The sequence below is a fragment of the Imperialibacter sp. EC-SDR9 genome, from assembly GCF_902498805.1.
Taxonomy (GTDB): Bacteria; Bacteroidota; Bacteroidia; order Cytophagales; family Cyclobacteriaceae; genus Imperialibacter.
In genome coordinates this window covers 114146-170551 of sequence record NZ_LR701585.1, presented here as the reverse complement: position 1 = coordinate 170551, position 56406 = coordinate 114146, and the positions used below count along the sequence as shown (strand labels likewise).

Sequence of the window (56406 nt, the reverse complement as noted above, 5' to 3'; positions counted from 1 at the left end):
TAGAAACTGTAAACGATGAACTCAAGAACATCTGTCAAGTCGAACATTCCAGACATAGGTCTTTCGAAAACTTCATCACCAACCTTATTTCAGGATTGATTGCCTACTCCTTCTTCCCCAAAAAGCCCGCAATCAAATATCAACCCGTCAAAACAAGCCAATTAGCCGCTTTTTAAAATCGAACTCAGGTTATGAGGAATTTTACCCCAACCATAACCACGATCTCACGCAGCATACAGAGGAGTTTATCTATCAATTGCTCAAAAGTGAATGGAATGAATTTGCAAGCCACACCCTATGCAAGGAATTGCGTCAAAGTGGACAGGAGAAGGTTTCGGAAGAAACGTTTGTCGAGAAAATAAAACTATTTCAGGCCGCCTGGAAAAACTTTGAAGTAACGAAGGAAGAAATCACAGAAGTTGATTTTAGCCTAAAGAAGAAAAAAGCCAGGGTTGTCGTCGACCTGGCTTATTCCGCATTTACTCCAAATGGCGAAAAAGTTTCTTTTGCCGGAAATGCATTGCTTGGCTTCAGGCACCAGTATGGTTACTGGTATATCAATCAAGCGCACATTCCCGGTTTTTCTGATTAACCTTACTCACTCCTCAGCGACCTGGCAGGATTGGTGAGCGCCGCCCTGCGGGCCTGATCCGAAACAATTGCCAAAGCAAAGCCAAGAGCTACAATACCAACCAACGGAAATATCCACCAGTCTATATTAGTGTGTATAGTATAACGCTCCAGGTATTTGCTTAGCAGGTACCAGGCCATTGGGGCAGACACGGCAAAAGCGATAAGCACAAGCTTGGTAAAGTCTTTGGAAATTAGTGCTACCAAACTGAACACTGAAGCGCCAAGCACTTTCCTTACCCCAATCTCCTTGATCCTCTGCTCCGCCGTGAATGAGGCAAGCCCAAACAGTCCCAACCCTGTAATGAAAATGGTAAGAAAGGAAAAGATAGTTGCCAGCCTTTGAGTCATATTGATGGTAGTGAATTTCTTCTGGAATTCCACATCGACAAAAGTGTACTCAAATGGGTAGGCGGGGTTGTGTTTGTTAAAGATGTCGCCTACCACCGCCAGCGACCCTTGCAAGTCATCCGTAGCTTTTAGCCTCACCGTAATGGCATCCGTCCAATTGGGATCCAAAATCATGAACATAGGTTTGACAGGATCGTAAGGTGAGCCCATCATCACATTGTCCACCACGCCGATCAACTTCCTTTTGCCACCCCAAAGATCCAGCGGTGTGCCCAGTGGATCTTCAAGTCCCATCAAATCAAGAGCCGCCTTGTTGATCACGATTGAAGCAGTATCTGTTGTAAATTCCTTAGAAAAATCCCTCCCCATCAGCATTTCAATGCCCATGGTCTTGGCATAGTCGTACTCGCAGGCAATCGTTGTAAAAATCACCCGTTGCGTTTCGGGCTTGCCAGGCCAGCCCAAAAAGTTATTGGAATTAATATCTGTAATGGCGCTATTAGAGCGTGTCACCGACTCTACGTAGCCGGACTGCTCCAGCTCCTCCTTGAAGATGTAGTAGTTTTTCGCTATCTCTTCATTGTTCTGAATGGTGATCAGGTTCTCCTGCTTGTAGCCCAGCTCCCGGTTCTTAGCCAGCTCAATCTGCTTGAATATCACCACTGTGCTGATCATCAGCATAATGGCAAAAGCAAATTGTATGATAACAAGTACCTTTCTTGGTGTTGCACCACTCTTACCCACAGAAAAAGACCCCTTCAGGGTGCGGACCGGGTTAAATGAAGAGAGGTAAAATGCCGGGTAGCTGCCTGAAAGTATACCTGTTACAAACACCACAACGATTGAGTAGATCCAGAACTGAGATGAAGTGAAGTCAATCACCAGTTCCTTTTCTACCAGGTTGTTGTAAGCTGGCAGCACCAAAAGAGAGATGATCACAGCGATAAAAAACGAGAGCATTGACAGAAAGAGTGACTCTCCCAGGAATTGCGCAATCAACTGCCCCTTTCTCGAGCCAAGGCTCTTTCTGATACCCACTTCCCTGGCCCGGCGTTCGGAGCGGGCGGTGGAAAGGTTCATGAAATTGATACAGGCAATAACAAGAATAAAAATAGCGATTGCTGTAAAGAGCCTCACGTAGTCGCTCATCCCACCAGTGATCTTTCCGTTTTCAAATGAGGAGTACAATCTCCACTTCAAAAGCGGGTGAAGAAACAGCTTGGTTATCAGTTCAGTCTCTCCATGCTCATAAAGCATATTTTCGATGCCTGCCACTACCTCTTCACGCTTGGTGGCATCCACTAATTCCACGTATACCTGAAACGAGTAGTTACCCCAGTTGGTCTTGTTTTCAACCACCCAGGGATTGATAGCTTCCCTGTGCTTCCAGGTCATCAGGTATTCCAACTCAAAGGAAGAGTTATTGGGTATGTCTTTGAGAATGCCGGTTACTTTCAATGAACTCTTATCGTCCACCCGAATGACCTGGCCCATTGGGTCTGCATCGCCGAAAAGTGACTTAGCCAAAGACGTTGTAATGACAATTGAAGACGGGTCGTCCAGCACAGTTGCAGCATCCCCTACCAGCAGGGGAAACTCAAACATTTCCAAAAACTCCTCCCCGACATAGTAGCCTTGCTGCATCATTCGCTTTTCTCCGACCTTAAGCAGGTGGTTGCCGCCCCAGTCGGCCACGGTGGTGTTGGCGATGCCACTGTGAGCATCCTTCAATGCTTCATAAGTCGGCAGTGGCACCGACCGCCACGAGTTGATTTTACCATCAAACTCAGCGTTTCCCCAAACCTGATACAGCCTGTCAGCCTTGGGGTGAAAGGAGTCGAACGAGGTTTCGTCGGCTACCCACAGCAAGATGAGCAGGCTGCACGTGAAACCTACCGAAAGCCCTGAAATATTAATAATCGAATAGAGACGGTTTTTGCCAAGGCTTCGAATGGCAACGATGAGGAAATTCTTAAGCATAAGATTGAGTTTTTGACCAGTACATTCCAGTGACAAAGCAAAAAGAAAAGGGTTGCAAGAGATAGCAACTTTCGTCGCTCGCCCTCTCTTCGGGCTGGAGAGAGTACTTAGGTGGGAGGAAAAGGTTACAAGCCAATTTCCCAAATAAAAGGTTGGGGTGCGATCTTTTTGTTCTATGATCGGGATATCTGTATTTTAATTTATCAATCGAATCAAATAGCCCATGCCCCACACCTACAACAAAGTATATATCCAAACTGTTTTTGCTGTAAAATTTCGGCAAGCACTTGTTCAAAAAGAATGGAGAGCTGACCTGATGGCAGTCATAGGAAACCTCATCAACGAGACGGGATGCAAGAACATAATTGTGAATGGAGTGGACGACCATGTGCACTGCTTTTTCCACTTAAAACCCTCACTTGCCATTTCTGATGTAATGAAGTCTGCCAAGGCCAAGTCATCGAAATGGATCAATGACAACAAGCTCACCCCGCAACGCTTCGAATGGCAAGGCGGCTTCGGTGCGTTTTCATACAATCAATCACAGGTGAACAATGTCTTCAACTACATCAAAAACCAGGAAGCCCATCACAACAAGCAGAGCTTCATTGAAGAATACATTGAATTTCTGGAACGATTCGAGGTTGATTATGAGAGGGAGTATTTGTTTAAGGAACCGATTTGACAGCTTGGAATAAATTCCAAGCAAGGTAGAAAACCGTGCCGATGGCACTGGCCAATTGGGGCACTATACTCAAAGCACGGTAGGTACGAGCCATTTCCCAAACCCTGGATTTACCCTGGGTTCAAAGCTGCTCAGAAAACTGTACTAATGTTACTACAACCTGGCAGGTCAATCCTCAAAGTACCGTAGGTACGACCGATCTCCGTAACCTTGGATTTATCTCAGGTTACTTCCTCCCTACTCCTCCCTCCCCTTCACCACCAAAAACCAATCGTTTTCCAGTGGCAGGTAACCATAGTCGTAGCAGTAATAGTAGATATTGCCTTTGCGGTTGGTGTAATTGTGTGTCATGTAACGAAACTGGAAGCCACCCTGTGTTAACTTGTCTCTGTGGGCCTTGGCCATCACCTCGCCCTCGGGCACGATAGCTTCTAGAAGGTTCCTGTTCTTCTTCAAAGCATTGTTGATATTCCGAACAAGGTTATTACTTGCCGACTTCGTTTGGTTATTATAAGTGTTGCGACAATAGTCATCACAAAACTTTTTATCGATTCTTCCTTGTAGTGGCTTCCCACAAGCCAGGCAAGTCTTTTCATTAGCTATTTCACTCATTTTCAATCCGTTTACCCTCAAATATAGGTGAAAATTACCCGAAAACAAACGTTTGTAAACGTTTACAAACGACTACTATCGAATGTAAACGACTAGAAACCGGCTTTCGTTTTTGGCTCCCTGCACCTTTGTATCGTCGGTTCGGCAAAAGCAACTAAGCCAACGCTCTCCGACTGAGATAAAAATTTTTAACCAAAACAATTACAGTTATGTACGCTTTAAAAAACAAAGTGCAGTTGATCGGAAACATGGGTGCCAAAGCAGAAGTGCGCACCACAGACAGTGGAAAGAAAATGGCAAGGTTTAGCCTGGCAACGAACGAGAGCTACCGCAATGCAAAAGGTGAAAAGGTTGAAGAAACACAATGGCACCAGCTGGTAGCCTGGGGCAAGCTGGCAGAAATCACAGAGAAGTATACGGACAAAGGATCGGAAATGGTTGTAGAAGGCAAGCTGGTGCATCGCAGCTACGAAGACAAAGAAGGCAACAAGAAGTACATTACCGAAATACAGGTAAATGAATTACTTCTTCTTGGCGACAGAAGCTCGTCGAAGTAATGCTATCAACTTTAAATGCTGGCCGGTCAACTGATCGGCCAGTTTCTTTTTACAACTTTCTTAACTTCACGATCTCCATGAAGAATTCAGATACATCCAATCAGCTCTTTCAATTGGCAGCTTCGTTTGTCAACCACACCAGCAGGCATTTATTCCTAACAGGAAAGGCTGGAACAGGAAAGACCACTTTTCTAAAACACATTGTAGAAACTACAGGGAAAAACTATGTAGTAGTAGCCCCCACAGGGGTGGCAGCCATCAACGCAGGCGGTGTGACCATGCATTCCTTCTTTCAGCTTCCATTCGGACCATTCCTTCCTATCAAGCGCAGCTGGACGGGGCAAGAAACCGATGGTGCTCACGACAAGCTGTCGCTGTTTCAGAAAATGAAAATGCACAGCAACAAGCGCAAGTTGATGCAAGAACTCCAGTTGCTGATCATCGACGAGGTATCGATGGTGCGGGCCGACATGCTTGATGCCATCGACCAGATTTTGCGGCACTTTCGCCGACGCTTTCACGAACCATTTGGCGGCGTGCAGGTGCTTTTGATAGGCGACCTGTATCAGCTACCACCCGTAGTGCAAGACCATGAGTGGACACTGCTCGAAGAACACTACAAAAGCCCTTTCTTCTTTGATGCACATGTGATGTCAGAAGCATCTGTATTGCGCATTGAATTGCAGAAAATTTACCGCCAAACGGAGAAAGATTTCATTGGGTTGCTCAATGGTATCAGAACCAACACTGTCACCGGAGAACAGTTGGCCTTACTCAACAGGCGTTTTCTTCCCGACTTTAGAATTCCTGAAGGAGAAAACTACATCACCCTCACCTCCCACAACCATAAAGCGCATGCCATCAATGAAGAAGAACTCTTAAAATTACCCGGCAAGACTTACAATTTCAAAGCGTCAGTAGAAGGTGAATTCAGCGACAGGGCCTACCCTGCCGACGAGGTACTGCAATTGAAAGTCGGTGCGCAGGTGATGTTCATCAGAAACGACAAGGGAGAAGAAAGGCAGTACTATAATGGTAAAATAGGCATCGTCAAAAGCATTGACGACGACAAGATCATCGTCTCTACACCAGAGGACAATTCGACAATTCGGCTGATCCAGGAAGAGTGGCAGAACATGCACTACTCTTACAACACCGAAAAGAACAGCATCGACGAAAAGATAATGGGCCGGTTCAAGCAGTACCCAGTCAGGTTGGCCTGGGCCATTACCATTCACAAGAGCCAGGGCCTGACCTTTGACAAAGCGATTATCGATGCTGGTCAGTCGTTCGCTTCCGGCCAGGTGTATGTGGCCCTCAGTCGATTAACCAATATGGAAGGCTTGGTTTTGCGCTCAGCCATTCCAGCACAAAGCATCCTCAGCGACGACAAAGTCAATGAGTTTGTTGCTCAGTCCGAAAGCGAAGAGTCGCTTTCGCCTCTACTGAAGATCGAACAAAAGGCGTTCATTGAGAATAAATTGACGACCACCTTTCAATGGCAGCCAGTTTGCCAGGAGGTGACTGATTTTTACAAAGGCTTCGACGGTCGGCAAGTGCCTAACAAAGAAGAAGCGGTGGAGCTATTCAGTAAAATGGTTCAAACCACGCTGGGTCACAAAAATGTGGCGGATAAGTTCCTGGCCCAACTTCAGGGCTTGTTACCCCACGCCGAGCAAGACAGGTACGCTGAGCTCCACGAACGCATGTCGGCTGCACAGGCTTATTTCGATAAGCGAATGGCAGAAGAAGTCTTCCAGCCCCTGAAAGCGCATATCGCTTCGATGATGAAAAAGCAGCGTATAAAAAAGTACTTGAAAGAATTACATGCACTTCAGGTACAGTTGCTCGCCAGGCAACAATTGATTGAACAGGCCCTGCTGCTAACCAAAGGGCTAAGCGAGGGAATCGACAGCAGCCAGGTTTTGCAGCAAGCAGACAAACATAGTCGGGAAGTGGTTGAGAAGCTTCCTCCTCCTCCCCGGCTGCCGAAAGCCAAGGCAGGCGACAGTAAGCAAACATCAATGGACTTGTTCAAAAAGGGCAAGTCCATTGCTGATATAGCAGAAGAAAGAGGATTGGCATTCGGCACCATCGAAGCCCACCTTATCGACTTTGTTAAAACTGGGGAGCTTTCCATTTTTGATCTGGTGCCCGTAGAAAAAGTGGAGAAAATACTCCCGTTGGTGCAAAAGTCTGAGAACTTCAGCGCCACTCCCATCAAGGTTCAGCTAGGCGATGACTACAGCTACAACGACATTCGAGCTGTTTTCAATCATTTCATCTGGAATCAAAGTCAGAATTGAGAAAAATTTGGTATCTTATATTCAGCGAAAAGAATCATGAAGAGTATAAACATTAAGATAGCCGACGAACTCTATGAGAAGAGTTTAGCTTATGCTGAAAAACATGGAACAACATTAAATGAAGTGGTTGTTCAGTTTCTAAAAAAGGTGGTGACAGGGGACAACCACTCTCTTAGTCAAAAACTTAAAACCCTTCAATCTCAAATTGGGGTTCAGACGAGAAATTCAAGTTTTACTCGTGATGAGCTATATGAAAGATAACAGAAAAAAACCTAGCCCAAAACCTTCCAGCCCAGTCTGCTTCATAGACAGTCCCGAACTCCGGGAGGAATACAAGGCTTTTCCCAAGCCTGAAAAACAAGAACCAAATCAAACCAAAACCAAAGGCAAAAAGGACAAATAGCCCTTAAATGCTTTCTCCGGCGACCATACTCCAAATAATTCTTGTGATCCATTGTTCGTTATGTACCTTGCAACTCCTACAAACTCAATAGCTATGAAGAAAATTATCAGTATTTTACTCATCGCAGGTGGTATATACCTGGGATATGAAGGTGTAACCCAGCTCCAGAATTCATCCGCATCGTTGAAAGTGGGCAAGTTGGAGCTTTCTGCTAAAAATGAAACTAGCGCAACTACCGCCTACATCTATCTTGGTTTCGGAGTGCTTCTCGTTGTTGGGGGAGTTTATGTCCTGAGAAAATCATAAAAAAAATGTCAGGTCACATGACCTGACATCCATACCTTAATTGCGGTCAAAAGCGTATGTTTAGCTTTTGATTTCAGCGGTTCCTGAGCCAGTACTCACCTTAATTCTCACATCAGAAGATCCCATCTTCTTTGTTTTCTTCACTGTGGTATTGCGGCCATTTCCTATTTCCTCAGTGCTGTCAAAATCAAATGGAGCATCAATGTCGCCATTGTTTTTGTTGGCCTCCATTACTATCACACCCTCAATCTTGTTGCCTTCAAAGTCAAGCGTTGAGTCGCCTGAGCCACTGTTAACCGATATATCATAAGCTGGCGTGGCAGCTAAAGACACCTCAACGTCGCCAGAGCCTGAATTGAATGAGCTTCTTCCCGATAGTTTTAGTTTTTCGACACTCACATTTCCACTTCCCACATTGGCGCTCACTTCAGCGTCGACGGAGTACAAGTCGATATTGCCAGAACCTGCATTGAAGCTTAGCTCACCTTTAGACTCTCTGGCTCGGATGTTGCCAGACCCGGTATTCACTCTGATTTTTCCATTCGAGTTTTCAATTCTGGTGTTTCCAGAGCCCGAATTAGTGCTTAGGTCAGCCATCAGCCCACTAATTTGCACATCGCCGCTACCAGTATTGAAGCTGATGTTAACTTCATCCGGCACCTTAATTGTCCATTTTGAGTCTCCGCTCCAGCTTCTCCGGTTCTTCATCTTCTCCTCATTGATCACAAGCGTAGACCCTTTTTGCTCTATAGTAGGCTCATAGTCGTCTATATCATGCTCCAATGCCACATATACTTTACCATCCGAAGATTTCTCAAAAAAGGCATCGCCGGACGAAATGCTCATAGTTACTTTATTAATACCACTGAACGTTCTGTCTACCTTCTGCTGTGCTGTCGCCATTCCCGCCACCATAAACAGTAAGGCTACAGTTAATCCTGGTTTGTTGAGTAATTTCATAGTTTTTGACTTAGAGTAATTAACCTATTTATAAAAAAAGACATAGGTCGACTAAAAAGGTTGCACATCAAACTGTCATCACTTATTTACTCATTTCGCAAAGAGGCGGTCGGGTTGCGGCGAGCAGCCTGCAAAGACTTGTAGCCAACGGTAAGCAACGCTATCAGGGCAACCACAAGTCCGGTTATTGCAAATGTCGATATCGAAAGCCCTTCTGCATAAGCGAAGCTGCTTAGCCATTTGTCCATCAGCCAATAGGCCAGTGGGCTGCCCAGTGCGAAACCAATCAGCACCAGCAACAGAAACTCTTTCGAGATCAGGTAAACCAGCTGCTGGTTGGAGGCGCCCAGCACTTTCCTGATGCCAAACTCCTTCAGCCGCAGTGAGGTTGCGAAACTGGCCAGGCCAAGCAGGCCGAGGCAAGCAATAAAAATTGCCAACCCCGCCGCCAGCGCAAAGACGGTTCCTCTCTTCACATCATCCCTATAATACCTCTCCCACTGTTGATCAAGAAAATTGTACTCGATGGAGCCCTCAGGAGCAAACTTATCATGCACGGCACTCGCATGTTCCAGTACATTAGATGGGTCACCTTTGGTGTTGAGTACGAAGTAGTCGATGGACATTATCACATTGTTCCAAGGGCCAATCACCATCGGGCCAATCTCCTGATAAAGAGACTCGAAATTGAAGTTTTCCACAATCCCTACTACCTGAAAAGTAATGGATTCTTCCCCGTCATGAAACTGAATCCTCTCACCAACGATGCCTTCGCCCCCGAGCATTGCAGCTGCTTTTTCGTTGAGCAGAACATGGAGAGAATCTAACTGGTCGTTACCTGAAAAATTGCTCCCCACCTTTAATTTGATATCAAATGTTTCAAGTGCATCAGGGTCAAAACCCATAAAACGCATCAGTTGGGGGTCTTCGCCTGCCGTCTTTGTCACAGAAACAGCAGGGAGTGATTTCCACTCACCGGGCACCCGGCTTACTGCCGCCACATTCAGAACATCAGGATGGGAAGCAAACTCGCTCTTCATGGCTCTGAAGCTTCTCCGGACATTTCCTGAGTTAATATCGATCACCATTTTTCGTTCTTTGTCGAATCCCATATCCCGGTTTTGTACATAGTCCATTTGATTGTACACCACAGCGGTAGCAATAATCAGAACAATGGACAAAGAGAATTGGAAGACCACCAATACTTTTCGGGATATCAAATTACCGACCTTTTGAAAGTGCCCGCCCAGCACCTGGCCCGGTTGATACGCTGAAATAATGAAAGCAGGTACCAAGCCGGAAAAGATGCCCGTTATAGTGCTCACACTAAAGATTACGACGAGGATGAAAGGCTGCTGAAGATAAGGGATCTCGATAGTTCTTTCAGTAAGGCTATTGAACCATGGAAGCGCCAGTTCGATAAGCCCTAATGCGGCAATTAATGCCACAGTTGAAACCAACATCGACTCCATTAAAAATTGGCTTATCAGCTGCCCCTTCGATGCACCAACCACTTTGCGAATACCCACCTCCTTACGCCTGAAAATAGCTCTTGAGGTGGCCAGGTTGATGTAATTGATGACAGCGATAACGAGCACAAAAACTGCTATGAGCCCGAAAATGATGATGTATTGCTGATTACCCTTGGCATGCTGGGTGGGAGTGTCAATGTCTACAGACCTGAGGTGCACATCCGTAAATGGCTGCAACTCAAAATCCCTTGTCTTCCACTGCTCTCCCAGGTTGTCTTTCAGAAACGTTTCCTTCTTTTGCATGACAGAGGCAACCGCCGAAGGGTCGTTCAGCACCAGAAAAGTGCCGCAATTTCGAGGCTCCCAGCTGGCGAAATATCTTTGATAATTTTCGCTCCACATTTTTATGTCGGCGAGATAAAAGAACTCAGGTTGAAAGCTTGAATTTTTTGGCACATCCTCTATCACAGCCACCACCTTACAGGAGCCAAATCGGTCAGAGTCAATCATTTTGCCAATAGGGTCCTCAGCACCAAAATACTTTTTGGCTGCCGAATGAGTCAAGATCAGGTCCACGCCATTGTTACCAACGTCCTGGGCGATACTTCCTGCTGTGAATCGATGGTCGAACACCTCAAAATATGACTTCTCAACTACATAATAATTTCGCTCCAGAAATTTCTTCTCGCCGATTGTGTGCATAGCACCGCCAAAAATAAACACCCTGGTGATGTCCTCTACCTCGGGAAACTCAGCTTTCAGCGCCCCGCCCATGGCCCAGTTTGTAAAGATAGTTTTCACTTCTCCCGCTTCGGGAGTAGTCCCACTTTCTACAATTCTATAAATCTTATCAGCTTTCGAATGATACAAGTTGAAGCTTTGCTCATATCTGATATAGAACATGAGGATCAAAAACACGCCAAGTCCTACCGACAAGCCAAGGACATTGATCAGTGTGTAGCCTCTGTGTCGCAGGCTGTTGCGGAGTGCCGATTTCAAGAAGTTCGTCAACATAGTGATAGGTGTTTTACTTTTGTTGGCGCTTTTGCAATCATCGTTCCATAAATTAATTAATTGATAATCAAATTATTACGGCTGTTTTACCTCTAGCCACAAAGCTGACTTGCCCGCCAGCGGACGGTAACGGTCACTGCCAAACATCTCAAACATCAACCAGCTTGGAGCTCTTTTCTACTTGGCAAGAACACAGCTATGATGCCCAACAGGGGGAGGAAAGAACAAATGGCAAAGACATACTCAATGCTCGTCCGATCAGCTAGCTCTCCGAGCAAAGCCGAGCCAACGCCAGCCGTGCCAAACGCTAAACCGAAGAACAAGCCAGCAATCATGCCCACTTTGCCAGGCACCAACTCCTGGGCATAAACGAGGATGGCCGAGAAAGCTGACGACAATATGAGGCCAATAACTACGCTTAATACCCCCGTCCAGAACAGGCTGGCGTAAGGCAGCATCAGCGTAAAGGGAGCAGCACCAAGTATCGAAAACCAAATCACGTACTTGCGACCAAACCTGTCTCCCATTGGGCCACCCAAAAATGTGCCAGCGGCCACGGCAAACAGGAACATAAACAAGTATAGCTGCGACGCCTTTACTGACACATCAAATTTTTCAATCAGGTAAAAAGTAAAGTAGCTGCTCATGCTGGTCATATAGATGTACTTAGAAAAAATCAGCAATAGCAAAATAGTCAGCGACCAGACTACCTTCTTCACTGGCAGTGCAAATATCTTTTCCGGCTCGGCAACGGCCCGTTTAGCTTTCCTGCTCTTAACAACCAACTGAAACTTGTACCATTTGCCTACATTGGCCAATATAATCATCGCCAGCAAGGCCAGCAGAGAAAACCATATGATGTGAAATTGCCCAAGTGGTACGATGATCAGCGCTGCTAACAACGGCCCAAAAGAGCTTCCTGCATTGCCGCCTACCTGAAAAAGTGATTGGGCCATTCCATGACGTCCGCCGGAGGCCATATGAGCCATACGGGAGGCCTCGGGGTGAAAAACCGACGAACCAAGGCCAATAAAAGCTGCCGCCACAAGAATCATGGAAAAACTTCCCGCCATCGACATCCCCAGAAGCCCTAGTAGCGTGAAGCCCATTCCTATGGCCAGCGAGAACGGCTGCGGTCGCTTATCGGTAAATGCCCCAACAACAGGCTGTAGCAGGGAGGCCGTAAGCTGGAACGTAAGTGTAATCAAGCCAATCTGGCCGAAAGTGAGTTGATAGTTCTCCTTCACCATAGGGTAAATGGAGGGGATCAGCGACTGCATAGTGTCGTTCAGCAGGTGTGAAATACTAAGGGCCACCAGAATAGAAAATGTGGCTTTGTTGGTGGTTTCGTTGGCCATGGTGGCCGCAACTGCTCCGTTATTCATCAATCTTCTTCTATTATGTCACGCAAAACTCTTACTGCCGACCATATGCATTGCAAATTAACGCAGTTGTCAGAAATAAAATTCTCAAAAGTATTGAAATGAATAATGGCACTCCGGTGTGTACGATAACCTGAGTGCACATGAAAGGAACCTTTACCCAAATACGGCCCGATTGCCAGTGGGTTGTTCTAAGAAAAGCTGCCGGAAAGAAACGCAGCAGGATTCAACCTAACGTCACTAAATCTATTACTATGAATCGCTATTTGCTTCTGTTTGCACTGATTGTCGGTTGTAAATCACAGCCCGAAAAGCCGTGGGAATACCTTGGCCAGACAAAGCCAGGCACCACTCCTGAAATGTTTGCCCCTGCGAATGTCTCAACTGGCAACAATGAAAGAGATTTTGCGATTTCCCCCGATGGAACTGAAATCTACTATTCTCTGGTGGGCGTCCAAAAGAGCGTGATAGTGATGCGCAAGTATAGTGGAGAGCAATGGGAAGCCCCTGCGATTGCTTCATTTTCTGGCGATAGCTATGATATTGAACCTGCCTTTTCACCCGATGGATCGAAGCTTTATTTTGCTTCAAGGCGGTCGCTAACAAATGGTGGGCCCGACAAAGACTTTGATATTTGGTACGTAGAAAAACAAAAGGATGGCAGCTGGTCGGAAGCTAAAAATATGGGAACGCCTGTGAACTCCGAAGGCCATGAGTATTATCCATCCTTAGCTAAAAGCGGCACCCTTTATTTCACACTGAGGCTGGAAGAAGGCGGCATGGGCGGAGAAGACATCGTTTTTTCCAAATTTGAAAACGGCAGGTTCATGGCACCTGAACCATTGGACTCTGCGGTCAATTCATCCACCGACGAATACAATGCCTTCGTTGACCCGGACGAACGATTTATCATTTTCGGCTCCTGGCAAAGGGCAGCCAGCCAGGGAGGTGGCGACTTATACATCAGCAGAAAAGATGCCACAGGCAAGTGGCTGCCAGCCGTTAATATGGGAGCGACCATCAACAGCCCACGACTCGACTATTGTCCTTTCGTTTCGCCAGACGGACAGTGGCTTTTTTTTACTAGCGAGATTGTCAAGTCTTCCGATCAGATCGAAGGTTCTCTAAGTTACGAAGGATTTGTCAGGCAACTCAACTCTCCGGGCAATGGAAGAGGAGACATTTATTGGATAAGGATGCCGGTAGTCGAAAAGTAGCGTTCGAAGATTGCTACCGATTGGCGAAAAAAAACAACGGCGAAAAAATTCCGCCGTTGTACTCTACCAACCGAATCGCTTGATTTTCCTGCAAGCTTCTATTAAATACTTCTGATGATTGTGCTATAAGATGTAGAACGCCCTGGGCTGCATCGACTCTGGAATATGCTTTTCACGTAACATTTGTTTCAAGTCACGCTCAATATTTCTCGAAATTGCCAGCACTGGGGTATCAGTCGGCTTATTCTCAAAAGGATCCTGAAGATGGATAGCCATTTTCTCGATGAGGAAAAAGCATGCTGCAATGACTACAAGAATCGGCACCATAAAAAAGCCAAACAGATCGAGCATAGCGAAGGGCAATAGTAAAATGAAGAAATGCAAAGCGAGATGTATATACAAGCTGTAAGTAGAAGGAAAAACAGTGTTCTTTATGCGTTCACATTTTCCCATAGAGTCACACAGCCTGGTAAGAGTTTTATCGATTTCAACCTGCTGAAAATCGTTCAACCACCCTTTCTGATAGGCGTTTCGTAAATCAATAGACTGGAGAAGGGTAAGCCCTACATGCACATTGTCGTAGCTCGCCAGAGACTCAAGCTCATCATCACTTACATGGCCTTCCACAAATGGGAAGGGATTGTCTTTCCTCAACCCCTTACCCAATGCGTAGCACCAAGCCACTTGCCTATGAATAAACCTCTCCTGAAATCTCCGGGATGAGTCCGGATCAATGTCTTCATTTACCAACGACAACACCTGCCTGGCAAGTGTCCGGCTGTCGTTTACAATAGCTCCCCAGATTATCCTGGCCTCCCACCACCTGTCGTAGGCCTGATTGGATCGAAAAGCAAGTAGCAACGAGATGATAGTTCCCAACACCGTTGGAACCGTCATCGGTATGGAAATTTCTGAAATATGATAATTCTGGTAAACTATTTCGATGGCGATGCCATAACCCATAACAACCAAAATCTCATACTTGATTTTCCCAACGATGTATTTAACAGGAATACTTCCCTTTAGTAACATATGCTTCGTTTAACGGTTGAGATCTAAGCCAACTAAATCCGGGCAAATGGAGTTGAAAGGGATTGGAAAATAGCCGAAGAATCGATATCCACCGACTTACACTCCGATTGCCTGATCAAAGTCCTCATGTCGACGCTATTGGCGGACAAGTCTCCAAAACTTTGCTCAGAAGAATAAACAATCAATGACACGTCGTAATAGTCTAGATAACTTGAAAAAAGCATTGGGGTGGTACCGTAAAAAAAATCAACTATTACGTTCTTTACCTTGTAGGAAAATACATCTTTCAAGTCTTCAAGCTCCTTCAAAAATTCAGGGGAAACGTATTTTCTGTTTTCATTTCTATAACTCCCAAAAAGCAAGTCCTGTTCGCTATCTGGCATATTAAAAGCGTGAACAAACAGTAAGCGGATATCGCATTCGAAAGCTTGAACGGCCTCTTGAGCCACTTTAATCGTATTGGAAGTAAAATCTGCAGGAACAAGAATAGTTTTCATATCGCATTTTATTTTTTTAAAACTGCGATTGAAGAATTAAGATGTGCTAAGATTCAGATTACAATCTGCTAAGAACACTATTAGAATGTGATTAGAGTGCTGCTTCCATTAAATGGGGGAAATAGGCTATGACAGTGGTGCCCTGCCCTTCTTTGCTTTTTACATTTACATGGCCTTTGTGCATCCTTATAATGTTGTTGGCGAGCGGAAGACCTACACCATGTCCCTGATATTTATGTGTATTTGATGCCCTGAAAAACGGCACAAATACCTGTGGTAAGTCATGCTCGGGAATCCCAATACCCTGATCACTCACCTGAACATATATCCGCCTGTCGTCCGTAGTCACCCTAATTCTCACCTTGTTATTATCAGAATACTTACATGCGTTCATAACGATATTGCTCAGCGCAACCCTCAGCAAGGTACCATTACCTTCCAAACACAATTTGCTATTGTCGGCAGGTAGACCCCCAAAGTCTACCTCTACTTTATTATTAAAATGAATTTTGTTAATCGTATTCTTCACCGAAAGAATGATTTCGTCAAGCCGAACTTCACCCCAATGTTGTTTTACGCCGTCAAAGCCCGTTTGAGCAATAGCCAGCATCCCATCTATCAACTCCTTAAGTTTTTCTGCTTCATAGGTAATGACCTCAAGAGACTGCCTCATGCTATCAGAAAGCTCGCCCTCATCCTGACCAAGTTCCGCTTCTCCAGCAATGATGGTCAGCGGTGTTTTGAATTCGTGCGAAGCGTTACTGATAAAATTGTTTTGCATCTCGAATGTCATTTGCAGACGAATAAGCATGTCGTTAAATGTATGCGTAAGGTCTGCTACAACATCATCACTTTTGGTGTCCTCAAGGCGTTCATTTAAATTGTAAACACTGATTCCCTTCACCTTATCAATAATCTCCCTTACTGGTTTAAATATTTGATTTGAGAAAACTCTACCCAAAGAATAGGTAACGATGATACTTCCGAAGAAGCCGAACAGTAATAGTTTTTTCAGGTAAGCAAGTTCTTCCATTCCAAGCGTGTCCACCGCTTCGGAAACCACCACAATGTCTTTCCCCCCCTCATTGATGAGCTCTCCAACGTAAAAGACGTTATTAGAAAAATGACGCACTCTGCCTTCTCGTAAAAGCTCCTGGTAAAAAAGGTCGTCCAACGGCAGGTTTGGCTTTTGTGCCAGTTTCATCCCCGAACCATCGTCTGCAAACTCAATAATGTAGTGATCTTCGTCGGGCAGGTTTTTAAGATGTCTTTCCTTGACTGTATGATAGATTGCGGCATTGCTCTCATCATCTTCCAGGTAGGCGTGTCCAATGATGGCCGCCCTTACTTCCAGTCGGTGAAAAAACATCTCGAAGGTGCTCCTCTCCGAAAAAATATAAATGAAGATGCTCAGTAAAAGAATTATCGCTCCGGTAATACCCGTAACTATCAGTGATATCTTATTATGAATGCTCATTCTTCGCTCCTCATGACATAACCCATTCCGAACACCGTATGGATGATCTTATTGTCACTATTTGCATCAATTTTTTTTCGTAAATAGTTGATATATACGTCGACTACATTGGTGCCCAAATTGAAATTAATATCCCACACGTTTTCAAGAATTTCCATTCGGGACAGTACCCTGTTCCTATTAGCGAGAAGGAATTCGAGTAGCCGAAATTCGGTGGCCGTCAAGGATATTTTTTTTCCTGCCCGGGTCACTATTTTTGTAGCCCTGTCCAGCTCAATGTCAGAAAATATCAACTTGTCTCCTTCGTCAGGCCGAGCACCAGGTCGGCGTGTTAGCGTCCGCACACGGGCATTCAGTTCGGCAAGTTTAAAGGGTTTAGTCATGTAGTCGTCGGCTCCTCCATCAAGTCCAGCCACAATATTTTCGGTGGTACTGAGTGCCGTAAGCATCAACAGTGGCGTATGCGAATTCTTTTTTCTGAAATTTTTACAAACTTCCATGCCACTCAAAACAGGTATCATCAAATCCAATATAATCAAGTCAAAATCATTATTCAACGCCATTTGGAGACCGGTTTTACCATCCATAGCTACGCTCGTGTTATAGCCGGAGGAAGAAAAGCTTCTCTGAATAAGCGAAATCACACTTGGCTCGTCTTCTATTAATAGAATATTCATTTGATGGTATAATCAATACAGGAACTTCAAACAAGATATAAAAACTGTCAAATAGCTAAAAAAGTTTGAACAACCTTCGCCCTCAACAATTTCACTGGCAACTCAAGACACTGTTAAAAAAAAGAAAGCGCTGGGAAACCCGGCGCTTTTCAATCAGGAACCTAACCTAATCAACCTATATTATCTTTCTCGGGTCAATCCAGCTTCACCTGCATGCGACCCAGCTTAGTACCTTTGTTATACACCTCGATCTTGTAAATTCCGGTGGTCAATTTTTCTTTGGGTGTAAAAACCATCTCTACCCTTTGAACCATCTCAAACTGGCCCGGATAAACTCCGAGGCTTGCGACAGGGTTGCCATCTCCCTGCAAGAGGTGATGTGAAACAGTGCCATCAGCTTTGGAATAAACTTTTGAACCAGGAGACACTACTTTGAACTCCAGGCCACCAAGAGCACTCTGGGGCACGTCGAACACGAAGTTAATTTTCTTGGCTTTCTTAGCTCTTACCGTTAATTTTTCATTCTTTTTGGTGACGAGCACAAGGTTATCCTCGGTCAAAGCGGTAAGGAGACCCATGTTTTCAGTAAGGACTTTGTTGTCCATTTCCAACTGAGCAATCATGGCATTAGCATTGGCGTTCTCTTTTCTCAGGTTGCCGTTTTCATCCCGAAGCTTGTTAATTTCTCCGTTAAGGCTGGCAATCTGCGAATCAAGGCCTGACTTCAAAGCTTTCAACTCAGCTATTTGCCTGTTCAGTTCGGCTATGGAACCATTGCTCCGTTTAATCTGGCTTAGCTGCGCTTCCTTCTGAGCCAGGTTATCGTTCGCCTGAGCCAGGAGATGATCAAGATTGGCGTTTTTGCCTGTTAGAGAGGCTATCTCTTTTTTAAACTTATCAATCTCTTTTTGAAGTTGAAGTTTCTCTGAAAGCAATGCTTCAGATTTAAGCTTCTCCTCGTTTAGACTGGCGACCGCCTCCTTGTTCAGGGTGATATAGTGGGCGCCAATAAAAAGGCTTACAAACAAAAGTCCCGCTATTACATAAGCTGTGACTTTAATTCTCGATGTTGATGATGACTCGCTCATACTTTTGATGTTTATGATGCAATTGTACGGCGGTCATCTAAAGGCCCTATTAGTGCGAGATTAAAATGGTATTAAATTTTTTTCTTGACCCGAAACGTTAGGGTAAAAGTACTGCCCTTGCCCTTTTTTGACATAAGTGTCAACGTTCCCTCGTGCAGTTTCACTATTCTTTGCACCAGCGACAGTCCAATGCCGTGGCCTTTGATGTTTTGGGCATTGCTTCCCCTGTGAAAGGGCTCGAAAATCAACTCCTGTTCTTCTTCGTCTATGCCGATGCCAAAATCCCGGAAAGTCAACACCAGTTGTCCTATGTCTGGTTCAACGTTTACCTGCACCTCATGAGGGTCAGAGTATTTGCACCCATTGTCCATCAGGTTGAGCAAAGCAGTCTTTATCAATTGTTCATTGCCTACGACGGTCATCTGATCGTCCTCCAAATCCTCGTTGAACGATATTGAGACCTTGTATGATGGATTTCTTTTCTGGAGCTCACCAGCGCTTTGCCAGAGAACCTCGTCCACCCTTATAGAACCAAAGGAGCTTTCAACACTCTCAGAGCTCGCCTGTGCCAGCAGCAGCAGCCTGTTAGATAGATAATTCAGGTTTTTGATATCGTCAAGAACAGAATTTACAGTGCGTTTGTAATCTTCGGCAGTTCTATCGCTTAGTAAGGTTACTTCAAGCTGGCCTGTGATGGCCGTTAGAGGAGTCCGCAACTCATGCGAGGCATTCGCAATGAAGTTCTTCTGAAGTTTGAAGGCCTCTTCCAGCCTGTCGAGCATTTCATTGAATGTACCAGCCAGGTGAGCCAGTTCATCCGTTTGGTTTCCCTCGTCCACCCGGCTGCTCAGGTTACTGACACCAATAGCATCGACCTGAGCAATTACCCGGGAAATGGGACTTAGGGTACGTTGGGCAAAAATCCGTCCTGATATGAAAGTAAAGAGTAAGCCTGCTCCAAAAACAATGAAAAGCACATTCCGCAGGTTGTCCAGTTTTCGGTAACCAAAAATATCGGTGGCCGAAGCAACCACTACCACTCTATCGTACTGATCAGTAAAAAGTACGCCGAGCACCTCCTGGTTTCCGAACACAAACCTTACCTCTCCTTCCAGCCTTATCCGGTTAAGCAGTGGCTCATTTACGGCTACCGTTTGCTCTCCCTCAGAGCTATAAAGTACCTGGTTTTGGTAGTCGAAAATAGTTATTTCTTCATTTGGCAGACTTACAGGATTGTTCTCTTCAATCTTCCGCAGCAACTCGGCATCCACCTCCTCCACTTCAATAAGCAGTTTGGCCACATTTCTGGCTTTGTTCTCTATCCTTTCATAAAACTCTTGCTTGCGATACTGAGCCGATAAGTAATAGATCGCCAGGGAAGAAGCGCCCATGATCAGCGCCACTATCAACAAAAAAAGGAAGGTGAGCTTGTCCCTGATTTGCATTAGGCTTTTTCAAAAATATACCCCATCCCTATCCGGGTATGGATGAGCTTGTCCTCAAAGTCCCTGTCTATCTTTTTCCTCAGGATATTGATATATACTTCCACCACATTGGTGCCAGTGTCAAAATCAATGTCCCACACTTTCTCCGAAATATCGATCTTCGACACTACTCTGCCTTTATTCCTCATCAGATACTCTAGCAACCCAAACTCCTTCGCCGTCAGGTCTATTTGTTTATTTCCCCGGTGAGCCACTTTTTTATCAAGATCAAGGGTCAAGTCGGCTACTGTCAGCACATGGGAGACTACTTCCTCTCTCTGACTTCTGCGGGTAAGTGCTTTGAGCCGCAGCAGCAATTCCTTGAATTCAAAGGGCTTGACCAGGTAGTCGTCGGCACCAGCCTCAAAACCATTGACTTTGTCTTCAGTGGTACCCAGCGCAGTGAGCATGATTACCGGCAGTGAAGGTTTATTGTTCTTTATCGCCCGACAAAGTTCTACCCCACTGATAAAGGGGACTATCACATCCAGTACAGCGACGTCGTAAGCTCCTTTTAGAAATAAGGTTAGCCCCATTTGCCCGTCAGTAGCCAGGTCAACTACATAGCCCTGCTCCTCAAGCCCCTGCTTGATAAATGATGCCACCTTTGCTTCGTCTTCTACCAGTAGTATGTTCACACTATTCGTCTTTTGTTCGGTATTGCACCTTAGTGAATCTAAAGTACACGTACTAACGCCATTATTCCACAAAAACTCATGATAATACAGAGATATGAAAAAGGATTAAGCCTCAAATTAAAACGATATTAAAAACAACATTTTTTGGTGAAGCTCGTATTTACATGTACATACATATAAACTAATCTTGAGTTGATGTAACAGAGGATTTTTCTATAACTTCAGCTCGGAAAGGAGAACAGAAAATGAAAACCGTTTTGCATCAGGCAAACACCAGAGGCCACGCCAACCACGGTTGGTTAGACTCTTATCATACGTTCAGTTTTGCCCAATACTACAACGCTGAAAGGGTACATTTTGGCGTGCTGAGGGTATTGAATGATGATACAGTAAGCGGCAGCATGGGCTTTGGCACTCACCCTCACGACAATATGGAAATCATCTCCATTCCATTGTCAGGAGACCTTGAGCATCAGGACAGCATGGGCAACAAACAGGTGATAAGGCAGGGAGACGTGCAGGTATTGAGTGCGGGCACTGGCATCTACCATAGTGAAAAGAACTTCCACAAAGACAAAGAGGTGAAATTCCTTCAGATATGGATGTTCCCCAACAAAAAGGATGTGACACCCCGCTATGACCAGATCACCCTTGACGCCGATAAAAACCATAATGCATGGCAGCAGGTGTTGTCGCCCAATGCGGATGATGAGGGTGTGTGGGTACACCAAAATGCCTGGTTTAGCATGACAAAGCTGGACGCCGGTAAGTCGCTCGACTATCAGGTGAAAGGAAAAGGCAACGGCCTGTACTACTTCATTCTGGAAGGCGAAGTTGAAGTAGACGGGCAAAAACTAGGCAGAAGAGATGGCTTCGGAGTTTGGGAAACCAGTCACAGCAAGTTAACCGCTTCCTCCAATGCCGAAGTGTTGCTCATGGAAGTGCCAATGAACTAAATCACCGAAGGCTGACAGGTTATTCTGTCAGCCTTTTTAATATCTTAGAACCATGCTAGAAGTAAAACAACGGGAAGAAGACTCAAAAGGATCATTCTACATAGAATCGGAAGGTCGCAAAATGGCCGAGATGACCTACAGCAAAGCTGGCACAGATCGTATCATTATTGACCACACCGAAGTGGGCAGCGAATTGCGTGGCCAGGGTGCAGGTAGGCTGATGGTAGAAAGCGCCGTAGCTTATGCCAGAGCAAAGAAGATAAGCATTATTCCTCTTTGTCCTTTTGCCAGGTCCGTATTTGATAAGAACCCTGAATTAAGAGACGTGTTATGAACCTGGACGCTTATAAGACTATCAATAACCCCGACAAAAAAAGGTTTGAGTTAGAGATTGACGGTGTTCTGTCTGTGATAGAATACACGTTCAAGAAATCAACCAATCAAATGTTCCTTGTTCATACCGAGGTAAATCCATCATTGAGAGGAAAAGGAGTGGCCAGTAAGATTGTAAAAGAAGCACTGGACATGATCAGGAAGGAGGGCCAGGAGCTGGTACCACTTTGTCCGTTCGTGGTGGCATTTTTGAAAAAGCATCACGAGTATCATGACTTGATGAATGAAACAAACAAAGCAAGATTCAAATAACACCCATGGCAGAAGCAACAGTAACCCCAAACGACGCAAATTTTCAGGTGAGTGCAAAAATTCGCCAACACGAAGTAATGCTCGATGAACCCGAAGACAAAGGAGGGGGAGATACCGCCCCTACACCCTCAGAGTTTGTTTGTGCCAGCCTTGCTGCCTGCACCACTATCACGTTGCAGATGTATATTCAGCACAAAGGGTGGGAGGCGTCTGTTGAATCGGTGAACGTAGTGTATGAAACGGTTGATGGCGTGGGCACCTTCAGGAGAAAGGTAGTGCTGGCTGGCTACACCCAAGAACAGCTACCAAGACTTACATCTGTGGCCAATAGCTGCCCGATTCATAAAATGCTCTCAAAAGCTAACCCAATAGACACAGAAATTAACTAAACTGATATGGCCGACGACATAAAAGAGTACAGTAACGGAGAGGTAACCATCATTTGGCAGGCTGAAAAGTGCCAGCACTCGGAAAAATGCTGGAGAGGTTTGCCCGGTGTGTTTAATTACAAGGAGCGTCCCTGGATCAAACCTGAAGGCGGAACAAGTGAAGAAATTATTGAGCAGGTGAAAAAATGTCCTTCGGGCGCCCTTACCTACAGAATGACGGGCAAATAGACTGGGTTGGTGCTGTAACTTCATCCCGAAAATTGACCTGTTAAATCAATTATTTATATTTAGTCTAAATAAACTTTAATTTCTCAAGGGACTTGCTGTTATTTGCAGACTGAGGATAAAATGCCTGATGTCTGCACCTAACATAATCGTAGCTGATACACATGAATTGTCCGTCGCCGGCTTGTTATACTTGGTGCATCAAGCTTTTGAAACCGTACAGGTAGAAACGGCCAAGAGCCGCGTTGCATTGAGCAACGTCCTGAAAAATTTTCCATCCGGCATCCTTATAGTCAATCCATATGGGGTGAAAGACCTGGATCCAGCGAGTCTCTTAAAAGTGCTTACCGACAACCCTCAAGTATACCCTCTCCTACTTGTTTCCCGCATCGATCAGGAAGACTTAAAGCCGCTGATCAAATTGGGCTCCATTGGCATCATTACCAAAAACTGCAGTCAGCGGGAGGTCTTGGCCGCCCTGGAAGCTGCGATTCATCAGGAAAAATTCGTTTGCAACAAAGTGATGGAGGCTTTTCTGGCCGTAAACGAAGCCGCCGACAACTCACAATCAGAAAGACAGCTTTCCGAAAGAGAAATCGGGGTTATCCGACTAATAGCAAAAGGCATGTCGACAGAGGAAATTGGGGAGGAGCTGCACCTCAGCCCTCATACCATTCACGCCCATCGAAAAAATATCTTGAAGAAAATGAACGTGAAGACTCCTGTGGAGCTCGTGGTGAAGGCCATCCGGGAGAAGCTTATTTCTGTTTAATTTCCTCAATCAGTCAAAACAAACCTTACTCGCCACACCTGGGTGAGCTATAAGAAAATTTTTATAGCTCACTAATTACCCATATATTGGGCTATAAATAGAAAAATATAGCTCATGACTTGGAACTGGCAACACAAAGAGTGGCCCCAATTCAAATACAAAGTTGACCTTTACAAAGGCTATGAACAAGACTTCCTGCATAGAGCGGGAATTATGTTTGGAAGCATGAAGCATGTCAGCGTGGCTGACCAAGATGTTTTGAAGGTTGATTTAATGAGCAATGAAGCCTTTAAAACATCAGAAATTGAGGGTGAGTTTTTGAATAGAGAATCTCTACAGTCTTCTATTCGACGACAATTTGGCCTCAAAACTGATACTCAACGGAGAATTACTCCCGCCGAAGAGGGAATAGCTGAGCTAATGATCGACTTATATAAAACATATAATGCTCCCTTAGATGAGCGTCAACTCTTTTCCTGGCATGAAATGTTGACCTCTGGGAGAAGAGATCTATTGGATATTGGCAGATATAGAACGCATGAAGACCCAATGCAAGTGGTATCAGGAGCACTCAGCAGCCCCAAGGTGCACTATGAGGCCCCGCCCTCTTCAAGAGTGAAAAAAGAAATGGACACCTTCATCGCATGGTTCAATGCAACAAACAAGCCCGCTTCTGACCCCCTCTCGCCACTTGTACGGGCAGGGGTAGCCCACCTATACTTTGAAAGCATTCACCCCTTTGAGGATGGAAACGGGAGAATAGGAAGGGCCATATCAGAAAAAGCGCTTTCTCAGGCGCTTGGAAAACCTACACTCATTGCCATTTCTCATGTTATCGAAAGCAACAAAAAGGAATACTATGAAGCTCTCCAAAACAATAGCACTAGTTTAGCTATCGATCAATGGCTGGAATATTTTTGCCATCTGGTTATACAAGCGCAGGGTCACACGCAAAGCACAATTGATTTCCTGATTGAAAAGGGTAAATTTTTCCATCGGTTTTCAAATGCATTAAACCCACGTCAGGCCAAAGTAATAGAGCGAATATTTAAAGAAGGTATAAACGGATTTAAAGGCGGCCTTAGTGCTGAAAATTATATTCGTATTACTCAAACCACCGCCTCTACCGCTACCAGGGACTTGCAAAACCTCGTCGAGCAGGGGGCACTAAAAAGAACAGGGGCACGAAAAGGAACAAGGTATTATCTAAACATCGACCACGAAAGCACGGCAGTCTATTAGCTTATTGACGTCCTTTTTTTTAGCAATTCGAATTCCTTCGACTAACCGGCGTCGCCACTAAGTATTTCTAAAAAAGTCATCCTCAGATAACCGACTCGCTTGCAGTGACATGCGATTTCATGTTTTATAACGAAAGCACCAATAGCTTAAACTAGCTATCACTAATCCCCACTACAAGCACTTCATGTACTTAGAGAAGTAGTTATTTAAGCTCAATCAAGCGATTGACAGCCCAATCTCCCCGGCCTACATTTGCCATTATTTAAAACGATTCTAAATAAATGAAATATATCAATCAAATAGGCATTTCGGCAGCATTCCTACTCGTATTCAGCCAATGCGGCCCCGCAAATACAACATCGAAGAGCACAGAAAACTCAGCTCCCGAAAAAGAATCACTGAAAATAGTCAGTATTGGAGGGACTTTGTCTGAGGTCGTTTGTGCACTGGGAAGTTGTGATCAGATTATTGCAGCTGACAAAACAAGCACCCGGCCTAAAAGCCTGCAAGACCTTCCTTCGGTAGGCTATCGCACTGGCATCAAAGCCGAAGGCGTCGTGTCGCTCGATGCTGATATTGTTCTGGCTGAGGAAGACCATATCAATGCCGAGGTTGTTACCCAGTTGCAAGCGACAGCTTTGCCAGTTCATACGTTCAAACATGAACTTAACGTAGCTTCCACCAAAAAGATAATAACTGACATAGGCAAAATTATCAATAAGGAGCAGGAGGCAAAGCAGCTGGTTCTCACACTGGAGCAAGATCTCAATCTATTGGATTCAATGATTGGCAAAACCAGCACGAAACCGAGAGTACTATTTGTATATGCACGTGGGCTTGGCTCATTGAGTATCTGCGGCAAAAACACATTTGCCGAGGAGCTCATCAAAATGGCCGGAGCGCAGTTTGCTGTTGACGAAGTATTCGACTACAAACCACTAACACCAGAGGCCCTGGTAGCAGCCAATCCTGACTACATCTTGTTTTTTGACAGTGGCCTCGAAAGCCTGGGCGGCGTGGAAGGCGCATTGCAAATACAGGGCCTGATGCAAACTACCGCCGGAGAAAAAAAGCAGGTCCTTGCCATGGACGGGCTTTGGCTTTCAGGCTTTGGGCCGGGGGTGGGCAAAGCAGCTATTCAGCTAGCGACCAGCATTCACCCTGAGCTGGCAGCACACAACGTGGCCCAAAGCAACTAACCTATGCAAGTGGCTACCCTACCGGCAATGAAAGCTAAAAGCAATCTCACTACCAATACTGCGATACTAGGCAGTCTGGTGGCCTTGCTTGTGTGTACTATGTTCATTTCGCTTCGTGTGGGTGCCCTTGGCATCAGCGTTGGCCAAATTGTTAACATTCTCCTTCACAACCTGGGACTCGATGTGGCAGATGTCAGCTCAAGAGACTCGGCAGTATTGCTGTCGATTCGCCTTCCCAGGCTGGTACTTGGCGTGGCAGTTGGTGGCGCACTGGGTATTTCCGGTGCTGCATTGCAAGGGTTGTTCAGAAATCCGCTTGTGGAGCCCGGTATTATAGGTATTTCCAACGGAGCCGCTTTGATGGCTGTCGTTGTGCTGGTTTTTGGTCCAACGTTCGCCGCATTTCTAACTCCCGATCTTACAACATGGCTACTTCCAGTGGCAGCCTTTTCAGGTAGCCTTGCCGCCACTTATATCGCCTATCAATTCAGCAAAGGTGCGCACCAAACCGACGTCACCATTCTCATTCTTGCAGGTGTAGCCATCACTGCTCTTTGTGCAGCCCTTATGGGCATCGTCATCTTCCACTCTAACGAAACGGCGTTGCGTTCCTTCACTTTCTGGAGCATGGGCGATTTGAGTGGTGCCTCATGGGATAAGATTGGCTTCGCCATCTGGCTTATCGTGCTGCCTGCTGTGGCCCTTATCGGGCAGTGCCAGTCACTCAACGCTATCGCTTTGGGAGAATCCGAAGCCCGTCACCTTGGAGTGGAAGTAGAAAAAATCAAACATCGGATCATTTTACTCAGTGCACTGGCAGTAGGCGCATCGGTTGCCATGGCCGGAGCCATCGGGTTCATCGGGTTGGTTGTGCCGCACATTCTGCGCATGGCATTTGGCCCCGATCATAAGCTGATACTTCCGGCTTCAGCCATTGGCGGCGCCATTTTGCTTACAGTCGCTGATATGATCGCCAGAACAATTGTTGCTCCTACAGAGCTCCCCATCGGCATTATTACAGCTCTAATGGGCACCCCATTTTTTATCTGGATGCTTGCATCAGCCAGAAAAAAAAGAATTCAGATCTAACCCTACGCTCATGTATCAGGCAAAAAATATAAGCTACTCCATCGACAGAATGAAAATACTCAACCAGGTATCGGTTGCCGTTTTTCCCGGAAAATTTACAGCCATCGTTGGTCCTAATGGCGCAGGCAAGTCAACGCTTTTAAAGGCATTGTGCCGTGACATTATTCCCAACGAAGGAGAAATAACCATCAACAATCAAGCAATATCCACCTATACTTCAAAGGAGTTGGCATTGACAAGAGCAGTACTGCCACAAAAAACCCACCTAAGCCTTGCTTTTACCGCTGAAGAGGTGGTAATGCTGGGAAGAACACCGCACAGCACAAGCAACCAACAAAACAAAGCCATTGCTCATGAGGTAATGCGGGAAGCCGATGTTTACCATCTAAAAGCCAGGGTTTATCAAACACTATCAGGCGGCGAGCAGCAAAGAGTGAACCTGGCCAGGGTACTTGCTCAATTGCACGACCAGCAGGAGCACCCGACTTACCTGCTGTTAGATGAACCGACCTCGAGCCTCGACATAGCACAGCAGCATGGATTGCTCGACATAGTTCGGCAAAGGTGCGTGGAACGTGGATATGGAGTAGCCGCTGTTGTGCACGACCTCAACCTTGCCGCTCAGTATGCCGATTACTTCCTGTTCATGAAAAATGGTGAAGAAGTCGGGCAGGGCCCGAGCCAACTTATGCTCCGAAAGGAAATGATCGAACATACATTTTCGTACCCAGTCGAGCTGATTTACGGTGAGAATAGCGACATACCTATGATATACACAAAGGGCTCCACCCCTTTTGAAAATACATCCCTTTTGAACGAAACTATAAATAGCAGATAATGGAAAACTTAACGATTGATAAAACTGATGTTCAGGCACTAAAAAAAGCCTGGAGTGACATTCAAGCCACACAACCCGGGGTAAGAATCAGAAATGCTGCTCAGGAGCTGGGAGTTAGTGAAGCAGAACTTTTGGCCACAGAGGTGGGCCCTGCCTGTGTAAGACTGGAACCCACCCCTGAACGAAGCTGGTCTGATTTTTTGAAGCGACTACCAGAGCTTGGCTACGTGATGTCGTTAACCAGAAACGACGCATGTGTGCTGGAGCACAAGGGTAAATTCCAGAAAGTGGAAACTTTTGGCGAAGGTGAAAGAGCTATGGCAACGGTGATTGGCCCTATAGAAACCCGTGTTTTCTTTAGCGCCTGGCACGTGGGGTTTGCCCACCAAATGACCAAAGGTGACAGAACACTCACCAGTTTGCAGATTTTCGATAAGGCCGGAGAGGCGATCACCAAAATCTACCTACAGGAAAAAAGCAACAATGACGCCTTTCTGAAAATTGTTGAAGACTACCGGTCCGACAACCAGGAGCTGGGGCAAACGGTAGAGCCTTACAGCCAACCCACCTTTGGTGACTCCGTCGACAAACCCGCCTTTCTCAAAGAATGGAGTGAATTAAAAGACACACACGACTTCTTTGGCATGCTGAAAAGGCACAATGTGCATCGCTACAAGGCGCTTGAGTTAGCTAATGGCACTTTCACTTACCCCATAAGCACCGACAACCTGCAGCAGGTGCTCGAAACTGCCGCAAGCACCCAACTTCCTATCATGATTTTTGCGGGCAACCGGGGCAACCTGCAAATACAGCAAGGAAAGGTAAAAACGATCCGCCTTCTCGAAAGCCAGGAAAAATGGCTCAATGTCCTCGACCCGGAGTTCAACATGCACCTGAAGCTGGAGGCCAGCCAAACTGCCTGGGTAGTACGCAAACCTACATCAGAAGGCAATGTCACCAGCATAGAAGTGTTTGACGCTGAGAAAAATATGATTGCTCAGTTTTTTGGCCTTAGAAAGCCAGGCATTCCCGAATTGGAGGCATGGAAACAACTAGTCGACTCACTACCAAAGCTATAGAGATGCGAATAGTTTTTCTCTTCACCTGTCTTTTGGTTCTTCATTCTGGCCTCGTGGCGCAGGATAGCCTGAAAAGCTATGTGATGGACGACATTGTTATCACAGGCCAGTTTGAACCGCAATCGGCCAGCAAATCGGTGTATCAGGTGAGAACCATTGCTATGGAAAGAATCCAATCACAAGGAGCTAATCGTTTGCAGGATGTGCTGCAGACAGAACTCAATATGAGGTTTTCTCAGGACATGGCGCTTGGTGAATCGAGTATGACGCTGCAAGGACTTGGCGGCCAGAATATCAAAGTGTTGATAGATGGCATGCCTTTAATCACGAGGGAGGGCACCTCCAATTCTGGTGCCCTTAATCAGGTAGATGTCAACAACATCGAGAAAATAGAGATAGTGGAAGGGCCCATGTCGGTAGTGTATGGTGCTGATGCGCTGGCAGGAGTCATCAATATTATTACCAAAAAGCCGGAGAACGACAAGCTTTCACTGGATGCCAGGATACAGGAAGAGTCCGCCGGATCGGAATACGGATTCGACAAGGGTGTTCACAATCAAAGCATGGGGGCTGGCTATACGCTGGGCAAAGTGTATACCCAGGCAAGGCTAAGCCACAACCAGTTTTATGGCTGGCAGGGAAATGCTACGGGCCGGGACAAACAATGGCACCCAAAAAACCAATGGCTGAGCAGCGGGCTCATCGGCTTCAGAAATGATAAATCAAACATTTTCTACAAGCTCGACTATCTGGACGAGTCTATCCAAAACCCGGGCGTTTTCAATGGTGGCGAGGCACTTGATCAGGAGTATATCACCAAAAGGTTCAACCACCAGCTACAGGGCCAAACTAGGTTATTTGACAAAATGAGCTACAACGGCGCTGTTTCTCTTATCAATTTTAGCAGACGCACGCTCACGACCACAGTGGATCAGGAAACTGGCGACGTAAGGCTGGCTCTTGGCGCAGGTTTGCAAGACTTGTCTTCTTACGACGGCATTAGTCTCAGGGGCACATTCCAATACCAGCTTTCATCTCAGTGGTCGTTTCAACCGGGCTACGATATTAATTTGGAACAGGGAGAAGGTGGCCGCATCAGTGCCGACGCTCCTTGGCTGAACGACTATGCTTTCTTCTTTTCCACTGAATACACCCCAACTGACAGAATAAGCATCAGGCCTGGCTTTCGGGTCATTCAAAACTCGGTGTACCAGGCACCGCCGGCAGTTCCTTCCATCAACACTAAGTTTCAGTTGACCGACAATTTGGTACTAAGGGCTGCCTACGCAAGAGGCTTCAGGGCGCCATCGTTGAGAGAACTGTATTTCAACTTCTACGACGCCAGCCATTCCATCGAAGGAAACCCCGACCTGGAGGCCGAACTATCTAACAGTGTGAATGGTGGACTTAGCTGGAAGGTGATGAGCACAACGAAATCGAGAGTTGACATGACACTCAATGGCTTCTATAACACAGTCGATAACATGATTAGCTACGGACAGAAACCCAGCAACGGTCTGATAACTACCTATATCAATGTTGATAAGTTTAAAACGAAGGGACTTATGTGGAACACCACCTATACGGACAAGGCCCTTGAAGTAAAAGTGGGGGTTTCCTATACCGGGCGATACAACCAACTAAAAGAAGACGATAGCGAGCTTCCCGAATTCACATGGACGCCTGAAGCGAACCTGGTAACCACCTATCAACTGGAGCCTGTCGGGCTGACCTTCAATCTATTCTATAAGTATACCGGCTCGTTGCCTAACTATGAAGTTGGCACCAACGACGCCGGTAACGAAACCATTCAGCTAGCCAAAATTGATGGGTACCACATGATGGACTTTACTGCCAGAAAGCAATTGTTCGGCTACCTGAATGCCACTCTGGGTGTAAGAAACCTCCTCAACGTGACGAATGTAAACAACACATCCACCGACACGGGCGGAACCCACAGCACGGGAGGTGCGAGGCCAGTTGGTTATGGAAGATCTTACTTTTTGGGGCTGAATTTTAGCCTGAACAAGTAAACAAGAGTAAAAAAATTTAGAAATCTATTTATAATAAGTCTAATTAAAATTAAAGATGAAGAATACAATTACACATTGGATAGCGGCTAAATATTTCGCTCTATCAATATGCTCGGCAGCCATTTTAACAGCTTGTGGCGACGATGAGCCAGCCCTTCCTGACAATCTTGTTAACTTCCCATCAGCTCAGCAAAGCATTACTGAAGATGAAAGCGAGCTTGACGTGGTTCTCTCATTTTCACGAGCGCTGGATGTGGCAACCGCTGACATCACGGTGGAGCTTTCTGGAGAAAACATTGCCTACGGAACGGAATTCACCACCACGCCCGCAGCGAGCAACGACGTCATCGCCCTTACAGTTGCCGAAGGTGCCGGGCAGGCGTCCTTCACAGTTTCTAAGGTTGATGGAGCACTTTTCGACGGAGATGAGGTGATCACGTTTACCCTCTCCACTTCCAGCAATGGGCTTTTGCCTGGCACCACCGCCACCATGACGCTCAGCTTTGCGGAGATACTGGCAGCACAAGGCCAGATAGACATTGAAGGAGGAGGTGCTACCTACCCCAACAAGGTATTTATCGACTTGAGCGCAAACCGCCAAACAGCCGTGAACCGTGACAGTTGGGATCTCGGCTTCTACTCTGGATCCGATTTCAAAGTCATTCTCAACTCGTCGGTTACCATGTTTGCCCAGGCACTGGAAAAGACTGATCTGGCTGAAGTAACTGCTACCGACACAGTTGGGTTTGCGGCAGCCATGAGCATAAATGCCTTTTCGACCGCCGCTTTTGGCTGGATCGATGATCCAAGCGGCGACTTGAGCAAAACTGCCATTGCTGAAGTTTCGGCTACAGCAGATGAAAATGTTGTGTACATCATTAACCGGGGAGAAGCACCGGCCGCTACTGTAGGTGCTCCGGGCGAATCAAGAGGATGGAAAAAAATTAAGATAACCCAAACAGCAGATGGATACCTGCTTCAGTATGCCGACATTTCCGCTACCACTTTTGAAGAAATCGAAATAGACAAAGTAGAAGCACAGCAATTCGTCTACGCACACTTTGAGGATGGTGTTGTGGATGTAGAACCGGCCAAAGACAAGTGGGACATTGCCTGGACTGGCTTCATGAATTCCACCAATTTTGGAAGTGGCCTTATCCCTTACTATTTCCAGGACATAGTATTGCAAAATACAGCCGGAGTGGAAACAGCCATGGTACTGACAGCAACTAAAAGTTACGAAAGCTTTAGCAGCAGCGACATAGCCAGCCTGGAATTCAGCGAAAGTCAGGCGACGATTGGTTCAACCTGGAGAGTAACCGGCGGGCCTGGTGGAAGTCAACCGGGTGTACATGAGGACAGATTTTACATCATTAAAGACGCAAGTGGCAACTACTACAAGCTGAAATTTACTGCACTAATGCAGGGGGGCGAGCGTGGAAAACCGCAGATTGCCTACGAATTGCTTGATTGAAGCATCCTGGCTGCTAAGAGTTTACTGAATAACAAAGTAGTTTAAATAGGATGTAGTAGTAGGCAAGGCCGTTCCGAAAGGGGCGGCTTTCCTTTTTTACACCATTAGGTATCACACACAAGTTAATCAACACGAAATCCAAGGGCTTTCTGCCTTCACACTACAGGAAAGAAATACTGCTTTTGCATGTAAAAATCTATAACTTGGATAACTATATATAAGTAGGTTCAGAGTGTTCAAAATATATGGAAATAAGGAATGCATCCGCTACCCTGTTCGCATATCAGATGATAAGTTGCTCAATATCAAAAACGAAGTCTTTTAAAAAAAAATGATGAAAATTTTAATTTCCGACGAGCTCCTGACGGGAGTCGTCACCAATCAGTTCGAGTTAGAAATATCCACTGAAGCAATCACAGCTGAGGAGTTGATTCAAACAAGAGTACTAGCTGAAGTACAAAACTACAACAATAAACTACCAGAATACTTTAGCGGATTGATAGAGCCTAGTGAATCTGAAAAAACTCTGAATGGGTATAAACTTAAAAAAAGGCAGGTGATCGACCCAGAAAAACAAGTTTACGTTGCATTAGATGCATTTCAAAAAAATGGATTCTTCATGCTAGTTGATGATCGGCAAATAGATGAGCTTGATCAAAAACTATCACTTACTGAGACTTCGAAAATATCTTTCATAAAACTAACTCCACTGATTGGCGGATAAAACAATTTAAATGGGAATTCTTGATAAGATCAAAAATCTGATTGGTGCCGATGAATATCAGATTCAATTCGCTAGCATTTTAGAAAAATCAATTGCAGAGCAAAGCGCTATCTCAAACAATTTTTTTACAATTTCGCTATCACAAATATCCACTTACACGGAAATCGTAAAGCCGTGGAATGACTCTCAAAAGGCCTCATTTATCCTTTTTCTTTGCCGAGTAAAAAAAGAGCACCAAAACACCTGGCGTTCTTCTCTGGATCTTAGTTACAAAAAAAGCATGATGGCCTCTGAATATTTGAAGGTTTTTTTTAGATCCAAAATGGAATTGTCAGACGACCAATTGGTATCCATTTATCGAGCGTTTAAAGAAAATAGATCGAAAAACGGATATCCAGGGATGTTTGAGTGGCCTCTTTCGGGCCTTTTCAAACAGATAGAGTCAAATCATCAGGACAAAGCAATTCCCCCGACCATCATTGACCTGCTTGAAAGCATAATTAATCTAGAGAACGAAAAAAACTCTTACCACTACAAAGATCATATTAAGCTTGTCGAAAGAATAAAAGCCTTCCTACACAACTCCGAAAATCACAATAGTGAGGTCAAGCCGACATATTTTATCGGCAAAGACGCTTTCACCAATTTTGCCAACCAAATAATTGGCAATCAACAAGACCAAGAAAAAATTGTTTGGTATAAATTAATGGCCCTTGCCCAGAGGGCTACCGGGAGTAAACCTAGTAAAAGATATCTTGATGAATCTAAACATCTAATCGATGAATTGGGGCATGATAAATTCAAAAAAATCACACATCATTGGTTTAACTACATTATAACATTAAAAGAATCAGTTCAGACACATACCCATAGGTACAACGGCCAAGAATACAACTACCACACCAGTGAATTTTTAGATTCAATTAATTCAGATTCAATAAAAGGGTTTGTATGGATGTCATCTTGGTTTTATGACAGTAAAACTATCCATACTATTAGCAAACTAGCCGAACGAAGCTTCAAAAAGATCCCAGGAAAAGGGCCTGCAGCGGTCGCTGTGGGTAACGCTTGCCTGTTTGCTCTGTTTTCTTCCAAAGGTTTGGACGGAATTGCTCAGTTGTCAAAACTCAAGATTAAGATTAAGCAAAATTCGACCTTGACACTAATCGAAAAATACATTGATGAAGCCGCTAAGAAATTAGCACTATCCTCAAGCGAAATCGAAGATATAGCGGTAGATGACTTCAAATTAACAGACTACAAACTCCATCAAAATTTTGAAGAATATACCGCTACACTAGAACTGACTGGTATCGGAAAATCAACACTAAGGTGGGTGAAAAAAGACAACACTGAACAAAAGTCGGTTCCTAAGATGGTAAAAGACAAGTTTTCCGACAAACTAAAAAAGCTCAAAGCCAAACAAAAACTAATCGACGAAACCACTTCAGTCCAAAAAGAACGCTTTGACAGAATGCTTCGATCTAATCGAAAGATGACAATTGAGTATTTTGTAGAGAAATACGTTAACCATGGCCTCATATCCTTCATTATCAACAAAGTCATCTTTAGTTTTTCGAACGATAGCGAATCACAATCTGCAATCTATGTAAACAAGCAGTGGGTTAGGCTAGACAAGAAGATTCTCTATACTGAAAACTATACCTTTGTAACGCTTTGGCATCCTGTAAATAGCACCACTGACGAAGTGAAAGAATGGCGAAAATTCCTCATGGATAGCCAAATCCAGCAACCTTTCAAGCAAGCCTACAGAGAGATCTATTTATTAACCGAAGCCGAAGTCAATACACGCACTTATAGTAATCGTATGGCTTCTCACATCTTAAAACAACATCAATATGTCACCCTTGCCAAAGGTAGAAACTGGAAAGCAAAATTAATTGGGGCGTGGGACGGCGGTGACCAAGATACGGCTCAACTATATTTACCAGAATTCAACTTAAAGGTGGAATACTGGATACACGCACTCAACGTTGACAATGAATACAATGAAACTGGCATTTGGAATTACGTAACGACGGATCAAGTTAGATTTGTTAATGCCGAGACAAATCAACTACTAGAACTTATCAACGTCCCTCCTATAGCTTTTTCAGAGGCCATGAGAGATGTTGATTTGTTTGTGGGTGTAGCAAGTGTGGGCAATGATCCTACTTGGTCAGACTCAGGAGGGTTGACCACATACAGAGATTACTGGCAGTCCTATTCGTTTGGAAACCTGTCCGAAATTGCTAAAAACAGGAAAGAAATATTAACAGAACTTATTCCAAGACTAAAAATCGCTCCGGTCACTAGCATTGATGACAAATTTGTGGTTGTAAAAGGAAGATTAAGAACATATAAAATCCATATCGGGAGCACTAATATTTTGATGGAACCCAACAACCAATATCTATGCATAGTGGCTGATCGAAGTAAAACAAATAAAACGGAACACCTATTTCTACCTTTTGACGGCGATAATGGATTATCAGTGATTATATCCAAAGCGATACTACTGGCGGATGATGACAAAATAACAGACACTACAATAACTTCTCAAATCAATCGCAGGTGAAACGTTATCAACACCAACTAATACTCTCTGAGATCGGAAAAAAGGGCCAGAATGAGGTTTCAAAAGCCTCCGTTTTGATCGTTGGGGCCGGAGGCTTGGGGTCAATTGCTGCCGGGTATTTGACAGCAATGGGTGTTAGTAATTTGGGAATTTGCGATTTCGACGTTGTAGAAGAGTCTAACCTACATAGACAATTTTTTTATACACCACAGGACGTCGGTCTGAACAAAGCGAATTTGCTAGCTCAAAAACTACAAATTCAGAATCCACATATCAATATAAAATCTTTTACCGACAAAGTTGACGAATCAAATGTTGAAAGCTTGTTTTCTGATTATCAAATAGTATGCGACTGTTCTGATAATGTAGCAACCCGACTATTGGTAAATGACAACTGCTCAACACAGCGTTTACCGTTAGTTCACGGAGCGGTTTCAGAATGGCAAGGCTATATTTCTGTATTCCATTATAAGCAGCAATACACCTATGCGGATTTATTTGCACGCCACGATTTACTAAACCATCAATCTTGCTCAATTAATGGCATCAGCAGTCCGATATGTGGCATTGTAGGGAGTTACATGGCCAATGAGGTCATAAAGGTTATATTGAAATCTGAATTCGTTATGGAAGGTAAGATACTATATATCAATGGATTAAATAATTTAACGAGATACCTCAGATTAAAAAAAACAAACATCATCTAAAATGTTTTCTCGAAAAGTGAGAGCTAAAATACAGCTGCTCTACATCTGCAATAAAATCTTCCAGGCTATCTCCACGTACCCGTCATGCAGATATTGTTGTGCGAGAAGATGCGTTAGTTTCCCTACTGCAACATCTTTGCATCGGAGGTAAACACCCCTTTCACAATTCCAATATTTGCCAGTATTCTTAATTACTGGCATTTTTTTGATTTCAAAAATTCACCAGAATTTCATACTTTTGGTAAAAATTGGATTTGAAATGCCAAAGATCATAGAGAATAGGTTGATAGAAGAATTTAAGAACCAAGAGTATTTTACCCGAGAAGACCTATTTGAATTCTATCGCTATTTTGAACCGAACCTGAAAGAGGGAACCTTCGGGTGGAGAATCTATGACCTCAAAGACAAAAACATCATTAGACCACTCAAGAGAGGTCTCTATGTTATTTCATACAAACCCAAATACAAACCAGAAATCTCTTCTGAGCTTATTAAGCTAGCAAAGCGAGTCACTGATAAATTTGAGGACGCCAAACACTGTATTTGGGAAACGGAATGGCTCAATGAATTTTCACAACACCAGGCCAGCAGAAGAATCATCCTGATTGAAATAGAAAAAGACTTCACCGAGTCCTTGTATTACGAATTAAAGGAGTCGTCAAGAAACGAGCTTTACCTCAACCCTGATGACAAAACCATCGATTTTTATATCGCTGAAAGCGACTATCCGGTGATTATTAAAAAATTGATCACACGTTCTCCTATTGCAAGAAGAACAGAGAAAAGAGTAAATTTTTATACTCCATTACTTGAGAAGATCCTGGTAGATCTCTTTGCAGAAGAAAGACTTTTTTATTACCTGCAAGGTTCTGAATTGATGCACATCTACGAAAATGCCATTAGCAACTATGCCATCAATTTCACCAAACTCTTCAGCTACGCAAAACGAAGGGAAAAGGAACAAGACATCAAGCAGTTCATGACGAACCACATGTACTACTTAGTAAAAGACATTATCGAATGATTAAGGAACATTGCTTTACAGATGAGTGGCTAGAGGGCTTTAAGAAACAAAAAAACCACAGACGAATTGACAAAATCATTTTGGAAAAGATGATTTATGCTTTGCATTTGCTAGAACGTTTGAAGAGTAATGGACTTAATTTCGTTTTCAAGGGTGGTACCAGTTTGGTGCTTTTATTGGAAGAGGGTAACCGATTCTCTATTGATATCGACATTATCAGCAAAACTGACCGAAAGGAACTGGAGCGCATTTTGCAAAAGGTTGTTGATTCTTCCAATTTCACTAATGTTGAACTGGACGAACATCGGAGCTACAAGCCCAGAGTACCCAAAGCACATTACAAGTTTAAATTTGATTCTGGCAGGCAAGGTTCCGGTACCATTCTGTTAGATGTTCTCATCGAGGATTCAATCTATCCGGAAGTGATCGAAAAACCTGTAATTACCAAATGGATTGAAACTGATATGGAGACTATGGTCACCATGCCAACCATTGATTCAATCACAGGAGATAAATTGACAGCATTTGCCCCAAATACCATCGGAATCCCTTATTTCAAGGGTGCAGACAACCAGCCGTTCTCCATGGAAATATGTAAGCAGTTGTTCGATTTGGGTAAACTCTTCGAGAATATACAAAGTATGGAAATAGTGGCTGCTAGTTTTCAGAAATTTGCCGAGCATGAAATCGCTTATCGGGAAAAAGGAAATCCTGAAACTAAACTCACTCCGAAAATTGTTTTGCGAGACACAATTGATACCTGCATGATCCTCGCAAAGAGAGATCGTGGCAATGATGATGAAAAAGCAAAATTCAAAGAATTGCAAAAAGGAATCATCGCTTTTGGTACCGGTTTTTTAATGGCTGGTACCTTTAGAATCGATGATGCGGTACCTGCATCTGCTCGAATTGCTTACTTGACAGCAAAAATCATTGTGAATGATCTTTCACCGATTACCTATTATAAAGGTCAAGACATTAAAGACTTAATCATAGAGGATCAAGATTGGAACTTCTTGATGCGACTGAAAAAACAACCAGATAAATCGGCATTCTATTATTGGTACCAGGCGGTACAACTTTTAACAGCCGAAAAAGCACTATAATCAGTCAATCGAACCAGCAGGGGAAAAACTATCAACCAGGCGTTTCCACTAAAAGTCTGAGAAGTTCTGATGGGTCACCAAAAGGCTCCTATATCTGCAACAAAATCTTCCAGGCGATCTCCACGTACCCATCATGCAGATATTGCTGGGCAAGAAGATGCAGCGCCTCTTCGAAACCAGTGGGATCGTTTTCGTATTCCTCTACAAGCAGTTGCACTTTCTCGTGCTTATGGTACTCTCTTACCTCTGCATCGCTGGGCAGGTGCTCCACATTACCCAGCATACCTAGGTCATTGCCTGTGAGCACACTGCTGAGTCTGATGCGCTCTGGCAGCTGATCCACGCCCATTCCCTTTTTCTCCAGCGGTTTTGGCACTTCAAACAAAGCCTCCCCGTGCGCTCTGCAATACCAGTTACCTCCCATGCGGGCAACTGTATCCACCTTTTCCGTATCCACTCTCCCCTGCTCATCCAGTATTTCCTTTTTGAAATGCATGAGCAACACCTCACAAATCACAAGATTGCCAGCACCGCCCTGGTCTCCGAGCGGAATGATTTGCTTCACCTTACATTCAAAAGCTGCCGGCGACTCCCCTACCCTCGGCGGTTTCACTTTTTCTGAAGGAACTTCCGTAAACCCAGCCTTGATAAACTCATTGACACCTTTCTCATATTCCGTGCTCGACAACGACATTTGCTGCACCATGGCATAGTTCACAATGTTGATCACCACTTCGCCATGTTCGTGTACATTGTCCAGTGTATGCTTGGTCGAGTTGTCACGCACCCTTCTTGAAGGAGAAAAAATAAGAATGGGTGGGTTGGAGCTGAACATGTTAAAAAAACTGAAAGGGCTGAGATTGACCTTTCCATCTTTATCAACTGTGCTGGCAAATGCTATAGGCCTCGGGGCTACCACTCCCTGCATGAGCCCATGCAAAGCCGTCACACTTATATCCTTCGGGTCAATGGTGATTAGCTGATCCATGTTATTTGATTTTCTTGTAAACAGCTTCGGCTATTAAGTTTGCTCCGGCGGCATTGGGATGCACACCATCGGGAAACATTTCAGGGTGACTTGACAGCGCCTTATAGAGGTCAATCGTTTTCAATTTGGCCTCTTTTGCCGTTTGCTCCACTCTGGGAATTACGCCTCCTTTTACCACTTCCTCGGTAATGTCAAAAGCGTCTTTGTAAACCGGCACCGGCAGGCAAATGTAGACTTTTGGCTGGCTGGGCAACGAAGCAAACGACTGGATAAACTCCAGGTACTCGTCAATAAAGTCTCCCTTGTATTTCCAGTTTTGTGGCTTGCTGTCGTTCGTGCCCAGCTTGATGACAACGATATCAGGCTGCCAGGCCAACACCTCTTTGTATTTCGGTTCGTTCCAATAGGGAAAGTCGCCCTGTTTCAAAAGCGTTCTGCCACTGATGCCATAATTCCTAACCTCATAGCCATTGCCAAGCAGCTGCCCAAGTACCTGCGGGTATCGTTTGTCTTCCTCCGCAATGCCATGACCTTCGGTGATACTGTCGCCAACACAAGCCACTTTGATTGGTTGGGCCTTAACCATAAAAAAACCTGCAAGCATAAGTGTAAGAAGAATGGATTTCATAGGATAGCGTGTTTAAGTAGCTGGTAAAATTTCCGCCTTTACTTCACCAAAACCAATTCTTACCCCATCTTTTTCTGCAAAACCACGCATGGTAACTGTGTCGCCGTCCTGGAGAAAGCTTCTTGTGCTGCCGTCGGGCATTGGAATGGGCTTCGTTCCTTTCCAGGCCAGCTCCAGCATAGAGCCGTAACTATCGGGCGTTGGGCCGCTGATGGTGCCGGAAGCATACATATCTCCCACCCCAATATTGCAACCATTGATCGTGTGGTGGGCCAGCTGCTGGCGGATGTTCCAGTACATGTGCCTAAAGTTGGATCGGCACACGACTTTCTCAGCACTTCCCTTTGGCTGAATTCCCACTTCGAGGTTAATATCAAAGTTGTTGAGTCCTTCGGCCTTCAGGTAAGGCAAAACTTCCGGTTCCTGCTTTGGGCCCGCCACTCTGAATGGCTCCAGTGCATCGAGGGTCACCACCCACGGCGACACAGAAGAAGCAAAATTTTTGGCGAGGAAAGGCCCCAGCGGCACATACTCCCAGGCCTGCATATCCCTGGCCGACCAATCATTGAAAAGCACAAAGCCAAAGATGTAGTCCTCGGCCTCGGCGGTGGATATGCTGTCGCCCAAATGATTCTCCCGGCAGGTGATGAATGCCATTTCTAATTCGAAGTCGAGGCGACCGCTCGGGCCAAACACCGGCTGGTCTTTGTCGCCATCTTTTCTTTGGCCCTTGGGTCTGCGAACAGGATCCCCACTGACAATGATAGACGACGCTCTTCCATGATAGCCAACCGGCAAGTGTTTCCAATTGGGTAGCAAAGCATTGGCCGGATCCCGAAACATGGTACCCACATTGGTAGCGTGCTCTTTGCTGGAATAGAAGTCGGTGTAGTCCCGCACCAGCACCGGCATTAGCATTTTCGCCTCTTGCATTGGCACAAGCAAATCTTGCCGCAGGTCTTCCTCATCCTGGAGGTCTTCATTTTCGATATTGAGTAGTTCGGCTATTCTGTTTCGCAGGGCGCTTGTCTTTTCCTTTCCGTAGGCCATTAGTTCATTCAGGTATGGCTGAGCAAACACCGACTCTGGTATATGAAGCTCATCCAAAAACCCTTCATGGGCGAGCATTTTGAGGTCAAGCACGTGGTCACCGATGGCTACGCCCACTCTGGGCAAGGTGTCTGCTGTTTGAAAAATGCCGAAGGGAAGGTTTTGAATGGGGAAGTCAGACCCCGGCCTGACTTCTACCCATGATTTTAATGAGGGATCGTTTGCTGTTATAATCATCTTTGGGTCTTGTTCTTTCAACTACAGCAAAGTTAAAAGAATGATCAAGGAATCTTAATCAGTAAAGCCCTTGAGCAACCAATATCGCTTCGAGAATTCCGTTGGGCAATTCGAATCCAGCGAAAAAGATTCCGACGCCAAATACTTTATTCTTGTCGTTGACTACGCTAAGCGCAAGTGGCAAGCCACAAACCGACACCATGCTGTAGAAAAACGAGAAGAGCAGCAGAAGAATAAGTGTCAGGTAGGAGTTTTCCACAAAGTAGATAGCGAAAATGATAGCGAAAATTGCAACTACGCTTACAAGCAATGATATGTAAAGTGGCCTTTTTTCAACAATTCGGCTGATCGGCAGCGAGAAAACAGCAGACAGAAAGAGGACGACCGAGATGATCACACTGCTGTTTATATCGAAGACGTGACCAATTTTTGGCTCCAACCAACCAGGAAACATATTGAACAGAATGGTGGTAGAAATACCAAAAGCAAGGCCCACAATGAATGCGTATGTGTAATCTGATTTCTTTTTATCCTCTTTCTTAATATCGGTCACAATACCGTCGAGGCTTTTGCCCATGCTCTTTTTCATCAACAAACCTGAGCCTGCTGTGATAACACCACCAACAACGAAGGTCAGGGGAGCACCCAGAAAATCAACCAGATCAACGATTACTGGTTCAAGGGCATACAGTGCGCCATACACAATAGTGATAATGGCCATCGCCCGTGGCAATTTATTTGCAGGAGCAAACAGGTCAATGGTTGAAATGGCGGGACTTGTGAAAATACTCATGGAGGCCAGCCAAAACACTATAAGAATAGGTAGTATCCACTTGAAAGTTTCTCCCGGATCCATAATAAGCGTAAACGCTACAGACATAAACACCATGGCTGCGGCACTAATGCCAGCACTGATGATCGGAAGTCTGTTACCCTTTGATTTCCTGAACCTGTCGCCCAAAAGTCCGGCAATAGGCGGTGTCACCACCATGATGATACCCTGGGCTATAAAAAGAAAGAGCGTTAGGTCTGTGAAGTTATACTTATGAAGGAGTATCGGCTGGTAGTTATAGTAAGCAATCCAGCCGATAATAACCGATGCATAAAGGGCTACAAGGCTCCATAGTTGCTTCCATTGAATTTCGCCAGAGGTTGAAGGTACTGTTGCAGTTAATTCCATTTTGCTTTTTAAGGGTTACTTTTTCTAAGGTTACTAATGTTCAGAGAAACATTATGCAGCTACTTACGTGAAGAAACCTCCAATTGGATTTCTTGTTTGAAAGATTTTTATGAACAAAGTAAAAGCATCCTTCTAAACGGCTCAACTCTCCAAATTATCAAGATCATCCTGATCTTTAGGGCGATTACTTGCTTTCTTAGCCACTTTTAAATCGTCGATATGAATAACTCTAACTTCTATTTGATCTACTTTTCTTACAAACGATTTACTGAACGCTTCGGCAAAATGAAGGCCTTTCACTTCAACTAACAAATCAATACTCACCGGAGGCCTGCCAAAAGAGAAAACGTTGTATTCAGGATTATAGAGAAAATTCTCTTTGGTCATATCAAAGACGCTCATTCCGAATTCCTTAAAGGAATTTTCAATCTTGCTGTAGTTTTCCTCTGTTCGATTCACCCATATATCCAGATCACCAGTCGTTCTTGGGTATCCATGCAGTATCACCGAGTATCCGCCGATAAGAATATATTCTACCCCCTGGCTATTAAGACTACTTATAAAGTCTCTAAAATCTTCATTAAAAATGCTTCCCATTATTGCCTATGCTTCCTCATGCTAAACACACTCCTGTCCATTTTAGGGGGTGTGTCGAGCGGGTAGTTCCAGGCAACGCTATTAAGGTATGTGGCGGCTCGCAACCTCTCTTCCATACTCTGGCTCTTCCAATGCTCTCGGTTCTTGTCAGAAAGTTCCTTATGACTTCCTGCGGAAAATGCAGTCCGGTCAAGCTTATACATATGAGTAGTTTTTGTCTAAGGTAAGAGATAATCGCTTTGCTTCAAATATTGGAATCCAGCGCCACCTGCCAGCCATTCTCCTGACTTTTCGTCCACACCAACACATACTTCCCGTTGTAACTGCCCGAGCATTGGCCAATTTCGAAAGCAAGGTCGCCACTCACCACTTGCACAATCAGCGGCGTTAGACTGAGCTCATAGCTGGAATTGCTCATGTACCAGTACTCCTTCGTGATTGCATCGGTGCCGGTTACCATGGGCTTGTGGTTATAATACATGGCATCAGGAGTATACATCTCTTCCACCAGCTTTTTTGGTTCATGCAGGTTGCACAGTCTGATCCATTCTGCCCTGGCTGTATCGAGTGTTGCTGCTTCGGGCGCATTTGGATCGGCTTTGGCCAGCACCTCGAGCTCCCTCAGCTGCTTGCCGCTCTTTTGGTTCCAAATAATCAGCTGCACATACTCTTGTTCATCGGCCTGAAAGCCCACCACCTCATAATCCACCCAAGGGGAGGCTGATGTGATGCCGAGCGAAAAAGGTGTTTTGACGTTCTTCCATCGCTTTGCTTTATAAAATTCGGATATATCATCAACCGATACCTCACGGAGGCCTTCATGCTCAGGGTAAATGACTACAGCCTGATCTGCGTACAACTTCTCCGTGTAGCCCGACGGGCTTGCTACGGTGTTTGCCCACATCGCCAATTCCAGCTGTCGATCCACCTGAGCAGAAGCCGCCAGGTAAGTAGCTGTGAGAATCATTACCAAGTCTGTCTTTTTATTAATCATTGTCGATCCAATATAAGTATGTTGAATTCTCTAATTTCGGTAAACAACGAAAGTTTAACAAAGCATGGACGCTCCTCCCTCATTCATGCAGATTTTGATTACTTTTGCCCCTCGAATTTCAACAAAAGAAGACACAGACACTTTATGGCACTGGCTACCAAATACGACCCAACTCAGGTAGAGGATAAATGGTACAAGCACTGGATGGAACAAGGCTTTTTTAAAGCCACACCCAATCCGAACAAGAAACCTTACACCATCGTCATCCCTCCACCAAACGTCACAGGCGTATTACACATGGGCCATATGCTCAACAATACTATCCAGGACATCCTCATCCGCAAGGCCAGAATGCAGGGCTTTGAGGCTTGCTGGGTACCTGGCACCGACCATGCTTCTATTGCCACAGAAGCCAAGGTGGTAGCCATGCTACGTGAAAAAGGCATCAAAAAATCTGAGATCGGCCGGGACGAGTTCATGAAATATGCCTGGGAGTGGAAGGAGAAATACGGCGGCATCATTCTGGAGCAGCTCAAAAAGCTGGGTGCCAGCTGCGACTGGGATCGCACCGCTTTCACCATGGACCCCGACTACTACAAGGCGGTGATCCGGGTATTCGTTGACCTGCACAAAAAGGGCTATATCTACCGTGGCTTGCGCATGATCAACTGGGACTGCGAAGCCAAAACTGCCCTTTCCAACGAAGAAGTTATTTATAAGGAAGATGGCGAGAAGTCGCTGCTTTACTCTGTAAAATATGCCATCAAAGGTAGCCCCGACGAGTTTGTGGTGATTGCCACGCAGCGCCCGGAAACCATCATGGGTGACACTGCCATTGCTGTTAACCCAACAGATGAACGTTACAGGCATTTGATCGGCAAGCATGCCCTTGTGCCTTTCATTAACCGTGAAATCCCAATCATTGCCGACGACTACGTTGACAAGGAGTTCGGTACCGGCTGCCTGAAAGTAACACCTGCCCACGACCCCAATGACTACGAGATTGGACAGCGCCACAACCTGCAGGTAATCGACACCATCGACCTCGACGGCACATTGAACGAAAAGTGCGGCGTGCCTGCCTATGTAGGGAGAGACCGCTTTGTCGTGCGTAAAATGGTCGTAAAAGACCTCGACGCTGCTGGCATCCTTGTTGGGTCAGAGGAGTTCGTTACCAGAATAGGTCGCTCTGAGAGAACCAACACCGTGGTGGAACCCAAGCTTTCGCTACAGTGGTTCATCAAAATGAAAGACATTTCTGCCCGAGCCTACAAAGCGGTGATGGACGATGAGGTGAAGCTGCACCCCAACAAGTTTAAGAATACCTATGCGTATTGGATGGAGAATGTACGTGACTGGTGTATCAGTCGGCAGCTTTGGTGGGGTCACCGCATTCCCGCTTACTACTACGGCGAAGGCGAAAACGACTTTGTAGTAGCCGAAACCATTGAAGAAGCTTTGGAAATGGCCAGAAAGGCAAGTGGCAATGCTGCACTGAAGGCAGAAGACCTGAAGCAAGACTCCGATGTGCTGGACACCTGGGCGTCGAGCTGGCTTTGGCCAACGGAAACTTTTGGTGGGTTTGCCGACGAAAGCTTCGATAAAGCAACCGGCAAAATCGACTTATCAAAAACCAAAGACCTTGGCTACTTCTACCCTACCGACACGCTGGTAACCGCTCCGGAAATCCTTTTCTTCTGGGTGGCCAGAATGATCATTGCAGGCTATGAGTATACTGATCAACGTCCGTTTAAAGATGTCTACCTCACCGGTATTGTGCGTGACAAGCAGCGTCGCAAGATGTCGAAGTCGCTGGGCAACTCACCAGACCCATTGGATCTCATCCGTGACTTTGGTGCCGACGGTGTCCGCACCGGCATGCTTTTCAGCTCTCCGGCAGGCAACGACCTGCTGTTTGACGAGAAGCTGGTAGAGCAAGGCCGTAACTTCTCCAACAAGATTTGGAACGCCTACCGCCTGGTAAGCGGCTGGGAAATAGATGAAAGTCTTTCGGGCAAAGACAACGAAATGGCCATTCGCTGGTTTGAGAGCCGGTTTAACCAGTCGCTGGCTGAGCTGGAAGACCATTTCGAAAAATTCCGCATGAGCGATGCGCTCATGACTGTGTACAAGCTCATTTGGGACGACTACTGTAGCTGGTACCTCGAAATGATCAAGCCGGCCTACCAGGCGCCGATAGACCGAGCGACCTACGACGCTACTATCAGGCTGTTTGAAGACTTGATGAAAGTGTTGCATCCGTTCATGCCCTTCCTCACAGAAGAGCTTTGGCATGCGATGAAGGAGAGAGGCGACAAAGACTGCATCATCGTTGCTGAGTGGCCGGAGAAAAAGTTGTTTGACGCTGAACTGCTGGAGCAAGCCAGCTGGGCATTTGAAGCCGTGGGCCAGTGTAGGAATACCAGAAACTCGAAAGGCTTGTCACCTAAAGAAGCTTTTGACTTACTGATCAATACCGGTAGAAAGGACATTTATGAATCCTTTATGCCCATCATGCAAAAGCTGGGCAACCTAAGCTCCGTGACTTTCACTTCTGACAAAGTGGACAACGCCACGCAGTTTGTGATCAAAGGCGACGAGTTCTATATCCCTATGAGCGAGAAGATTGATGTAGAAGCCGAGCGCAAGAAAATGGAAGAAGAACTGGCCTATACCAAAGGGTTCCTGGCATCAGTAATGAAAAAGCTAAGCAATGAGCGCTTTGTGGCCGGTGCGCCAGAGCAGGTAGTGGCTATGGAAAAGCAGAAGATGGCAGATGCCGAAGGGAAGATAAAAAGTTTGGAGGAGGCGCTTAAGGGATTGTAAATTTGAGATGGCTGATTTGAGATGAAGCGTCGAGGCTTTAGATGATAATGGAAACCGGGTGGCGACACTCGGTTTTTTTTGTACCTTTTACTCATGAAACTCTTCATGATTTCGATTTTTCTTTGGATAGGAACTGCCGCTTGTGCACAATCAGATGGCACGTCCAATCGACGAGTGGTGGACTACAGAAGTCATATCACCTACTACAAAGTAATAGGAAAACCCAATCAGCCCATATCCGGCTTGTATTACCCTGATGATGAGTTTAAAAAGGGAGTGATCCTCATTGGTGATGACCTTGTATCGGACACATTGATGATGAGATGCCATAAGCTCAACGACGCTATAGAAATAAAGAGTAAGGGTGAAGTGTTTGATATCCGCCCCACCAGCGGAGCGAGTGAAGTGCATATAGGAAAGCTGGTATTCGTTTCCGAAGCATTTGAGTTCAAAGGAGTGGCCAGATTTGGCTTTTTTGAATCCCTGAAATCAGGTCGCAGCGAATTATTAACAAAGGAAATCTACAAACCCGACCCAGACGTTTTGCAGGATGCGGCAAGCTCAAACCAGAGGATGCCATTTTATGTGCCAGTTGGGAGCAGCTACCTGAGTCCAGTAAGCAACACTCCGGCAGGGGCCGGATTTCTTCAAGAAGATTTTGAACGACGCTTTTATTACACCTCTGAAAATACCGGACTGAGTGAAATCAAAAAACTCAAGAAGTTTATCCATACGCTTCCCAGTCACCGTAGTGAGCTTCTTCAATACTCTAAAAAGAAAAGGCTTCAAAATAACCGGGAAGGTCTGGTTGCCCTCTTCAACTATTACGATTCGCTGACTAAATATTAACCAACTATCCGATTAACAAACAACTGTTGTCACTATCCGGTCTGTCGTCAAAAAATCTACTTCTTAAACTTTTTCTCTCCTTTTTCCCTTAGTATTGTTCGACACAAAATATAAACGAATGAAAATCGGCAAAGAAAAAGTGGTTTCCATCCACTACACCCTGAAAGACAACGAAGGCACCACGCTTGACTCAAGCGTTGGCGATCAGCCCTTACTATACATTCATGGCATTGGGAACCTGATTCCTGGCATGGAAGAAGGCCTGGATGGAAAAGTAAAGGGAGACAAAGTAGAAATTAAAGTGAGCCCTGAGAAAGGCTATGGCGTTCGTGACGATCGAATGATTCAGAAGATGCCACGCTCAGCATTCGGCGACCAAAAAGTGGAAGTGGGCATGCAGTTCAATGCAGGCACTAAAAACGGGCAGCAAGTGGTGACCGTTACCAAAGTAGAAATGGACGGCATTACCATCGACGGCAACCACGCCCTGGCAGGTGTTGATCTCAACTTTTCGGTAGAGGTGCTCGACGTGCGTGATGCGAGCAAAGACGAACTTGCCCACGGCCACGTGCATGGCCCGGGTGGACACCATCATTGACGAACAATATCATTATTAAGTAACGTCACCTCGATCTGACGCAGGAGGGAGAGGTCTCCCTGGCCCGACTCTGCTCTCCTTAAGGGAGACCCCGTTTTACGTCGGTTCTCCTTCGGGATTCGAGGTGACGGTTCTTATTGAAATTGCAGTTATCTATGCGCTACCTCCTTCCATTTAAAATCCTTATTTTTGCGCTCTCTTAAACCATCACCATGAGCGTAACATCCGAACTTGAAGCAAGAAGCCAATCACAGTGTGAGCTTTGCAAAGCCACCGAAAGCCTGTCTGCTTTTCTTGTATCACCAGGCGAGAATGAAACCATCGATAACAGCATTCTGGTGTGTGGTAAATGCGACGCCCAACTCAACGAAAATGAAACGGCCGACCCCAATCACTGGCGCTGCCTAAACGGCACCATCTGGAGCGAAGTATCAGCCGTAAAAGTACAAGCCTACCGACTGCTTCATGGTCTGCGGGCTGAAGGCTGGCCCCAAGACCTGCTCGACATGATGTACATGGAGGAATCTGAGCTGAAATGGGCGCAAGCCACCTTGTTACAAGACGGTGAAGTGGCTATCGTACATAAAGACAGTAATGGGGTAACCTTGGCTAATGGCGATACTGTTGTACTCATCAAAGACCTGGATGTGAAAGGTGGCGGCTTTACAGCCAAGCGTGGTGCAGCGGTCCGAAACATTTCACTCGTTGCCGACAATGCAGAGCAAATTGAAGGCAAAGTGAACGGTCAGCAGCTAGTGCTGCTCACAAAGTTCTTAAAGAAATCTTAGCTGTTGCTAAAATGTGGATTTGCCCCTTATGCAACCATAGCTTCTCCCGAGAAAATCAATATCATTCCTGCAACGACCGCACGCTGGAGAGTTTTCTGGAACGGCGAAAGCCTGAAATAGCAGAGCTGTTTTATTACTTCATAGACCAATACAAGCAGATAGGTGACTTTGAGGTGCATCCAGCTAAAACGCAGATTGGGTTTGGAGCTAAAATCCGATTTGGCTACATCCCCAGAGTGGGCAAAGAGTTTATTGACGTAGCCCTCACCCTGCCCAGAAAATACGAAGACAACCTTTGCTTCCATCGCATTGGCGAGGTGCCGGGAATCGAGATTTATCAGCACTACCTGCGGCTGATGCACAAAGATGACATCAATGATGAAGTGAAAAAGTATATGAAACTAGCGCTGGACTATGGTAATAAGGAGTTTAACGATTGGTAAACAATCAACACCCTGATTTATCGCAGCATTTTCAAACCTTCTCAGAATCACTACGTAAAAGCTTTCATCTCAATTTTTTATCATGATCGGGCAAATTCAAATATCACCTCCTGACAGGTGAACATCACCAGCCGTCTCTTCCGAAGATGGTAGAGTCATTCTCTTTTTTTACCTTCGAAAACTCATGTTGAAAGTTTTATACTTCCTCGCTATCACCTCTATCCCATTGTTTGCTTCGGCACAAAAACCGGGGAATCCCTACCCCGATGACGTCAAGAACCCAAGCCTGACCGGTGGACATATCGATTCTGCTGTAACGTCCTTCAAGCAAGGCAAATGGCAGCAGGTAGTCGCCATGTTCGATTCCATTGTCTCCAACAACTACTTTACTAACAACCAGCTCTACTATGCAGTGAGCAAAAGCCTGGAAAGTCTTTCCCGGGAAACGCCAGAACCCACAAAAAAGGATTCGCTGATGCAAGCCTCAAAAAAGGTGTACGAGGCGAGTTTGGGCGAATGGGGCGAACAAGTAATGGAAGGTGGTGTGGATCTGAAAGTGTATTCTATAGTTGACAAAAACCCGGAGCCTGTAGGTGGCATGAAAAATTACACTACCTACCTGGAGCAAAACATGAACTACCCGCCCGACGCACTTCAGCAGAAGAAAGAAGGAAAGGTATTCCTGCAGTTTGTGGTCAACAAAGACGGGAGCGTTGATGGGATCAAGGTGCAACGTGGATTGTGCAAGACCTGCAACGAGGAGGCAATCAGGCTTATCAAAGAGGGCCCTAAATGGACTCCTGGCAAGCAAAACGGACAACCAGTGTTTGTAAGAATGGTGTTGCCAGTTTCCTTCAACATCAGAGACTACTACCGGGCACTAAAGGTAAAGAACACCAATTAGAATTAAGCCGCCTGTGAGTTCTCTCTTTCAGAAGCATTAAGTAGATTTATCTATTCAATCTAACTAAGCTGATCGCTATGCCAGGGATATCCAAATCCACTTTTCAATTCCTTAAAGAACTCAAGGAGAACAATAACCGGGAGTGGTTCACAGAAAATAAGAAAAGGTATGAAGCCGCAAAAGCCGAATTTGAAGTTTTCATCGATGCCCTTATTGCAAAAATTGTCGAGTTTGACCCCGCCATCGGCCACCACAAAGCCAAAGACTGTGTCTTCCGCATTTACCGGGATGTGCGCTTTTCCAAAGACAAGTCGCCCTACAAAACGCACTTTGGTGCCCATGTGACGGCTGCTGCTAAAAGGTCTGAGATCCATACCAGGGCTGGTTATTATATCCATTTGGAACCAGGCGGTTCAATGCTTGCCGGTGGTGCCTACCTGCCGGAGAAAGACTGGCTGAAGAGCATCAGGCAGGAGATAGATTATAACGGAGCTGAGCTGCATAAAATACTTGACAGCAAAGACTTCAAAGCCACTTTTGGTCAGATTGAAGGCGAAAGTCTGAAAACGACACCCAAGGGCTATGATGCTGACCACCCGGAAATAGCACTTTTGAGGCAAAAGAGCTTTTTGGCTACCCATAAGCCGGGCGACGGCCAGGTTGTTGCGGGCGATTTTTTGGATCATGCTGCACAAGTCTTCAGAGTATTGCAGCCCTTTGACGAGTTTCTTAATAAAAGTAAGGAATAGATAATATGGTGTGTGAAGGTTAAATTTACCTTCCTTCGCATGCATGCTATTCACTACGAGAAAATGCCAAACTTAGGATACTCCGAAATTGTTCTACTGATCGCCATTGGGCAAATGACGATGCTTGCCTTTGGCGCTCTGAGAAAGAGAGTTATCCCCTACGCCCAATGGCTCACTTACGCCTGGGTTTGGGTAACAGCCCTAAGTTTAATCTTCTATTACCTCCCGGAATTTAACACGTACCTGGTTTTGCCAGCTCCATTTCTTTTCAGGGGCTTGCTACTGAGCTTTTTTGAAAAGCCAATTACCAAGGCGTACTTCCTGCAACTGCTGCCTCCAGTATTGATAGGCATTATCGTTTACTTTGTTCCTTCAGTCGCCGGGCCAGTGGCTGCTATCTATTTGACGTGGGAATCTTACGCTCTTATTAAAACCTATTTATTTTATTCCAGACTCAAAGGCATCGACACACCTGGCTCCGGCAGCAAGAAGGTAATCTGGCTGAAGTTCTTCTTCCTGATGATGGCCGCCATGATTATATCGGTAGTTCTATGGGAAATCTGGCCGGCGGTATCCCCACAAATACTGTTCATCATCTGCGCTTTTGCGCTCTCCACTCAATCGGCCTGGTACTTTTCAGGCCCGGATGCCCATGAGCCTCTGAAAAGCGAACAAAAATACGTCAGCTCGTCTCTCGATCAGCCTGAGAAATACAGGATCATGAATGCACTGGATCACCAGCTGACGGAAAAGAAATATGCCCTGGAGCCCAATGCCTCCTTAGCCGGACTGGCCAAAAAAGTGTTTGCATCGCCGCACCAGCTCTCGCAGGTAATTAACGAAACCAAGGGTATGAGTTTCTTTGACCTGATGGCGTACCACAGGGTGTTGGAAGCTAAAAAGCTGTTTCGTAAAGAGGATAACAAAGCGCTGAAAATTGAGGAGATAGGTGAGATGGTCGGCTACATGTCGAAGTCTTCCTTCAACACCGTTTTCAAGAAATTTACCGGCCTCACTCCTTCGCAATACAGAGACCGGGACGTTCGACATGATGATCTCGAACGCCGACATGAGGTCGACATACCTCAAAACCACGTTACACAGGGTACTTTTGGTTCACTACAAATCACAGGTATCATGCTCAACAACTTCATCAAAGTTTACTTTAGAAACCTGGCAAGAAAGAAGGTCTTTACCTTCATCAACATGTCAGGACTGGTCATAGGAATGGCCAGCGCCATGCTCATTTTCATTTACATCCAGCATGAACTGTCGTACGACAGATTTCATCAAAGGGCCGAGGACATATACCGGATCGCTTTCATGTCGAGCAATCCGCAAACCCGCACGCCTCACCCCATGGCACAGGAGATGGTGAAAGAGTTTCCTGAAGTGGAAGCGGCAGTTTCCCTAACCCCTCTTTATGGGCCGGGACTAACCAAGCAGTCGATGTATATCCGAAACCCCGAGAAAGACGTCATGTTTCGGGAGCCTGATGGCTATGCTGCCGACAGCACTTTCTTCAGGGTTTTTGACTTTAAACTATTGGTGGGCAACCCTGATGCTGCACTGAAAGAAATAGGCGGCATGATCATCTCGTCTTCGATGGCCAAAAAGTACTTTGGCGACGAGAATCCCCTCGGAAAAGTGCTTGAAGTAGATGCCGAAGGCCACCCAGTTATGATCACAGGTATCATGGAAGATGCGCCGGTTACTTCACACTTTCACCCTAATTTCATCATCTCCTATGTCACTTTGAAATACATGGATCCAACGGACTCCTGGTTTCAATGGGACGACTACGGCCATTTCAACTATTTAAAGCTGCAGCCTGGAGCTGATGCCCTGGCACTGCAACAGAAAATCCCAGAGTGGATGCATCGCAATGGTCATATCAGCGACCAGTGGTACGCTGGCTTTGAAAGTGGTGAAGTTAGGTTCGACCTGCAGCCCATCACTGACATCCATCTCAAGTCGCATATCCGCTGGGAACTGGAAGCCAATGGCAATGTTGTTTACGTTTACATCCTTTTTGCAGCCATTGCCTTTATCCTGGCTATCGCTTCTATTAATTTTATCAACCTCTCCACGGCCAGGGCTTTCGAAAGGACCAAAGAGGTAGGCGTGCGAAGAACACTCGGAGCCAATAGAACGGGTATCTCCTGGCAGTTTCTATCCGAAGGCATTTTCACCTGTTTACTATCCTTAGGCTTGGCCTATTTGCTGGCCTTGCTGGCTTTCGACGGCTTCAAAAATCTAACCGGAAAGCCATTCGTTTACAGTGATCTGTTCACCACGCTCAATACACTTCTTGGCCTTTTAGTAGTGGTTGTTGTCGGATCTATCGCTGGCCTGTATCCGGCCCTCACGGTATCCCGAATCAAAGCCGGCGAAATATTAAAAGGTAAATTTGTGACCGGTACCAAAAGCAGTTGGGTAAGGAAGACGCTGGTAGTGATTCAATTTTCTGTCTCGGCCATTCTCATTTTTGGCAGCACCATTCTGGTGTCGCAGGTAAAATACATGGAGGAGGTGCCCCTGGGTTATGACGATCAGCAGGTGCTCGTGGTAGAACTCAAAAGCAGAAATGTGGTGGAAAGCCTGGAGGCTATGAAAAATGAAATCAGCAAGGTACCCGGCGTCATCGACATGGGAGCGGTATCCAACCTTCCGGGCACCCAATTCAATCAAAATGGCATCTTTCAAATTGGCGCACCCGACATCAATGTGGATGTGTCAGAAATGGGGATGGATTTCGATGCTAAAGCTCCACTTGGCCTGGAACTGGTATCAGGAAGGTGGTTTGATAAGTCGAACGGCATGGACTCCCTTGGCAGGTCTTACATATTGAATGAAACTGCAGCAAAAGGCCTTGGTCTGGCCGACCCTCTGGGTAGCCGACTCCTTTGGGATGACGAGGATGCTGTGCTTGACGGTATCGTGGTTGGCATCGTAAAAGACTTTCATTTTCAGTCGCTGCATGTGCCCATTCAGCCCCTGTTGATCACTATCGATTACGACGAACTTAACTTTCTGCTTGTAAAACTAAATGGCGGAAATATCCAGCAGGCTGTTGCCGAGATTGGCAAGATTTACACAGGCTTTGACCAAAAATTTGGCTATGAAGCGTATTTTATGGATCAGAAGAACCAGCAACTCTACACGGCAGAAAAACAGGCACTCAGGGTATTTAATCTCTTTGCAGGCATTGCCTTGTTACTTGCCGCCATGGGACTTGTTGGTCTGGCCTATTTGATGATGGTGCAGCGCACCAAGGAAATGGGCGTAAGAAAGATCCTCGGAGCTTCTGTTGGCAACCTACTTTGGCAGGAAAATTTCAGCTTCCTGAAGCTGATTGCCATTGCCTTCGTACTCGGTTTGCCAGTTGCCTATTTCACCATGAACGAATGGCTGGCGGGTTTCGCCTACAGAGTGCCCATCGGCCTACTTCCCTATGCCATCACCATCGCCATTATCCTTGCTATCGCCAGCTTGAGTGTGACGCTCGCCGTACTAAAAACGGTAACGGTGAATCCAAGTCATGCCTTGCGATACGAATAGTCAACTTATGCAGAAGAGTTTTCGTTGACATGATTTTTAGCCGACAAATCAATTTGTCGGCTACATTCATTTTTGCGTTTATGAAAAGTAAGACGGTGAAAGTATTGGCGATTTCAGGTAGTATCAACCCTGGCGCAACCGCAGGTAGGCTTCTACAAGCTATTGAAAGGCTCGCCGGCCCTGGCTTTCAATTCGCTATCTTCGAAAGCCTTGGCGGTATTCCACACTTTAACCCTCAACAGTCGGACACCATTACCGACAAGCATGTTCTTCATTGGAGAAATCTATGGAAGCAAGCCGACGCCGTCATCATCTGCACGCCGGAGTACGCCTTTGGAATGCCTGGTGTGCTAAAAGATGCCCTCGACTGGCTGGTAGGTAGTGGTGAAGTATATCACAAGCCATTGGCAGCTTTGAGCTACTCTCCATCTATGATGGGAGGCGAAAATGCGCTCTCCACGCTGCTCCTCACACTGAAAGCCCAAAATGCCGACTTTGACGACAGCACAACGTCCACCATTCCCGCCATCAGACAACGGTTTTCACTTGAAGGAGAAATTACGGACCCCACCCTTTCTACTCTCCTTACCAAAGTTCTTGAGTCGCTCGCTAACAAATGTGAGAAAAAAACTGATTCCCACTGACACAAGGTTGTCAGTGACCTGCGTTTTCTTACCCCCAATAACAACGAAGCGCAGCAATGACGAAGATTGACCTCTCCAAAACCGACAAAACATATTACACAGCCAAACAAAAGCCTGAGCTATTGAAACTGGCACCTAAGCAATACCTGGCTATTGCAGGCCAGGGCGATCCGTCATCAAAAGGTTTTGCTGAGTGCATAGAAGCTCTCTACTCGGTCGCCTACACCATTAAATTTGAGTGGAAAGCTGCGGAAAAAGACTTCGTGGTGCCAAAGCTGGAAGGGCAATGGTGGTTTGATGAAGACAAGTATGGCGGGGTATCGATGACGGATGCTCCCACAAAAATCCCCAGGTCAGAGTGGATGTTTCGTTTGCTCATAAGGATGCCAGAGTTTGTGGAAAAAGAGAATATTACCACTGCAGCATCCAATGTTGTTAGCAAAAAAGGGCTGACAATCGCCAGGCAGGTAACGCACTTTGAACTGAACGAAGGTAATGTTGTGCAAATCCTCCATGTTGGGC

The 56406-nt window shown here is 45.5% G+C and carries 55 protein-coding genes (1 of these 55 running past the window's edge); 36 read left to right on the top strand and 19 right to left on the bottom strand.

Annotated elements, in window-relative coordinates:
* A partial coding sequence (locus GC130_RS14470) for a transposase (RefSeq protein ID WP_304599205.1) occupies positions 1-176 on the top strand: 176 nt, incomplete at its 5' end.
* 131 nt (positions 177-307) lie between these two features.
* Complete coding sequence (locus GC130_RS14465) at positions 308-592, top strand: hypothetical protein (RefSeq protein ID WP_151999038.1); 285 nt, start codon at positions 308-310, stop codon at positions 590-592.
* Positions 593-594: 2 nt separating this feature from the next.
* Here the strand turns inward: GC130_RS14465 and GC130_RS14460 are convergent, their stop codons facing one another.
* On the bottom strand, positions 595-2961 hold the full coding sequence (locus GC130_RS14460; protein WP_151999037.1) for an ABC transporter permease: 2367 nt from the start codon (positions 2959-2961) through the stop codon (positions 595-597).
* Positions 2962-3184: 223 nt separating this feature from the next.
* Between GC130_RS14460 and tnpA the strand changes: the two genes are divergently transcribed.
* The gene (tnpA, locus tag GC130_RS14455) at positions 3185-3646 is read left to right on the top strand and encodes an IS200/IS605 family transposase (protein ID WP_151999036.1); all 462 of its coding nucleotides are present in this window, start codon (positions 3185-3187) and stop codon (positions 3644-3646) included.
* 237 nt (positions 3647-3883) lie between these two features.
* Here the strand turns inward: tnpA and GC130_RS14450 are convergent, their stop codons facing one another.
* On the bottom strand, positions 3884-4258 hold the full coding sequence (locus GC130_RS14450) for a hypothetical protein (protein WP_151999035.1): 375 nt from the start codon (positions 4256-4258) through the stop codon (positions 3884-3886).
* A 209-nt stretch (positions 4259-4467) separates the two neighbouring features.
* Between GC130_RS14450 and GC130_RS14445 the strand changes: the two genes are divergently transcribed.
* From GC130_RS14445 to GC130_RS14430, 4 genes are all read left to right on the top strand, one after another.
* Positions 4468-4815 carry a single-stranded DNA-binding protein gene (locus GC130_RS14445; RefSeq protein ID WP_151999034.1) on the top strand — a complete coding sequence of 116 codons (348 nt, stop codon included), beginning with the start codon at positions 4468-4470 and terminating at the stop codon, positions 4813-4815.
* A 77-nt stretch (positions 4816-4892) separates the two neighbouring features.
* Positions 4893-7121, top strand: coding sequence for a helix-turn-helix domain-containing protein (locus tag GC130_RS14440; RefSeq protein WP_151999033.1), 2229 nt, complete (start codon positions 4893-4895; stop codon positions 7119-7121).
* 36 nt (positions 7122-7157) lie between these two features.
* The gene (locus tag GC130_RS14435) at positions 7158-7382 is read left to right on the top strand and encodes a hypothetical protein (protein WP_151999032.1); all 225 of its coding nucleotides are present in this window, start codon (positions 7158-7160) and stop codon (positions 7380-7382) included.
* 235 nt (positions 7383-7617) lie between these two features.
* A complete protein-coding gene (locus GC130_RS14430; RefSeq protein ID WP_151999031.1) occupies positions 7618-7830 on the top strand; it encodes a hypothetical protein in 213 nt (70 codons plus the stop codon).
* A gap of 60 nt (positions 7831-7890) precedes the next feature.
* On the opposite strand, the gene GC130_RS14425 is transcribed toward GC130_RS14430, so the two are convergent.
* The 3 genes from GC130_RS14425 to GC130_RS14415 all read right to left on the bottom strand — a co-directional run bounded on the left by GC130_RS14425 (position 7891) and on the right by GC130_RS14415 (position 12661).
* Positions 7891-8790 (bottom strand): DUF4097 family beta strand repeat-containing protein, encoded by a 900-nt coding sequence (locus GC130_RS14425; protein WP_151999030.1) that lies wholly within the window; start codon positions 8788-8790, stop codon positions 7891-7893.
* An 86-nt stretch (positions 8791-8876) separates the two neighbouring features.
* Complete coding sequence (locus GC130_RS14420; RefSeq protein ID WP_151999029.1) at positions 8877-11276, bottom strand: FtsX-like permease family protein; 2400 nt, start codon at positions 11274-11276, stop codon at positions 8877-8879.
* Between the two features lie 155 nt (positions 11277-11431).
* On the bottom strand, positions 11432-12661 hold the full coding sequence (locus GC130_RS14415) for an MFS transporter (protein WP_201568254.1): 1230 nt from the start codon (positions 12659-12661) through the stop codon (positions 11432-11434).
* Positions 12662-12912: 251 nt separating this feature from the next.
* On the opposite strand from GC130_RS14415, the gene GC130_RS14410 reads away from it, so the two are divergent.
* Positions 12913-13875, top strand: coding sequence for a PD40 domain-containing protein (locus tag GC130_RS14410; protein ID WP_193217866.1), 963 nt, complete (start codon positions 12913-12915; stop codon positions 13873-13875).
* A 123-nt stretch (positions 13876-13998) separates the two neighbouring features.
* On the opposite strand, the gene GC130_RS14405 is transcribed toward GC130_RS14410, so the two are convergent.
* The 7 genes from GC130_RS14405 to GC130_RS14375 form a co-directional block, all read right to left on the bottom strand.
* Positions 13999-14907 carry a bestrophin family protein gene (locus GC130_RS14405; RefSeq protein ID WP_151999027.1) on the bottom strand — a complete coding sequence of 303 codons (909 nt, stop codon included), beginning with the start codon at positions 14905-14907 and terminating at the stop codon, positions 13999-14001.
* Between the two features lie 32 nt (positions 14908-14939).
* Entirely contained in the window at positions 14940-15404 is a 465-nt protein-coding gene (locus GC130_RS14400) for a hypothetical protein (RefSeq protein WP_151999026.1), read from the bottom strand.
* A 91-nt stretch (positions 15405-15495) separates the two neighbouring features.
* Positions 15496-16881: a HAMP domain-containing sensor histidine kinase gene (locus GC130_RS14395; RefSeq protein WP_151999025.1), complete on the bottom strand. Its 1386-nt coding sequence runs from the start codon at positions 16879-16881 to the stop codon at positions 15496-15498.
* The gene (locus GC130_RS14390; protein WP_151999024.1) at positions 16878-17558 is read right to left on the bottom strand and encodes a response regulator transcription factor; all 681 of its coding nucleotides are present in this window, start codon (positions 17556-17558) and stop codon (positions 16878-16880) included. Before GC130_RS14390 ends, GC130_RS14395 begins: the two co-directional genes overlap by 4 nt.
* A gap of 194 nt (positions 17559-17752) precedes the next feature.
* The gene (locus GC130_RS14385) at positions 17753-18646 is read right to left on the bottom strand and encodes a hypothetical protein (RefSeq protein ID WP_151999023.1); all 894 of its coding nucleotides are present in this window, start codon (positions 18644-18646) and stop codon (positions 17753-17755) included.
* Positions 18647-18717: 71 nt separating this feature from the next.
* The gene (locus GC130_RS14380; protein WP_151999022.1) at positions 18718-20091 is read right to left on the bottom strand and encodes a HAMP domain-containing sensor histidine kinase; all 1374 of its coding nucleotides are present in this window, start codon (positions 20089-20091) and stop codon (positions 18718-18720) included.
* Positions 20091-20768, bottom strand: a complete 678-nt coding sequence (locus GC130_RS14375; RefSeq protein WP_151999021.1) for a response regulator transcription factor — start codon at positions 20766-20768, stop codon at positions 20091-20093. Before GC130_RS14375 ends, GC130_RS14380 begins: the two co-directional genes overlap by 1 nt.
* A 245-nt stretch (positions 20769-21013) precedes the next feature.
* Between GC130_RS14375 and GC130_RS14370 the strand changes: the two genes are divergently transcribed.
* The 18 genes from GC130_RS14370 to GC130_RS14285 all read left to right on the top strand — a co-directional run bounded on the left by GC130_RS14370 (position 21014) and on the right by GC130_RS14285 (position 38848).
* Complete coding sequence (locus GC130_RS14370; RefSeq protein ID WP_151999020.1) at positions 21014-21724, top strand: pirin family protein; 711 nt, start codon at positions 21014-21016, stop codon at positions 21722-21724.
* Positions 21725-21776: 52 nt separating this feature from the next.
* Complete coding sequence (locus tag GC130_RS14365) at positions 21777-22058, top strand: GNAT family N-acetyltransferase (protein WP_151999019.1); 282 nt, start codon at positions 21777-21779, stop codon at positions 22056-22058.
* Positions 22055-22369: a GNAT family N-acetyltransferase gene (locus GC130_RS14360; protein ID WP_151999018.1), complete on the top strand. Its 315-nt coding sequence runs from the start codon at positions 22055-22057 to the stop codon at positions 22367-22369. The genes GC130_RS14365 and GC130_RS14360 overlap by 4 nt, the downstream gene beginning before the upstream one ends.
* 5 nt (positions 22370-22374) lie before the next feature.
* The gene (locus GC130_RS14355) at positions 22375-22758 is read left to right on the top strand and encodes an OsmC family protein (RefSeq protein ID WP_151999017.1); all 384 of its coding nucleotides are present in this window, start codon (positions 22375-22377) and stop codon (positions 22756-22758) included.
* Between the two features lie 6 nt (positions 22759-22764).
* Positions 22765-22986, top strand: coding sequence for a (4Fe-4S)-binding protein (locus tag GC130_RS14350; RefSeq protein ID WP_151999016.1), 222 nt, complete (start codon positions 22765-22767; stop codon positions 22984-22986).
* A gap of 247 nt (positions 22987-23233) precedes the next feature.
* The gene (locus GC130_RS14345; protein WP_193217865.1) at positions 23234-23755 is read left to right on the top strand and encodes a response regulator transcription factor; all 522 of its coding nucleotides are present in this window, start codon (positions 23234-23236) and stop codon (positions 23753-23755) included.
* Between the two features lie 114 nt (positions 23756-23869).
* Positions 23870-24997 carry a Fic family protein gene (locus GC130_RS14340; RefSeq protein ID WP_151999014.1) on the top strand — a complete coding sequence of 376 codons (1128 nt, stop codon included), beginning with the start codon at positions 23870-23872 and terminating at the stop codon, positions 24995-24997.
* Positions 24998-25278: 281 nt separating this feature from the next.
* A complete protein-coding gene (locus GC130_RS14335) occupies positions 25279-26196 on the top strand; it encodes a hemin ABC transporter substrate-binding protein (RefSeq protein WP_151999013.1) in 918 nt (305 codons plus the stop codon).
* 27 nt (positions 26197-26223) lie between these two features.
* Entirely contained in the window at positions 26224-27285 is a 1062-nt protein-coding gene (locus tag GC130_RS14330; protein ID WP_151999012.1) for an iron ABC transporter permease, read from the top strand.
* Positions 27286-27295: 10 nt separating this feature from the next.
* Positions 27296-28123 carry a heme ABC transporter ATP-binding protein gene (locus GC130_RS14325; protein ID WP_151999011.1) on the top strand — a complete coding sequence of 276 codons (828 nt, stop codon included), beginning with the start codon at positions 27296-27298 and terminating at the stop codon, positions 28121-28123.
* Complete coding sequence (locus tag GC130_RS14320) at positions 28123-29202, top strand: hemin-degrading factor (protein ID WP_151999010.1); 1080 nt, start codon at positions 28123-28125, stop codon at positions 29200-29202. The genes GC130_RS14325 and GC130_RS14320 overlap by 1 nt, the downstream gene beginning before the upstream one ends.
* Positions 29166-31235: a TonB-dependent siderophore receptor gene (locus tag GC130_RS14315; protein WP_151999009.1), complete on the top strand. Its 2070-nt coding sequence runs from the start codon at positions 29166-29168 to the stop codon at positions 31233-31235. The genes GC130_RS14320 and GC130_RS14315 overlap by 37 nt, the downstream gene beginning before the upstream one ends.
* 55 nt (positions 31236-31290) lie before the next feature.
* Complete coding sequence (locus tag GC130_RS14310; protein ID WP_151999008.1) at positions 31291-32709, top strand: HmuY family protein; 1419 nt, start codon at positions 31291-31293, stop codon at positions 32707-32709.
* A gap of 331 nt (positions 32710-33040) precedes the next feature.
* Entirely contained in the window at positions 33041-33433 is a 393-nt protein-coding gene (locus GC130_RS14305; RefSeq protein WP_201568256.1) for a hypothetical protein, read from the top strand.
* Positions 33434-33443: 10 nt separating this feature from the next.
* Positions 33444-36011: a DUF4132 domain-containing protein gene (locus GC130_RS14300; RefSeq protein WP_151999007.1), complete on the top strand. Its 2568-nt coding sequence runs from the start codon at positions 33444-33446 to the stop codon at positions 36009-36011.
* Positions 36008-36718, top strand: a complete 711-nt coding sequence (locus GC130_RS14295; RefSeq protein WP_151999006.1) for a HesA/MoeB/ThiF family protein — start codon at positions 36008-36010, stop codon at positions 36716-36718. Before GC130_RS14300 ends, GC130_RS14295 begins: the two co-directional genes overlap by 4 nt.
* Before the next feature lie 259 nt (positions 36719-36977).
* The gene (locus GC130_RS14290) at positions 36978-37742 is read left to right on the top strand and encodes a DUF6577 family protein (RefSeq protein WP_151999005.1); all 765 of its coding nucleotides are present in this window, start codon (positions 36978-36980) and stop codon (positions 37740-37742) included.
* A complete protein-coding gene (locus GC130_RS14285; protein WP_151999004.1) occupies positions 37739-38848 on the top strand; it encodes a nucleotidyl transferase AbiEii/AbiGii toxin family protein in 1110 nt (369 codons plus the stop codon). The genes GC130_RS14290 and GC130_RS14285 overlap by 4 nt, the downstream gene beginning before the upstream one ends.
* An 88-nt stretch (positions 38849-38936) precedes the next feature.
* Here the strand turns inward: GC130_RS14285 and GC130_RS14280 are convergent, their stop codons facing one another.
* From GC130_RS14280 to GC130_RS14250, 7 genes are all read right to left on the bottom strand, one after another.
* Complete coding sequence (locus tag GC130_RS14280) at positions 38937-39836, bottom strand: flavin reductase family protein (RefSeq protein WP_151999003.1); 900 nt, start codon at positions 39834-39836, stop codon at positions 38937-38939.
* 1 nt (position 39837) lies between these two features.
* Entirely contained in the window at positions 39838-40464 is a 627-nt protein-coding gene (locus GC130_RS14275) for a GDSL-type esterase/lipase family protein (RefSeq protein WP_151999002.1), read from the bottom strand.
* A 12-nt stretch (positions 40465-40476) separates the two neighbouring features.
* Entirely contained in the window at positions 40477-41751 is a 1275-nt protein-coding gene (fahA, locus tag GC130_RS14270) for a fumarylacetoacetase (protein WP_151999001.1), read from the bottom strand.
* Positions 41752-41809: 58 nt separating this feature from the next.
* Positions 41810-42931: an MFS transporter gene (locus GC130_RS14265; protein ID WP_151999000.1), complete on the bottom strand. Its 1122-nt coding sequence runs from the start codon at positions 42929-42931 to the stop codon at positions 41810-41812.
* Positions 42932-43072: 141 nt separating this feature from the next.
* Complete coding sequence (locus GC130_RS14260) at positions 43073-43528, bottom strand: nucleotidyltransferase (RefSeq protein ID WP_151998999.1); 456 nt, start codon at positions 43526-43528, stop codon at positions 43073-43075.
* The gene (locus GC130_RS14255; protein WP_151998998.1) at positions 43528-43731 is read right to left on the bottom strand and encodes a hypothetical protein; all 204 of its coding nucleotides are present in this window, start codon (positions 43729-43731) and stop codon (positions 43528-43530) included. The genes GC130_RS14260 and GC130_RS14255 overlap by 1 nt, the downstream gene beginning before the upstream one ends.
* Before the next feature lie 41 nt (positions 43732-43772).
* On the bottom strand, positions 43773-44522 hold the full coding sequence (locus GC130_RS14250) for a DUF4440 domain-containing protein (RefSeq protein ID WP_151998997.1): 750 nt from the start codon (positions 44520-44522) through the stop codon (positions 43773-43775).
* A gap of 144 nt (positions 44523-44666) precedes the next feature.
* Here GC130_RS14250 and GC130_RS14245 point away from each other — a divergent pair, with 144 nt between their 5' ends.
* From GC130_RS14245 to GC130_RS14200, 10 genes are all read left to right on the top strand, one after another.
* The gene (locus tag GC130_RS14245) at positions 44667-47348 is read left to right on the top strand and encodes a valine--tRNA ligase (protein WP_151998996.1); all 2682 of its coding nucleotides are present in this window, start codon (positions 44667-44669) and stop codon (positions 47346-47348) included.
* A gap of 93 nt (positions 47349-47441) precedes the next feature.
* Entirely contained in the window at positions 47442-48197 is a 756-nt protein-coding gene (locus GC130_RS14240) for a hypothetical protein (RefSeq protein ID WP_151998995.1), read from the top strand.
* 118 nt (positions 48198-48315) lie between these two features.
* Positions 48316-48795: a peptidylprolyl isomerase gene (locus GC130_RS14235; protein ID WP_151998994.1), complete on the top strand. Its 480-nt coding sequence runs from the start codon at positions 48316-48318 to the stop codon at positions 48793-48795.
* 212 nt (positions 48796-49007) lie between these two features.
* Positions 49008-49583, top strand: a complete 576-nt coding sequence (locus GC130_RS14230; protein ID WP_151998993.1) for an alkylphosphonate utilization protein — start codon at positions 49008-49010, stop codon at positions 49581-49583.
* A gap of 11 nt (positions 49584-49594) precedes the next feature.
* Entirely contained in the window at positions 49595-50026 is a 432-nt protein-coding gene (locus GC130_RS14225; RefSeq protein ID WP_151998992.1) for a DUF5655 domain-containing protein, read from the top strand.
* 184 nt (positions 50027-50210) lie between these two features.
* On the top strand, positions 50211-50930 hold the full coding sequence (locus tag GC130_RS14220) for an energy transducer TonB (protein ID WP_151998991.1): 720 nt from the start codon (positions 50211-50213) through the stop codon (positions 50928-50930).
* 77 nt (positions 50931-51007) lie between these two features.
* Positions 51008-51679, top strand: coding sequence for a DUF2461 domain-containing protein (locus tag GC130_RS14215; protein ID WP_151998990.1), 672 nt, complete (start codon positions 51008-51010; stop codon positions 51677-51679).
* 12 nt (positions 51680-51691) lie between these two features.
* The gene (locus tag GC130_RS14210; protein ID WP_151998989.1) at positions 51692-55240 is read left to right on the top strand and encodes an ABC transporter permease; all 3549 of its coding nucleotides are present in this window, start codon (positions 51692-51694) and stop codon (positions 55238-55240) included.
* An 80-nt stretch (positions 55241-55320) separates the two neighbouring features.
* Positions 55321-55884 carry an NADPH-dependent FMN reductase gene (locus GC130_RS14205; protein ID WP_193217864.1) on the top strand — a complete coding sequence of 188 codons (564 nt, stop codon included), beginning with the start codon at positions 55321-55323 and terminating at the stop codon, positions 55882-55884.
* 56 nt (positions 55885-55940) lie between these two features.
* Positions 55941-56406 carry the 5' portion of a GyrI-like domain-containing protein gene (locus tag GC130_RS14200; protein WP_151998987.1) on the top strand. 158 nt of this gene lie beyond the right edge of the window, so 466 of the gene's 624 nt are visible here — the first part of the coding sequence; the start codon lies at positions 55941-55943; its stop codon lies beyond the right edge, outside the window.

What these genes read in the sequence shown, in the direction of transcription:
- GC130_RS14460 (WP_151999037.1), bottom strand. Translation starts at nt 2,961, where the DNA reads ATGCTTAAGAATTTCCTCATCGTTGCCATTCGAAGCCTTGGCAAAAAC.
- tnpA (WP_151999036.1), top strand. Translation starts at nt 3,185, where the DNA reads ATGCCCCACACCTACAACAAAGTATATATCCAAACTGTTTTTGCTGTA.
- GC130_RS14450 (WP_151999035.1), bottom strand. Translation starts at nt 4,258, where the DNA reads ATGAGTGAAATAGCTAATGAAAAGACTTGCCTGGCTTGTGGGAAGCCA.
- GC130_RS14445 (WP_151999034.1), top strand. Translation starts at nt 4,468, where the DNA reads ATGTACGCTTTAAAAAACAAAGTGCAGTTGATCGGAAACATGGGTGCC.
- GC130_RS14440 (WP_151999033.1), top strand. Translation starts at nt 4,893, where the DNA reads ATGAAGAATTCAGATACATCCAATCAGCTCTTTCAATTGGCAGCTTCG.
- GC130_RS14435 (WP_151999032.1), top strand. Translation starts at nt 7,158, where the DNA reads ATGAAGAGTATAAACATTAAGATAGCCGACGAACTCTATGAGAAGAGT.
- GC130_RS14430 (WP_151999031.1), top strand. Translation starts at nt 7,618, where the DNA reads ATGAAGAAAATTATCAGTATTTTACTCATCGCAGGTGGTATATACCTG.
- GC130_RS14425 (WP_151999030.1), bottom strand. Translation starts at nt 8,790, where the DNA reads ATGAAATTACTCAACAAACCAGGATTAACTGTAGCCTTACTGTTTATG.
- GC130_RS14420 (WP_151999029.1), bottom strand. Translation starts at nt 11,276, where the DNA reads ATGTTGACGAACTTCTTGAAATCGGCACTCCGCAACAGCCTGCGACAC.
- GC130_RS14415 (WP_201568254.1), bottom strand. Translation starts at nt 12,661, where the DNA reads ATGAATAACGGAGCAGTTGCGGCCACCATGGCCAACGAAACCACCAAC.
- GC130_RS14410 (WP_193217866.1), top strand. Translation starts at nt 12,913, where the DNA reads ATGAATCGCTATTTGCTTCTGTTTGCACTGATTGTCGGTTGTAAATCA.
- GC130_RS14405 (WP_151999027.1), bottom strand. Translation starts at nt 14,907, where the DNA reads ATGTTACTAAAGGGAAGTATTCCTGTTAAATACATCGTTGGGAAAATC.
- GC130_RS14400 (WP_151999026.1), bottom strand. Translation starts at nt 15,404, where the DNA reads ATGAAAACTATTCTTGTTCCTGCAGATTTTACTTCCAATACGATTAAA.
- GC130_RS14395 (WP_151999025.1), bottom strand. Translation starts at nt 16,881, where the DNA reads ATGAGCATTCATAATAAGATATCACTGATAGTTACGGGTATTACCGGA.
- GC130_RS14390 (WP_151999024.1), bottom strand. Translation starts at nt 17,558, where the DNA reads ATGAATATTCTATTAATAGAAGACGAGCCAAGTGTGATTTCGCTTATT.
- GC130_RS14385 (WP_151999023.1), bottom strand. Translation starts at nt 18,646, where the DNA reads ATGAGCGAGTCATCATCAACATCGAGAATTAAAGTCACAGCTTATGTA.
- GC130_RS14380 (WP_151999022.1), bottom strand. Translation starts at nt 20,091, where the DNA reads ATGCAAATCAGGGACAAGCTCACCTTCCTTTTTTTGTTGATAGTGGCG.
- GC130_RS14370 (WP_151999020.1), top strand. Translation starts at nt 21,014, where the DNA reads ATGAAAACCGTTTTGCATCAGGCAAACACCAGAGGCCACGCCAACCAC.
- GC130_RS14365 (WP_151999019.1), top strand. Translation starts at nt 21,777, where the DNA reads ATGCTAGAAGTAAAACAACGGGAAGAAGACTCAAAAGGATCATTCTAC.
- GC130_RS14360 (WP_151999018.1), top strand. Translation starts at nt 22,055, where the DNA reads ATGAACCTGGACGCTTATAAGACTATCAATAACCCCGACAAAAAAAGG.
- GC130_RS14355 (WP_151999017.1), top strand. Translation starts at nt 22,375, where the DNA reads ATGGCAGAAGCAACAGTAACCCCAAACGACGCAAATTTTCAGGTGAGT.
- GC130_RS14350 (WP_151999016.1), top strand. Translation starts at nt 22,765, where the DNA reads ATGGCCGACGACATAAAAGAGTACAGTAACGGAGAGGTAACCATCATT.
- GC130_RS14340 (WP_151999014.1), top strand. Translation starts at nt 23,870, where the DNA reads ATGACTTGGAACTGGCAACACAAAGAGTGGCCCCAATTCAAATACAAA.
- GC130_RS14335 (WP_151999013.1), top strand. Translation starts at nt 25,279, where the DNA reads ATGAAATATATCAATCAAATAGGCATTTCGGCAGCATTCCTACTCGTA.
- GC130_RS14330 (WP_151999012.1), top strand. Translation starts at nt 26,224, where the DNA reads ATGAAAGCTAAAAGCAATCTCACTACCAATACTGCGATACTAGGCAGT.
- GC130_RS14325 (WP_151999011.1), top strand. Translation starts at nt 27,296, where the DNA reads ATGTATCAGGCAAAAAATATAAGCTACTCCATCGACAGAATGAAAATA.
- GC130_RS14320 (WP_151999010.1), top strand. Translation starts at nt 28,123, where the DNA reads ATGGAAAACTTAACGATTGATAAAACTGATGTTCAGGCACTAAAAAAA.
- GC130_RS14315 (WP_151999009.1), top strand. Translation starts at nt 29,166, where the DNA reads ATGGAAACAACTAGTCGACTCACTACCAAAGCTATAGAGATGCGAATA.
- GC130_RS14310 (WP_151999008.1), top strand. Translation starts at nt 31,291, where the DNA reads ATGAAGAATACAATTACACATTGGATAGCGGCTAAATATTTCGCTCTA.
- GC130_RS14305 (WP_201568256.1), top strand. Translation starts at nt 33,041, where the DNA reads ATGATGAAAATTTTAATTTCCGACGAGCTCCTGACGGGAGTCGTCACC.
- GC130_RS14300 (WP_151999007.1), top strand. Translation starts at nt 33,444, where the DNA reads ATGGGAATTCTTGATAAGATCAAAAATCTGATTGGTGCCGATGAATAT.
- GC130_RS14290 (WP_151999005.1), top strand. Translation starts at nt 36,978, where the DNA reads ATGCCAAAGATCATAGAGAATAGGTTGATAGAAGAATTTAAGAACCAA.
- GC130_RS14285 (WP_151999004.1), top strand. Translation starts at nt 37,739, where the DNA reads ATGATTAAGGAACATTGCTTTACAGATGAGTGGCTAGAGGGCTTTAAG.
- GC130_RS14280 (WP_151999003.1), bottom strand. Translation starts at nt 39,836, where the DNA reads ATGGATCAGCTAATCACCATTGACCCGAAGGATATAAGTGTGACGGCT.
- GC130_RS14275 (WP_151999002.1), bottom strand. Translation starts at nt 40,464, where the DNA reads ATGAAATCCATTCTTCTTACACTTATGCTTGCAGGTTTTTTTATGGTT.
- fahA (WP_151999001.1), bottom strand. Translation starts at nt 41,751, where the DNA reads ATGATTATAACAGCAAACGATCCCTCATTAAAATCATGGGTAGAAGTC.
- GC130_RS14265 (WP_151999000.1), bottom strand. Translation starts at nt 42,931, where the DNA reads ATGGAATTAACTGCAACAGTACCTTCAACCTCTGGCGAAATTCAATGG.
- GC130_RS14260 (WP_151998999.1), bottom strand. Translation starts at nt 43,528, where the DNA reads ATGGGAAGCATTTTTAATGAAGATTTTAGAGACTTTATAAGTAGTCTT.
- GC130_RS14255 (WP_151998998.1), bottom strand. Translation starts at nt 43,731, where the DNA reads ATGTATAAGCTTGACCGGACTGCATTTTCCGCAGGAAGTCATAAGGAA.
- GC130_RS14250 (WP_151998997.1), bottom strand. Translation starts at nt 44,522, where the DNA reads ATGATTAATAAAAAGACAGACTTGGTAATGATTCTCACAGCTACTTAC.
- GC130_RS14245 (WP_151998996.1), top strand. Translation starts at nt 44,667, where the DNA reads ATGGCACTGGCTACCAAATACGACCCAACTCAGGTAGAGGATAAATGG.
- GC130_RS14240 (WP_151998995.1), top strand. Translation starts at nt 47,442, where the DNA reads ATGAAACTCTTCATGATTTCGATTTTTCTTTGGATAGGAACTGCCGCT.
- GC130_RS14235 (WP_151998994.1), top strand. Translation starts at nt 48,316, where the DNA reads ATGAAAATCGGCAAAGAAAAAGTGGTTTCCATCCACTACACCCTGAAA.
- GC130_RS14230 (WP_151998993.1), top strand. Translation starts at nt 49,008, where the DNA reads ATGAGCGTAACATCCGAACTTGAAGCAAGAAGCCAATCACAGTGTGAG.
- GC130_RS14225 (WP_151998992.1), top strand. Translation starts at nt 49,595, where the DNA reads ATGTGGATTTGCCCCTTATGCAACCATAGCTTCTCCCGAGAAAATCAA.
- GC130_RS14220 (WP_151998991.1), top strand. Translation starts at nt 50,211, where the DNA reads ATGTTGAAAGTTTTATACTTCCTCGCTATCACCTCTATCCCATTGTTT.
- GC130_RS14215 (WP_151998990.1), top strand. Translation starts at nt 51,008, where the DNA reads ATGCCAGGGATATCCAAATCCACTTTTCAATTCCTTAAAGAACTCAAG.
- GC130_RS14205 (WP_193217864.1), top strand. Translation starts at nt 55,321, where the DNA reads ATGAAAAGTAAGACGGTGAAAGTATTGGCGATTTCAGGTAGTATCAAC.